The following is a 57,671-nucleotide window of genomic DNA, read 5'->3' as shown; positions in this document are numbered from 1 at the left end:
ATCCCGGCGCCTCATTTGCGAACGAGTCTTTCTTGACTCCATTTGCTCCTCCCAATGAACGCGGCTTATTAGTTTAGGCTGGACGTCGAAAGGCTAGGGCGTGCCAGCACAAGGCCACAAACGAAATGGGCGGTGGATAGGTGATCCCATTTCATCTCAACCAAACGCAGCGCCCCGACTTTTTTGAACGAGAAGCTCTTGTCCAACCCTATTTTTGAGCCGGCCGCCAACTATGCTTCGGCGAATAGCCGAGCACTCGACGTGCCTTGTCTATGGAGAGCAGCGTCTCATGTCCGCTGATCTTCCTCTTGAACGGTACGCCAGGAAAATATTTCTGTGCGAGCTCCGCACTCGACGTCGGCGATACCGTGTCGGAATTGGCAATTACGAAGACTTCTGCCCCCTTGATATCCGCCTCCAGCGATAATCGAATGGCCTGAGCCCCATCACGTGCATCGATGTAACCGAACAGATTGAACTTTCGATCTTCCGGATCGAAGGACGGAAATTGCGCGTATTCGGCCGGATCCATCACGTTCGAAAACCGCAGGCACGCAATCTTCAGCAGGGGATCCCACCGGCAAAACTGACGTGCAATTTCTTCGCCGACCGCTTTGGAGAGCGAGTAAGCCGTCTCGGGCCTCGCCGGATAGTCTTCGTCGACTGGAAGATATGGCGGCGGATCCTTGTATGGCAGACCGAGCAAGGTCTCGCTTGAGGCCCAGACCACATTGCGTATGCCAAGGCGCCGCGACGCCTCAAAGACATTGTAGGTGCTGGCCGTGTTGATACCGAATACCTCGCTGATAGCCACAACTCCGGGCATTGGAACGGCAGCGAGGTGAACGACTGCGTCCACTCCGCGATTGTGATACCATTCCATGCCGGACAGCAGCTCTATCGTGCGGTCGAGACCCGTGAGATTGACCTGCACGAAAGGACAAAGGTCCACCGCAGGAGGTGCGACATCCGCGTTGACCACGTTGTAGCCGTGATCCAAGAGATCCTTTACGCAAGCTCGGCCGAGCTTGCCGCTTCCACCAGTGACGATGACCAAGGTCATGCGATAGTCCTTCTTTTTTGGAGTTTCTGCTCAGTCACGCGCGCTGGCTGCGGCCCAAGGCCACCGCCAGAACTATGAGAACGCCCCGCGCCATGAGCTGCTGACTAAAGTCGAGCCCAAGCAGAATAAGACCATTGTTGATAACGCCGATCAGCAGCGCCCCCACGATTGATCCAATGACCGTTCCGGCTCCGCCGAACAGGCTGGTGCCGCCAAGAACGACGGCGGCGATAACCGACAGTTCGTCGCCCTCGCCCAACTGGAAGCGCCCCGAGTGCAGGCGTCCCGCGTAAAGCATACCGGCGACGGAAGCCGCCGTGGCGGTCAGCAGAAGCGCCTGAAACTTGACGGTTCTTGTCTTGATGCCGCTGTAGCGCGCTGCGGTCTCACCACCGCCAGTGGCCAGGATCTTTCGTCCGAAGGGAGTCTTTCGCAGGGCCGTATGAGCCAGCGCGCCGAGGATCACGACCCACAATACAAGGATTGGGACGGGGCCGATATTCCCCGATCCGAAAACGGCGATGAAGGTGTCATCGATCACCGGCACGGGAGAGGTTCCGCTCATCCACATGCCAAGCCCACGGGCAAAGCCCATCATACCTAACGTGACCAGAAACGAAGGAATGCCGATCCAGGCGGTCAAGCTTCCATTCACGGCTCCCACAAGGAGACCGGTACAGAGTCCGGCCGCAATGGCAGGTGCAAGCCCGTAACGGCTAAGAGCGAGGCCAGAGGTCACGGAAGCCAGGCCTGCAATGGCTCCAACCGACAAATCGATCTCCCCGGCGCACAACACGAAGGTCATGGCCATCGCCATGATGGCGATGATCGCGGTTTGTCGTGCGATGTTGAGCAGATTATTGGCTGACAGGAAGCCGCGATCACTCAGCGTGATCGCGAAGATCACGAAAATCAGCGCGAACCCGATATAGACGACGTATTGTCGCCAGTCCGAGACAATGGAACCGCCTCTCGTTATGGCCAACGGACCTTGCTGCGTCGCCGCAGTTCCACTTCCATCAGTACGCCGGAGCATTGAGCCGCACCTCCTGAATAAGGACTTGAAGGTTGTGCTCCGCCTTCGCGATCTGCACTCCTTCGTCTGCACTTACGTTCGGCTCGCCGGCCGCCACGGAAATCTCTTCCCTGGACACCTCACGGGCAATGCTTCCGTCGCTCATGATGAGCACTCGATCGCTAACCGCCAGAAGTTCGGCGAGCTCGGAAGAAATGATGATGATGGCTCGTCCTTCATCCGCAAGTTCGCGGATGAGATCGACGATCTCCGTTTTGCTGCCGATGTCGATGCCCGCCGTGGGCTCGTCCAGGATGAGTATCTCGGGGTTCATGGCCAACCATTTCCCCAACACAACCTTCTGCTGGTTGCCGCCCGAGAGTGTTCGCACCGGGACCGAGCTGGAAGTTGCCTTGATGCGCAGTCGCTGGATCAAACCAGTCGCAGAAGCGGCTTCCTTCGTGCCGTCGAGGAACGGTCCACGAGTGAGGTCGCCTAGCCGGGGTAGACTGAGATTTGTGCGTATGCTGTGGGCTGCGATCAGGCCTTCGCGAGCCCTGCTTTCAGGTATGAGGGCGATTCCAGCTTCCATCGCTTCACGTGGACTGCGAATTCTGACAGCTTGGCCTTTCACTCGAATTTCGCCCGAGGTCATTGCATCAATACCAAACATGACCCGAGCCAGTTCGCTGCGGCCGGAACCCAACAGTCCTGCAATGCCGAGCACTTCACCGGAATGAACCTCGAAAGAGGCGTTTATCGGCTTATTCGGCCCGGATACCGATTGAACCTCGAGAGCCGGGCTACGCGTGCGGTCGACCGAGCGCGGCCGCCAGCTGAAACTTCCAACCCGCTTGCCGATCATATGCTCGACGACGTCCTGGATTTCCAAGTGCCGCAATGGTGCTGTCGCGACGTTCCGACCATCCCTGAGAATGGTCACTTCCTCGGCGATCTCGAATATCTCGTCCATCCGATGCGACACGTAGACGATCGCGACCCCATCCGCCGACAGCCGTTTAAGAAGAGAAAAGAGCCGCTCGACTTCGACGCCGGTCAATGCGGATGTCGGCTCATCCAAAATAAGGATGCGAGCGTCTTGCGAGATCGCCTTCGCGATCTCGACCATCTGCATCTGGCCAGTGCTGAGCTTCTGAACAGGCGTCGCCGGATCGACATCCATGCCCAGTTCGGACATGATCACCCTCGATCGGTCCCACGCCGTACGATCGTCGACGAGCAGCCCGAATTTTCTCGGCTCTCGAGCCAGAAAGATGTTCTGGGCGACGGTCAGACTCGGGATCAGGCTGAGCTCCTGAAATATCATCCCGATCCCCGACGCGCGGGATGTCGCGGCACTAAAGCTATTCATCTGCCGACCGAAGACGGTTATCGAGCCTTCGGTCGGCGTCAGAATTCCCTGAAGTATCTTGAGCAGCGTCGACTTTCCGGCGCCATTCTCACCCATCAGCGCGTGGACCGTTCCCTGCTTGACCGCGAAGTCGACCCCGCGGAGGACGTGCAGCCCTCCGAACGACTTCTTGATGCCGGTCATCTCGACCGCGTTGCTGGCTTCGATCATGACCCATAGCTCACGTACGGGGACAAACTCCCGGGCCCACCGGTCCTACTTCAAGGCGTCCGTCACCACCTGGGGCGGCGGCGTCCCATTGGACAATGGCCAGCCGGCAATCAAGTTCTGCTTGGTCACCGCCAGTGCGGGAAGCACGACATAGGGCGGCGCCGACTTGCCGAGCAGGGCATAGCCCGCCAAAATGCCTTCCGCATAGCCTGCGCCGTACGGCCGCTGCGATCCCGTCCCCTTCACGTAACCATTCTTCGCCATGTCGATAGCGATGTTCACGCCAAGATCGCAGGTCGTGATTACGAGATCCTTTGGCCCGCGTCCGCTGGTGCGCGCGGCAGCGAGCACGCCTTCTGTCGGCACATCCCAGACAGCCCAAATCCCGTTCAGTTCAGGATGGGCGGTCAGCATCCCGGAGGCGATACGCTCGGACTCACCGGAAAAGTCGGGGCCACCAACGCCCTGCTCGGCCACGATCTTGATGTCAGGATAGGCTTTGATCGCCTCCTTGAACCCCATGACGCGCTCGACGGTCGCAAACAGGTCGGAAGCGTGCGGAATCAATCCAATATTGCCCTTTCCGTTCAGGGCCTGCGCCATAAGCAGCGCCGCAGCCTTGCCCATGCCTCGATTGTCGGAAGACACGAGGCTCACATACTCCGTCCCAGGCGACATTCCGGCGCCGGTCTGATCGAGAAACACGATCTTGATGCCGGAAGCCGCCGCGCGCTTGTACGCGGCTGCCGTGCCGTTTTGCTCAGCAGGAACGCTAATCATCACGTTCGGTTTGCGGGCCATGACCGTCTCAATGTCGGAGACCTGTTGCTCGGCTTTGTATCCCGCGTCCGTGACAGCGATGATCTTGATTCCGAGCATATCGAGAGCAGCCTTTTGGCCCGCCATCTGCGCCTTCGCCCAATCGGAGGCCGTGTAGTGCATGACGATGGCCGCAGTCGCATTCATCGACTTGATCTTTGCGATCTCCTCCGTGGTTAGCCCCAGATCGCTGGCGAGAACGGGCTTTTCCCCGTGCGGACCGGACGCGGGATGCTCCTCGATCTCCTTCAATGCCGCAGCAACATCCGCCGCCGTCGACGGGCCTATGGCCAAGCCTATGATTGCGACAGAAGCAGCTATCGCAGCGCTAAGGGTTTTAATCAGGCTAGACATGGTGATCCCTCCCAAGAATGGGCCGCGCCCAAATGCATCGACAGGATCTTTGCGTCCCTTAATGAATACATTAATGCGCGCGAGCTGAGACCGTCAATCGCTCGCGGCTCTTGTACTAGCCTGCTTTAAGCAAATTTCATCGAGCGTCGATTGCCAGGTCATGTCACTTGGAGCTGGATATCGCACGAATTCCAGAGCGGCAGACAAATCTCGCCATTTGCGACCCAAATCTCGGTCAAAAACCTGGCAGTACGACCCGTTGTGCAGCGGTGCTCAACAGTCCAATGATCGAGAAAGCACAATCCCTAAACCACAATTCCCTTCCTCGGGTCGATGGACCGCCACGTTCGTTCCCGCGAGGTAATGGACACGGTATCGAAGTTGTACGGCACCGAGCTTCTGGCGTTTCATCGAAATCATAGAGAGCCTTAGGTTATCGGCGAGTCCTTCTCGTGATGGGGCGCCCTCGCGAATCAAAGCGCCACGTGGCCATGCGGTGTGAGCCAGATCGCACAGCGTGTTGAGCGCAATTTTCGCATCGGATGCCATTCTAACGGGTTGTGGACTCCGGAACGACATTCCGGCCCCGAGCACACTCGGAGATAGACAATGGCTAACGGCAAGCGTGTCGCCGTCACCGGCGCACTCGGCAAGATCGGCAAGGTCCTCGTCCCCTATCTGCGGGACAAGGACTATGAGGTTTTCCTTATCGACAACATCGCGCCATCCGATCCGGAGGAATCCGCGATTCTCGCCGACCTCACCGACTTCGGCCAAGCGCTCGACGCTCTATCGTCGATCGGCGCCGATACTTATGCTCGCGCGGAGCCCAAGGCATTTGACGCGATCGTGCATCTGGCCAGCATGCCCCACCCGCGCATGAAGCCGGATGCCGAAGAGCTGCGCATCAACATGATGGCGACCTATAACGTGTTCGAGTCCGCGCGCCGTCTCGGCATCAAGAACGTAATCTGGAGCGCGAGCGAGGTCGCCACCGGCATACCATACGACAAGACCGGCGCTCCCTATGTGCCCGTCGACGAAGCCTATCCGATGCGAGGCTACAACGTCTATTCGCTGACTAAAGTGCTCGGTGAGGAGATGGCACGCCAGTTCTGTCTCAACGATCCCGAGATGCGCATCACTTGCCTTCGTCTCTCCAATGTCATGAACCCCGAGGAGTATGAGGGGTTCGAGGAGTGGCAGGACGACTCCACCAAGCGTCTCTGGAATTTCTGGACCTACATCGACAATCGCGACGTAGCTCAGGCGGTTGCGCTGGCGATCGAACATGATGTCCGCGGCAAGGACGAGTTTTTCATCACCAACGATGAGACGGTAATGCGGACGCCGACCACCGAGCTGCTCGACAGGCACTTTCCGAATATCGAGCGCCGCAAGGCGTTCAGCGGCAACGAGGTGGTCATCTCCAACGAGAAGGCCAAGCGGGTGCTCGGCTATCAGCCGCAGCATCGCTGGACCGACAAGAAGTAGGCCACCAGCGATGGCGCGCAAACCGCTCATCATCGAGGCTCGGATCAACGAGTACACGCCGCGCAGCGAGAACAGGCACATCCCGTTCTCGCCAATGGAAATCGGCGAAGCTGCTGCGCGTGCCTGCGGGGCGGGCGCCAGCATCGTCCATTTCCACGCACGTCACGACGATGGCTCACCCGACCACCGTGCCGAAACCTATGCAGCGGCGATCCGCGCCATCCGCGAGCGGTGCGATATCCTGGTCTATCCAACGCTCGGTCAGATCACTGCGGGCTGGGAGGATGAGGATCGGATCAGGCATATCCAGGCGCTAGCGGGCGATCCCGCCACACGTCCCGATATCGCGCCGATCGATAGCGGCAGCACCAACATCGACCGCTTCGAGGACGGCGGGTTCCGCTCCGGCGACCGGACCTATGTGAACCGCACCGAGACGCTGCGCTTCTTCGCCGAACGGCTGCGCACGCTTGGCGTCAAACCGCAGTTCGTCAGTTGGGCTGTCCCCTTCACGCGTATGTTCGAGGCACTTCGTGAGATTGGCCTCGTCGACGCCCCTGCCTGGTTCGTCTTCGAGTTGACGGGTGGCGGTATTTTGGGCGGCCACCCGGGCACTATCGACGGCCTGGAGGCGCATCTACGCTTCCTTCCCGGCGGACCGCTCGAATGGTCCGTCTCGAACAAGATCGGCAACGTGACCAGTCAGGCCGCGCTCGCAATCGAGCGCGACGGCCACGTCTCGGCCGGCCTCGGCGACTATGGTTGGCCGGAACTCGGCTGCCCGGATAATGGCGCCGTTATCCAGTTCATCGCCAACCTGTCACGCGCCATGGGACGCGAGGTGGCTTCAGTCGCGCAAACCCGGGACATGCTTGGTCTGTGATCCGGGCAGCACGAGAAAGACAAGGATCATGATACAGGACAAGGTTGTCGCCGCCCCGCAGGGCGTGGCGCTCGCGCAGATCGCGCTCGGTCTGGGTGGCCTCTTTATCGGAACCGGCGAGTTCGCCGCCATGGGACTTCTGCCCGGCATGGCGCAGTCGGCCGGCGTCTCCATCCCACAGGCAGGCAATTTCATCAGCGCCTATGCGCTCGGCGTCGTTATCGGCGCGCCGGTCCTTGCCATTGCGACATCGCGCATGGAGAAGCGAAACCTGCTCCTGCTGCTCGCCGCGATCGTACTGGTGGGCAATCTCGCCTCCGCGGTCACTCCGGACTATCTCGGCATCGCGGCTGCGCGCTTCCTTGCGGGGCTCCCCCATGGCGCCTATTACGGGACGGCCTCAATCGTGGCGGCAGCCATGGCGCCGCCCTCCCAGCGCGCGCAGGCGATTGGCCGCGTCATGTTGGGGCTGGCCGCTGCGAACCTCGTCGGCGTGCCGCTGACGACGTGGCTCGGCCAGAGCTTTGGCTGGCGGTCGGCTTTCGGACTAGTCGCCGTTGGCGGTGCCTTGCTTTTGGTGATGCTGCGCGTTCTTATTCCCGTGATCGAAGCGGACGAGGACGCAAGTCCACGGCGCGAGCTGTCCGCCTTCCCCCGCCCGCAGATCTGGTTGACGCTCGCGGTTGCGACGATCGGGTTCGGCAGCATGTTCGCTGTCTACAGCTACATCACGCCAACCCTTGGTCAGGAAACCGGCGTGACCAAGGGCACGGTGCCCCTGTTCCTCGCGCTGTGGGGCCTGGGCATGATCGTCGGCAACATCACCGGCGGGTGGCTCGCGGACCGGGCGCTGATCCCGTCGATTTTCGGCATCATCGTCTGGAACATCGTGTTCCTCGCGCTCTTCTTTCTCACCGCACCCAACCCGATCCTGGCCGGCGCGTCGCTCTTCATGATCGGCATCGGCTTCGCGCTCGTGCCTGCGCTTCAGGCGCGGCTTATGGACGTTGCACGCCAAGCGCAGTCCTTGGCCGCCGCGATGAACCATTCGGCTTTCAACCTGTCCAACGCGATCGGCGCGTGGGCGGGCAGGCGCGCGATCGCAGCCGGTTACGGCTGGGCGTCGACCGGCCTCGTGGGTGCCGCGCTGGCGGCGGGCGAGTTGGGGATCATGACAATCTCGGTGCTGCTGATGCGCGGTGCTGCTGCCCCTTCTCCAGGAGAGGAAACATGAAGCCTCACGTCATCTGCCACATGATGAGCCCGCTCGACGGTCAGCTCGTCGTTGATCAGTGGAGCCCGTCGACAGGCCGCTCGTCGGACGATCTGGTTGCCGAATATGACCGGGTGCACGACGAGCTCAAATGTGATGCCTGGATCGCCGGGCGCGCGGTCGGTGAAGAGTTCGCGGATGGCGAGCCCCATCCACCGAGCGATCATGGCGAGGTCGGAAGGCCGGTCCACGTCGCCCGTACCGGTGCCGATGATTACGCCATCCTGATCGATCAGGATGGCAAGCTCCACTGGACGAGCCCTGAGACCTACGGCGCGCCGATCATCATGGTTCTCGGCCGCGATGTATCGGACACGCATCTGGCGGAGCTCGCCGCCGACGGCATCTCCTACATCGTCGCCGAAGACGAGACGATCGACCTTGCCGCGGTCCTCGAGATCCTCGCCGATCGCTTCGGGATCAGGCGCTTGCTCCTGGAAGGCGGTAGCCACACCAACGGGACGTTTTTCAAGGCCGGGCTCGTCGACGAGATCAGCCTGCTTCTCTTCCCTGCGATCGGCGGGCGCAGTGGCGGTCGGACCTTGTTCGAGGCCGGTCCCGACGGGCTTGCCGACCATGTTCGCCTCTCGATCAGCGCGTACGAAATGCGGCGCAATGGCATCGTCCACCTCCGCTACTCCGTCTCCTACGTCTGAGACGGCTTCCGCCCAGCGTTTTGAGGAGCATCTCATGAAGACATGGTTCATCACCGGCGCGTCGCGCTAAGCGGTGGTTTTCGCGCTGAACCAGCCGCCAAGCGTCGCAATCAACGAGGTCATTGTCACTCCTGTCGATCAGGCCTGGTGAACCCTTGCGACTGAAATGGCATTTTGAGCCTTATCCTACTTCTCTCGGGGTTTGATCGCGTTCTGGCTGAGGCTGATATCCGGCAGGCCTTCAAACCGCAGTCATACCGCCATCGACCACCAATTCGGAACCCGTCATGTAGCTCGATCCGTCGGACGCCAAAAACGTGAGCGCTGCCGATACTTCCGAGCACTCTCCGGGTCTTGCCATGAGCGTGCTTCCCAGGATGAGCCGCGTCTTCTCCGGGTCAGAGAAGTAATTCTCGTTGAGGGGTGTCCTGATCGTGCCCGGGTGTATGGAGTTCACTCTGATGCCGTGCTGCCACAGGTCGACGGCCGCGGCTTTGGTGAGCATACGAATAGCTCCTTTGGTTGCGGAGTAACCGGTCATGCCAGGCATGTTCGCGACGATTCCGGACACCGATGACACGTTGATGATCGAACCTCCGCCCGCCCGCTTCATGCTGGGGGCGACCAGCTTGCACCCGAGGAACGCACCGGTGACGTTCACCTCGTACAGCCTTCGGAAGTCCGCGACGGAAAGCTTCTCGATCGACTCGCGGATGAATATTCCTGCATTATTGACGAGCACGTTGACATATCCGAAGGATCGCTCCGCCTGATCCACGACGTTGCGCCACGCGGCTTCATCAACCACATCGTGATTGACGAAAATTGCCTTGCCGCCGGAAGCTGATATTTCGTCGGCAACACGACGACCATTCTCCGTGTCGACATCGGTGAGGACCACTGCTGCACGTTGCGCTGCGAATTCGCGGGCATGGATCTCGCCCATTCCCTTGCCAGCCCCCGTGACGATAGCAACCTTTCCCACAAGCACTTCAAATCTCCCCGTCTTGTCCCGTCGCGCTTTCGGCGCGCGTCAAATACCCGTCGTGTTGAGGCACACCGCGTAGATCGACGTACTCGCCGCCATGAAAAGCCGGTTTTTACGACGCCCCCCGAAACAAACATTTGCGCAGGTCTCCGGCAGATGAATCTTTCCGATCAAGGCGCCTTCGGGGGAGTAGCAGCGGACGCCATCATCGGTGGGATCAGCCCACCCCATACTGCACCAGACGTTTCCATGAAGGTCGACGCGCAGGCCGTCGGTGAACCCCGGAGCGAAATCATCAGCGAACACAGCGCCGTTCCTCAAGCGTCCGTCGACCACGTCGAAGACGCGGATATGCGACGGGCCGCCGTCCGTTATCCCGCTGTCGACGACATACAGCCGCGATTCGTCCGGAGACAAAGCCAGGCCATTGGGCCGCACGAAATCGTCAGCGACCACATTGAGCGATCCGGCGGGATCCAATCGGTAGACAGCCCGGGGAAGCTCGGCTTCCTGCTTGACGCCCTCATAGTCGCTGTCGATGCCGTACCCGGGGTCGGTGAACCACACCGCACCGTCCGAGGCCACAATCACGTCATTTGGCGAGCTGAGGCGTTTCCCCTCATACCGGTCCGCCAGGACGGTGATGGTCCCGTCCAGCTCGGTGCGAGTAACTCGTCTAAGGTGCTCACAGCTGACAAGGCGCCCATTGCGATCGCGGGTATGCCCATTCGCATAATTCGAAGGGTTTCGAAATACCCCCAGGTGTCCATCCGCCTCGAGCCAGCGATAAATGCGGTTGTTTGGAATATCGCTGAAGAGAAGACTACCATTGTCCCCGAAGTAGACAGGTCCCTCCACCCATCCAAAGCCCGTTGCGAGACGTTCGATCGGTGCGTTTCCGATCTTGTACGTGAACCGTCGGTCGAGCGGTTCGACGCCCTCGACGGGATATCGCAAGCTGTTCTCGATTGGGCCTAGGCCAAAACCCACAGCTGCCTCCCGCGCTCAGGTATCTCGCGAGCGGCCACCAAACTTGTCGGCGCACACGGCCAACAGAATGATCGCGCCGATCACGACTTGATGCCAAAACGTGTTGACGTTGAGAATGTTGAGACCATTGCGCACGACGGCCATGAGGACCGCGCCGGCAGCAGTTCCCAACAGGGACGCTTTGCCTCCGGCGAGGCTCGTGCCTCCCATGACTACCGCCGCGATGACATCCAGCTCATAGCCCTCGCCAGCCTCCGGCATTGCCGCTTCGAGCCGTGAGGTCAGGAGAACACCGGATAGGGCTGCCAAAAAGCCAGTGAGTGCATACACGGCAATCTTGACGCGATCGATTCTTATTCCGACCAGCCGCGCCGCTTCCGGATTGCTACCGATCGACAGCGTGTAGCGGCCGAAGCGCGTTTGATAAAGCAGGAAGTAGACGGCTGCAAAAGTCAGGATTGTGACCAACACCGGCATCGGCACGAACCCGACGAATCCCTGGCCGAAGGCCTGGAAAGAAGGATTCGACAAGCCGGTGAGCGGAATGCCCTCCGTGTAGACCATGATCAATCCACGCGTGATAACCATCATCGCCATGGTGACGATGAAGTCGGCTATCCTGACTTTTGCAACCAGAACGCCGTTCACAATGCCGATCAGCGTACCGACAGCCAGGCTCGCGGCGACGCCGACAAACGGATTGAACCCGCAGTTCATCAGGTCCGCAGCGATCAGGCCGGTGAATGCCAGCGTCGACCCAACCGAGAGATCAATGCCTCGCATGGCAATGACGAGGGTCGCGCCGAAGGCGATGATGGCGACAAAGACCGCCTGCCGAGTGATATCCGTGAGGTTACCGACGCTTAGAAAGCGTGGCGATGCGACTCCAAGTGCCACTATGAGAACGATCAGCGCGATCACGATGCCGCTCGCTCCCCCGGACAGCCTGAATTTCGATACCGAGGTCTTTGCATCCAAGGCCTGAGTCGACATTCTGTTCTCCATTGTTTTTCTCAGGTCCGCTGAATCGAAAGCGACGCGATGGTTTCTTCGCTTGCGGAAGCCGAGTCCAGTATTCCGACCGCCTCGCCTTCAAACATGACCAGTATCCGATGACACAACCCCAGCAGCTCGGTGTTGTCAGATGAGACCACGATGATCCCCTTTCCGCTCTGCGCGCTGCTGGCGATGAGTTGGTAGACATCGCCCTTCGCCTTGATGTCGATCCCCCGCGTCGGCTCCTCGAGAAGCAATACGTCAGGCTCGGTCAGCAGCCATCGCGCTAACAGAACCTTCTGCTGGTTGCCGCCGCTCAGCTTGCCGATCGGCTGCTGAGGCCCTTCCGATTTGATTCCCATCTTCCGGATATGGTTGACGCATTGAAAGCGTTCCGCTCGACGATCCAGGCGAACGCCGCCGAATTTGCTCAAGCTGGAGGCGGTCAAATTCCAGCCGACGCTATGTTCGGCGAAGATGCCTTCCGTCTTGCGCTCAGCCGGAAGGAACGCGATCCCGTTGTTCATCGCGCCCGATATCGATCCGATCGAGATCGATCGTCCCCTCAGCAGGATTCTGCCGGAGTCCGCCGCACCATCACCGAACAATGCCCTCAGAAGGCGGCTCTTCCCCGATCCTTCGAGTCCCGCAACACCCAGAATCTCCCCCTCGTGCAATTCGAAATTGACGTTGTCGAATGCTCCGCGTCGGGATAGCCCTTCCACCTTGAGGATAGGATCGGCGCCTGGACTTGTCTTCGTCGGAAATTGCTTTGCCAGCGAGCCGCCGATCATCAAGCCGATCATCTTGTTCACGTCGAGCGTCGACGTCGGCAGGTCGGCGACGCACGCTCCATCGCGCATCACGACGACGCGGTCACAGATTCTCAAGACCTCATCCAGTTTGTGGGACACGTATATGACGGACTTCCCGGCCTGCTTGAGATCGTTGATGATTCTGACGAGCCGTTCTCGTTCGGCTTTCTCGAGAGCCTCGGTCGGCTCGTCCATGATCAGGATCTTTGCGTTCGAGTTCAACGTCCTGGCGATTTCGACGATCTGCCGTTGAGCAAGGGTGAGCGCGCCAACCGGGCAATCGAGATCAATCTCGACGCTAAGCACTTCATTTAGGATTTGACGGGCGCACTCCCGCATGGCCTTCTTTCGAAGCGGCGCCGTGATGTTCGGAGATTTTCCAAACGACATCTCCCGGCCGATGAAGATGTTTTCAACCGCATCGAGGTCCGGAAACAGACTGAGCTCCTGATAGATGATTCCTATACCTACCCGTTGCGCTTCCGCCGGCTCCCGGATCTCCACGCGCACCCCATCGACCTCAATTTCGCCCTCGTCACGCACATGGGCCCCAGACAGGATCTTCATCAGGGTCGATTTTCCGGCCCCGTTTTCGCCCACCAATCCCAGCACCTCACCCTTGGCCAGATTCATCGAAATGCTCGACAGCGCGTTGGTCGCTCCGAAGCGCTTGCCAACGCCTGTGATTTTGAGCGCCAGTTCCGACCGGTCCATTGATGTCGCCCCCTTCGCAACAGCAGATGGAGCCACGCTCGAGCGGCGAGCGTGGCTCCTCCTGACCGTCTACTTCGTATTCTTCGCGACGTAGATGTAGTCGGCCGGGTCAAACGTGCCGATGTTCTTGGCATCGTACGTCTTCGGCGCGACGAAGATCTTCTTGGGGACGCCTTCGCCCTTCATGACGAATTGCTCGACCGCGCGGATGATGTTGCGGCCTTCCTCCTTGGCCCCGGTATCGACAGTGGCTGCGAAATCGCCGACCTTGATCGCGTCGTTGGCTTCCTTCATGTTCTCGTAGCCTACGATCGCAATCTTCCCGTTCAGCTTCCTCGCCTTCAAGGCCTGCAGGCCTCCCAGGGCCATTTCATCGTAGAGCGCAACGAGAATATCAACATCGGGATGCGCGGTGAGCATGTTCTCGGTCACGGTGAGACCTTGCGCGCGCACCCAACCGGCCGGCTGCTTGGCCACAATCTTCAGGTTCGGGTACTTCGAGAGGACTTCATTGAAGCCCTTCATGCGCTGCGCAGTGTGCGGACCGGGCAAGCCTTCCAGGACGGCAATCTTGACCTCCCCCTTGTCCTTGTAGTTATCGACAATCCACTGCGCCTGGGCGCGACCGCCGTCGCTCTGGTCGTATCCGATATCGCTGACGTAGTAGGGGTCGTCGGCGACAGGTGAGTTGAACAGGAACACCGGGATTCCCGCTTCGGTCGCACGCCGGATCAACGGCTCCAAGGCGCCTTCGTTGTAGAGCGCGACCGCTATCGCGTCGACGCGTTCGTTGATCCAGGCCTCCATCGTGCGGACCTGATCGTCCGTCGCGGATTGGCTCTTCGGCGCTTGCACGAGCAGTTGGATCGCGGAAGGTCCCCCGGCTCGGTCGATCTCCTCCTTCACTCCAGCCAGCACACGCTGATAGTACGTATCCATTGCCGTCGGCAGGAAACCGACCTTCAGGGGACGGTTGGTCTTCACCTGGGGTTTCGCCTCTTTGCCGGTCGGCGGAATGACCTTGTCCATGAGGAATCCTGGAAAAACCGCCCCAGGGTCGGCGGCGAAAGCCACACCGGGCAAGACGGCGGCCGCGAGCAACCCAGCCGCCAATAAATTACAAAAAGATCGCTTCATGTTTCCCCTCCAATTACTTGTTTCTGGTGCAACATTTGCTGCCCGCATGCGCGAGCAGCCTCGTCCAGGGCTCCAGTCGCTATGGAGCTCTGCCAACGATCAGGCCGCTGAGACGCGCGACGCCGCGCTAATCTCTGAGATTGCGGAGTATTTCCTTGAGAAGCCGCCAGATAGGCTCGACGGTGGTGTGATTGAGACGTTCTCGGGTCGTGTGCACGTCGAACGCTTCCGGTCCGATCGAGATCATGTCGATTCCCGGAATCTTCTTGTTAAAAAGACCCAACTCGAGGCTCGAGTGAGATACTTCAACGTGAGGCCGGGCCTTGAACGTATCCTCGAACGCGCGGGTGGCGACGGCCAAAAGCCTGGAGTCCTTGTTGTAGGGCCACTCTGGGCAATCCGCAAAGGTGGTAACCTTTGTACCGCGCCCCATTAGCTCGGCCAGCCGCTCGATTCGCTTGAGGATGGCGTAGCGCCGCGAGCTGACGGCGCTCGGAATGGTCGAGAGAATCTCGACTTCCTCCTCGCCGGTCGACAACAACGCAATGGTGTTCGAGCTTTCCACCAGATTCGCGATGGTAAGGCTCATGCTCTGGACTCCGTTCGGCGTAAGCGTGACCGCCTGGACGACCGAATTGGCGGTCACGTCCGAAAGCACACGATCGACACGGCCCGCGCTCGGCTCCAAACCGACCTCCAGCTTCGAGTCGCTGACTGCGAACTCCTTCTTGATTTCTGCGGCGACATTTTGGACGATCTCGCTTGCACGCTTTTGATCCGCTTGATGAAGCAACATGACTGCTTCGGCGTCTCCGGGAATGACGTACCGGTTGACGCCTCCCTTGACCGATGCGAGCCGGACCGGCAGGTCGTCAAGAAGCGCACCGAGGACCCGGGCCAGAAGGACGATCGCGTTTGCACGCTCCAGATGAATGTCGAACTCCGAGTGGCCGCTGCTCAGTCCCTTCACGAACAATCGCATCGCAGTCAAACCAGCCGGCGCCTTCTGCCATTCGGCCGGGATCCGAAAGCGCGCCGAGATATCGCCCGCGCAGCCGGCGAACAGACTCTTGGGATCGTGCCAATTGAAATCGATTAGCCGCCTTCCCGCGAGACGGGATGCGTCGAAGTGTTGAGCGCCTCCCTTTCCCACCTCTTCCTGAACGGTAAGCACGACCTCGAGCGGCGGATGTGGAATGTCCGTGGAGTCGAGTACGGACAGCGCAAGCGCAACACCTACCGTGTTGTCTGCGCCGAGGGTCGTGCCCGCGCCGTGAATGAAATCGCCATCGATCCGCAGCGTGATGCCCTGATTCGCGAAATCGTGCTCCACGCCCTCATCGCTCTCGCACACGATGTCGGTGTGACCGTGGAAGATGACCGGCGACGCGTTCTCGTAGCCGATTGTCCCCGGCTTCTTGACCAGAATATTGTAAATGTCGTCCTGATAGCACTCGAGGCCGCGATCCCGCGCGAAATTGGCGATATAGTCGCTGACCTGCTTCTCATTATATGACCCACGGGGAATGCGGCTGATCTCTTCGAAGTAACGAAAGAAGACCTCGGGTTTGAGGTTCGCAAGGACTCCACTCCCATCAGCTCCCACGGAGTGAGCGGCCGCGTCTGGACGTCGATCGTGTGCGGTTGCGGTCTGGTGCGCAGACATGAATTCCTCCCGGTGCCGGCGCCGTCGTGCATTGCGGTCGCCCTCATGCTTCCGACGATAAGAAATACGATCGGCAGATCAAACGAATTGCGTGCTTCATCGAGTGAATTGTCCTCATCCAGATGGCGGTTTGGAGCGGTGAACAAACTTCAATCGAGGCGGCCACTTGGGAGTTACGTTCTACAATCTCCCACGCGAGAGGTTCGCGATGGCGTCGGCAGCAAACAGGCGAACCGGAGGATGTCGGATTGGCTTCCTCGGGTCTGTTTCGACGCCAAGCAGAATGCCAAATGCCTGAGCGGCCGCCGACAGGCGCGTCCGCTATGCGCGCGATCTTCTTCAATCGCGGGAACGCTAAAGCTCCCTGGCTTACGAGGACAAACCTATGGCCCCGAGCCCCTGGATCCCATGGGAGGCTACCTGCCGCGCAGGTTTTGACCTACGCTTTCCGTAGCGGACGAACCTGCTAGGGCGACTCCTTCAAGGCCGACAAGCCAGGCTCGCGTCCGCGCGTCGTGCTACCTAGCCGTCACAGCCAGGACTTGACGCTGCTAGCGATCGCATCCGTCGAAATTCCGTATCGATCGTGAAGCGTAGGCAAGGCGCCAGCGGCCAGGAATTCGTCCGGCAGGCCGATCATGTGGAACGCAGGATGCACGCGCTCCCTCATCAGAACAGCGGCGACTGCTTCGCCTAGCCCACCAATCACGGTGTGGTTCTCCGCGACGACGACGGCTCGCCCCGGCTTTCTACAAGCGGCCACAATGGTTTCGACATCAAGCGGCTTGATGGTCGGCACGTGAAGGACCGACGCGCCAACACGCTCTGCCTCAAGTTTTTTTTCGGCTTCCAACGCCCGCATCGTGAGTAAGCCGGAAGAAATGATGAGGACGTCATCTCCGCTTCGCAAGTGCTTCGCTCTTCCGAGTTCGAACTTGTAGCCGTACTCGTCGAGAACGAGCGGAACCTGCCCTCGCAGCAGACGCATATAGACGGGACCACGATGCGCCGCCATGGCAGGCACCACCTGCTCAATTTCCAAGGCATCGCATGGATCGATAACCGTCATGTTCGGCATCGCGCGGAACAGCGCCAGGTCTTCCGCCGCCTGATGACTTGGGCCGTAGCCGGACGTGAGCCCTGGCAACGCGCATGCGATCTTCACGTTGCGATCTTCCTCGGCAATGGTCTGGTGAATGAAGTCATAGGCGCGCCGAGAAGCGAACACAGCGTAAGTTGTCACAAACGGCATGAAGCCTTCCGCGGCAAGGCCCGACGCGCCGCCAAACAACAACTGCTCCGCCATGCCCATCTGGTAGTAGCGGTCCGGAAACTCCTTCGCGAATACATGGAGATCGGTGTACTTGCCGAGGTCAGCCGTCATCCCGACGACTTCGGGGCGCCGGCGCGCGAGTTCGATCAAGGCATGGCCGAACGGCGCCGGCCTTGTTGGCTGTCCCTCTGCGGCAATTGAAGCGATCATTGCCGACGTTGTGAGGCGCGGCTTCGGCGTGGTGGTGCTCGAGGTTGGCTTCATTGCCGGCTCCCATCCTGCAGCGCTGCGAGCGCCAACTTCCACTCGTTAGCATCGACGCGCATGAAATGATTCCGCTCACGCGTCTCAAGAAACGGCACGCCTTTTCCCATGACCGTGTCGGCGATAATCATTCGCGGGACGGCTCCCTCGTGCGTCTTTGCCGCATCGAATGCCGCAACGACGGCATTGAGATCGTTGCCGTCCACACGCTGAACGAACCAGCCGAATGCTCGCACCTTGTCGACCAGAGGCTCGAAGCCCATCATTTGACCGGAAGGGCCATCCGCCTGCTGATTGTTGACGTCGACCACGGCAATGAGATTGTCCAACTTGTGGTGGGCAGCGGACATCATCGCCTCCCACTTCGATCCTTCGTCCAGCTCACCGTCGGAGAACAACGTGTAGACGACGCTGTCGGATCGTTTCCGTTTCAATCCAAGGCATCGACCGACCGCGATGCCAAGACCGAGCCCCAGCGAGCCGCCCGACATTTCCATCCCCGGTGTGTAGCTTGCCATGCCGGACATCGGCAGGCGGCTATCATCGAAGCCGTAGGTCTCCAGCTCCGCCTCGGGAACGATGCCCGCCTCAATCAACGCGGCGTACAATGCAATTGCATAGTGGCCGTTGGAGAGGAGGAAGCGGTCCCGCCCTTCCCACTCGGGATCTTCCGGCCGATACCGCATGGCGTGGAAGTATGCTACCGCCAACACGTCGGCGATATCCAGGGCTTGGGCGATGTAACCCTGCCCCTGCACTTCACCCATTCGGAGCGCATGGCATCTGATGCGACGAGCTCGCTCGTGCAGTGAAACGTTGTGGCCCTGAACCGTCATGTCGCCGGATCCTTGTTGTTACGGAAGGCGCGAGACGCGCGCTCCTGTCGAACAGCGAACGAGACCAGGCAAACGGGAGTCCTCCGTTACGCACTCGATCCAGGCGCTTCTCCGATTCACGCGGCTCTTCGGTCCGCGATTGCCAACAGCAATATAAGTCCGGGCGAATACGGCAAAAGAATTAGTTCGGCATTTAGATGATCCCGATTCATCTATCGCGGTGACCTGAGCTTCGAGGCAAGCCAGGCCGCTGCGCGACGATCATGATCGGAGCGCTCGTGACACTATCTCTATGACGTTCTCCCGGTCGACTCGCAAGTAGATAGGGCGTCGTATCGCGGTAACCCCGAAGGCTATCGCGCGCTCGTGAGTACGGGCGCATTCCACAGGCCTTCGGCGCGAGACGCAAGCGTCCAGGGCAGCTTATGTCACGCCAATTACGCGGATGTTGTTAGTGGTTCCGGGCTGCGCGAACGGAATTCCCGCAACTATAACCACGGTATCCAAGCTTTCAGCGAACTGCTCGCCGACCGCGGTAGAGACGGCCCGAGACACCATCTCCTCGTAGTCGTTCACGTCGGTTGACGACACACTGTGCGTGCCCCAGAGCAAACAAAGCCGACGGGCAGTTTCAATACTCGGGGTTACGGCAAGAAGGGGCACATCCGGACGGCGACGGGCAATGCGGGCCGCGGTCGTGCCTCCAGATGTGTAGACGACGATCGCAGAGGCATGGATCGCGGATGCTAATCCCGCAGCCGCCGCGGCCACCGCGTGAGGAGCCGTCTGCTCCTCCTCCGGACGCAACGCATCGACGATAGAACGATACATCTTGTGACGTTCGGTGCTGCGGATAATACTATCCATCATCTCCACTGCTTCACGCGGGTAATGGCCTACGGCAGACTCCGCGGACAGCATGACCGCGTCCGCTCCATCGTAAATGGCCGTCGCCACGTCCGATGCCTCGGCGCGGGTCGGCGTCGGCGAAACGACCATGGAATCGAGCATCTGCGTGGCCACGATGACCGGCTTTACCGCCAATCGACAGGCTCGCACCAATTCCTTCTGCCGGCCAGGAACGTCCTGATGAGGAATCTCGACCCCAAGGTCGCCCCGCGCCACCATGACCGCGTCGGACAGGCTCATGATGTCATCAATTCGATCGAGGGCCGCCGGCTTCTCGATCTTCGCGACGAGCCCCGCCCGATCTCCGATCAGTCCCCTCGCCTCAATGAGATCTCCCGGCCGCTGCACGAACGACAGCGCCACCCAATCGACGCCCAGTCGAAGACCGAAGTCGAGGTCCGAACGGTCTTTCGGAGTAAGTGGCGACAGATCGAGGATCGTCCCCGGCAGGTTGACTCCTTTGTGGTTGGAGAGCTTTCCACCAATGATCACCTCGGCTTCGAGGCTATTGCAATCCAGCGACTTGACGCGAACCCGCAGCCGCCCGTCGTCGATCAATAGATCGTGCCCCGGTGCTGCCGCTGCAAACACCTCGGGGTGCGGCAGCGGGATCGCATCCCGATCACCCTCGGTGCCTTCCTGAACGAAGCGGACGGTCTCGCCCGCCGCCAGCGTCAGACTCCCTTCGCGCAACGTACCGATACGAATCTTGGGTCCCTGGAGGTCGAGCAGGATACCGATCGGCCTGCCCATCTCGATCTCCAGAGCTCGGATCGCGGCGTGGACCTTGGCATGGTCCTGCTTCGCACCGTGGCTGAAGTTGAGACGAAACGTATCGACCCCAGCCTCGAACAGCTTTCGCAGCATCTCTGGCTCGCAGCACGCCGGCCCAACGGTTGCTACGATTTTTGCTCGTCGGTTTCGGCGCACGTTGGTCATTCCTCCGTCTACAAATCGGGGCCCTACTTGATGAAGGGGGTCCTCAGGACAGGTTTGTTCCCTGCTACCGCGGAGGCGTCTTGTCCGGCCCGAACATCAGGCCGGCCTCGCGGAACCCTCCGTCGACGTTCAATGTGTGGCCGTGAACGTATCGGCTCTCGTCCGACGACAGGAACACCGCGGCATCGGCAATTTCCTCCGGAAGGCCATAGCGGCCCATTGGGATGAGATATTCATAGGCTTTCCGCGTCGCCGGATCGTGTGCCGTCTTGGCCATCTCGGTTTCGATCGCTCCTGGAGCGATGTTGTTGACATTGATCCGGTGCTGCGCGAGCTCGACCGCCATGACCTTCGTGAGCAGCTCCAGCCCGGCCTTCGCCGAGCCATATGCGCCTCGACCGTTCCCGCCGCGCTGTCCCGAAAGGGACGCAATATTGATGATCTTGCCGCCGCGCCCCTGATTGACCATCTGGCGCGCAACGGCCTGCGCGACAATGAATGCACCAGTCAGATTGATCGAGATCATTCGTTGCCAATCCTCGAGCTTGATGTCGAGGAAGGGCGTATTGCCCCCGATGCCGGCGTTGTTGATCAGAATGTCCAATCCGCCGCACTGCTGGACGATTTCATCCAACAGCTCCGTCACGGACTCTTGGTTCGCGACATCCACCTTCAAGCCGAGATGCTCGCGACTCGCGTTTTCAAGCATCGACGCCGATGTCTTCGCGCCATCCACGTTGAGGTCCGCGATGACGATGCGAGCCCCTTCTCGCGCCAGCGCCTTGGAGATCGCGAAGCCGATACCGCGCGCGCCACCGGTGACGAGCGCCACCTTCTTGTTCAATCTCATATCGATCTAGCTCCCGCTTCGTCGTCTCAGGTTAACTTTCCAGTGGTGCGCTCAAGGGTCGTCCACAATTCCTCGCCGTACTTTGCACGCCATTCCTTGTAGAATCCCGCAGTGCGAAGCGCTTCCCGGAAGGCCGCGACGTCCGGCTCATTGAATATGAGACCCTTCTTGGACAGATCTCCACGCAGGGAAGTCGCGAGCGTGGCCATATCCTTTCTCTCAGCCATCGCGGCATCGTTGATCGCGGCAGCGATGATCTTGCGCAGATCCTCGGGAATAGCCTCCCAGTTCCGCTTATTTGCGACGCAGAAGAAGGCGTCCCACATGTGACCGGTCAAAGCGCAGTATTTCTGCACTTCGAACAGATTTGCGGTGAAGATATTCGCCAACGAATTTTCCTGACCGTCGACGATCTTCGTTTGCAGCGCAGAATACAATTCACTGTAGTTGATCGCCGTCGGCGCGGCGCCGAACGCCTGGAACATCGACGTCCACAACGCACCTACAGGCACGCGGATCTTGACGCCCTTCAGATCGGCCGGTGTGTTGATCTGCTTTGCACTCGTCGTGATGTTGCGAAACCCGTTGTCCCACATCTTGCCCATGGGAACGAGGTTCGCTTTTCCGATAGCGAGCCGCAACGCATCGCCGAGCTCTCCGTCCATCGCCTTCCAGACTGCGTCGTAGTCCGGGAAGATGAACCCCAATCCGTAAATCGATGCCGATGGAACGATCGTCGACAGAACATTGATCCCGGAATTCAGAAACAAATCGAGCCCGCCGGCGCGCAGTTGCGACAGCATGTCGGTGTCACCTCCGAGCTGATTATTGGGAAATACGTTGATTTCCACTCGCCCCTTCGTTTCCGTCAGTACGCGTTCAGCCGCCTCTCTGGCGCGCGTCGTAATCGGGTGAGACTCGGCGAGATTGAAACCCCAGCGAAGGCGGAACTCCGCGGCCGCCCGAGCGCTTTTGATAGGATATCCAATGCCAGTGGCCAGAGCTGCTGCCGTGGTCCCCTGCAGAAACTTTCTGCGATTGAAAGTCCGTTTCATCGCTTCCCTCCATTCTCTACGTGGTTTGTACTCTTATGGTCCGGGCGCCAGCGCTTACAGGAATCCCGTCGATATCCACGGGACGAGCGCCACGATCGCGAGCCCGATCAACAGGGCCGTCATGTAACCCACGATAGGTCTCATTCCAGCGTCCGGGCTTACCCTGCTGATCGCGCAAGCCGCGTAGTAGCCAACGCCGAACGGCGGTGCGAACAGACCGACGCCCATCGCCAATATGACGACCATCGAATAGTGCACGAGATCGATTCCGAGCGCTTGAGCGATCGGAAAAAGCAGCGGCCCGAAGAGAACGATCGCCGGAATGCCCTCGAGCACACTACCCAGTACGACGAAGGCCACGATGGACACCGCCATGAAACTCATCGACCCGCCCGGCAGCTGCTTCATCGCCACGGCGAGCGAGCGCGAGAATCCCGATTGCGTCAAACTCCATGCCATCGACGTCGCAGTGCCGATGATGAACAGAATTGCGCCGGACAAGCTGGCAGTCTCGACCAGCATGGGCTTGATCCGCCGCCAGTCGAATTGCCTGTAGAACACAGCTCCAACGACGATCGCATAGAATATGCCGATCGTGGACACCTCGGTCGCTGTCGCCACGCCCTCGATGACCGCAGAGCGAATGACAAACGGCAATGCGATTGCCGGCACGGCGACCAAGAACGTCTTGCCGATCTCCTTGGCGGAGGCACGACGGGCGAGGCTGCGGTCCTCGTTGCGGTACCTCCACGCGATGACGCAACAGAGCGTGATCGCCAGGATGACGCCGGGGAGCAGGCCTCCGGTGAACAAGGCTGCGATCGAGACACCGGTAACCGACCCGATGGTGATGAGGACGATACTCGGGGGAATTGTCTCGGTCTGGGCGCCCGTTGCCGCGAGCAGCGCCACGAGGTCTCCCTCCTTGGCGCCGCGGCGCTTCATCTCAGGGAATAGAACGGGCGCAACCGCCGCCATGTCCGCAGCTTTCGATCCCGAGATGCCGGAGACGAGGTACATCGCTCCGACCAGGACGTACAACAGTCCGCCACGCACATGGCCCAACAGGCTGGCAAGGAACGCAACCATGGCCCGCGCCATACCGGTCATTTCGATGAGCTGGCCGAGGAATACAAACAGAGGAACCGACAGCAGGATCAGATGGCTGACGCCCTCGTCAATGCGGCCCACGATGATGAGCGGCGGCGTCCTCGTGGTGAGCATGAGATAGCCGAACGTCGCCAGACCGAACGAAAAGGCGATCGGCACGCCGGTGAATACGGCGCTCGCCACCACAACGACGAAGAAGATGACGAGGTTGATGTTGCCAAGCGGCCCAAAGAGGGGCTGGAGCAACCAAAACAGGCCTACAATGAACGCGACAGTGCCGAGCGAAGAAAAGATCAGTCTGGTGTCAGCGAGGCGAACGAGCCGAAGCAGTGCAAATACGCCCATCAGCCCGAAGCCAACCGGTGCAGCGGTGGCGCGCCACGCATTGGAGAGGTCCATCGCCGGAGTTCTGACGATCGTTTCCTCGATCGCGTACTCGAGCGCGGCCGGGAATAGCAGGACGACCAGTCCGAGCGATGCCGCCAATGCGATTGCGTCGAGTTGCGCTCGCATCCGCGGCGATACGAAAGCGAACAGGGCCGTCATCCGCATGTGCTCGCCCCTTCGCAACGCGATGGCAGAGCCCAGCATTACGAGCCAGAGAAACAGCATGGACGCGAGTTCGTCCGACCAAATGATGGGCTTGAGAAAGACGTAGCGTGCCAGAACTCCCGCAAACAGCAGCAGGATCTCGGCGGCAAGCAGTATGGAGACGCAAACCTCGAGCAGTCGACCGATCAGTCGGTCGACGCTGTCCGCAGCGGCAAGCGCGACGTTCTTGCTTGAGTTCTCCATGGCTCTCGGCAGAGCCGCGCACGACATGGCGTCGCCCGCACCATCGTGCGTAACCACGCCGCCCGAGGGCATCGATGGCACACTCACGGCATCCTCCCTGTTTCGCTTTTATCAGACTTTACCGAGCCACCCGTGTTCGAAGAACTTTTCTTCGCCGAGTTGACCGCCTTTGAACGCTATCTGAAGTCCGTCCAACCGCCCGCGTGTCGCTCTGGCCCTGCAGAGCGGAACGCCTGGACTTACGCGGGCCGCAATCTCGAGGGCGTCGATGTCCAGCAACTGCGCGACTTGGCTCGACGTATCACCGCCCGACAGCAGCAATCTTTTCAACGGTACCACTTCGAGGATGTCACTGACGAGCTGTCCAAGCTTCCGGCCAAGATTTCGGCCGCCTTCATGCTTGGCGAGCTCGCGAGACATTCCGCCGCCGACAAACTTCTCGATCATCCTTCCGATCCGCAGATCATCCGGACCGCGGGCCGTATGCAATATGACGCTGCGCCCTTCCTTGAGAAGAGAAGTGGCGCTTTGGACGACCTGGGTCGCGACCGCGCCATGCTTGTCGGGATCAAGCAAGTCGGCTGCATCAAGAGGGACCTCGGCAAAACCGGCCCGGACGGCTGCGTCGATCTGCAAGGCCGTCAGCGAGGAAGCGCTGCCGGATACGGCGAGCACCTGGTCAACCGGGGACGGGTTACCATAGCTTTCAGAGGGCGGAGGAATTATCCCGGCCTCACGCCACCATTGCATCAAAGCATATTCCACACCTGACGGGCCGACCACAAACGTGCTTCGATTACCGGCCGCGCGATCGGCGATCAGTCGGCCGACCTGCGTAAGTTGCGACGCATTCACGGAATCCAGCAATATCGCGTCGGGCGCAGATTTCGCCAGTTCTGCGAACCGGTCGGCGGCCCTCGCATAATCCTGATCGAGGAAGGGCAACGTGAGTTTTTCGATCTTGAGTGCTGCCTGCCGACCGATATGGACAGCCAGATCGCTTTCGTTCATCGGCGTCACGGGATGAACGCTCATGATCGGGTGACGGTCGATCCTGTAGATGTTCCCGTCCGTCCCGGATCTGGCAAATAGATTGCCGAAGAGGCAGTATCGTTGCAGCGAAGGCGTTCCGCCGACGATCGGGATCGGATCGTTGCCGAACACGGACTTGGCGATCTCGATCACCCGGCCGATGCTGCCGATCTCGGGCGAGCTGTCGAAAGTGGAGCACACCTTGTAGTGCACAATTGGCGCTCCGAGCGATGCAAGGTATCGGAAATCGCCCGGCAGGTGCTCGGTCATCTCCGCGGACGACATGCCGCGGCTTACTCCCGCGAGGCCAACAACCTCTAGGTCGCCGAAATGCTTCAAGACGTCGGGCGTCGGGGGACGTAGAAAAAGTGCCGCACGCAGCCCAGCGAAGGCCACGGCCTCAAGGGCGTCAGTCGACCCCGTGAAATCGTCGCCGTAGAAGGCGAGCCGGTATCGACCTTGCGTCACGCCGCGCCTCCGAACTTTGAGATAGCGAGCTGCAATGGCCGATGGGATTTGGCGTATTCGGTAACTGGTACGCCTTGAACTGCGGCTTCCCAAGCCTCGCGCAGGCTCATGACGCCGTCAGCAATGCCACCCGGATGGCCCATGATGCCACCTCCGGCCAAATGCATCAGATCGATGCTTCCGAGCCGCTCAAACGTGTCACCTGCCTGTCCCGCCCATTGCCCCGACGAGAAGACCGGCATCATCGCCTTGACCCCTGAAAAGGCCGCCAGACAAGACCTGGCCGAAGCAACGACGGAATCATCCGGCTCCCAGAATTTGCTCCTCAGGCCGTTGACATGCAGATGATCGACACCGGTCAGGCGCCATAGCTTTTGAAACGCGGCAAAGTCGAAGCCGAGCCACGGGTGGCGCGTGAACAGGCCCCAGCCGTTGCGATGACCGTGGATCGGCAGATCGGTGTATGTTCGCAGATGTTCAATGGCCGAGAATCCGCACCAATTGACACTCACCATCACGCACGTGCCGCCGGCTTCCAGCACCAGGTCGTGGCGACGCCGCATGTCGTCGATCGAGCCACTGATGTTGATTGCGTACATCGGCTTTCGACCCAGCCGATCGGCATGCTTTTCGATGACGGGGAACACAGCCTTCAGACGCTCTTCAAAGGGCGCATACGGCGGATCGGCAATCAGTTCGTCGTCCTTGAGAAAGTCTATGCCGGCCTCGCAAAGCTTATCGACGAGCACGGCGGTCTCGGTCGCAGACATACCAATACTGGGTTTCAGGATCGTACCGATCAATGGCCGATCAATAACCCCGGCCAAACGTCGGGTCCCGTCAACACCGAACTTCGGACCTGGAAAGCCCGCGGCGTAGCTAACGGGCATCTCGATGTCGAGGAGCCGGAGACCCGTCGTCTCGCCGAGTTCGAACAGATTGCCCGCAACGGTCGCCAATAGCGTCGGAATATTGCAGCCTACATTATCAACCGGAAAGGCGATTTCGATTTCGCCGCGATGAAACGCTTTTGGACGATCCTTTTTCTCGAAGAAGGAACTGCGCAGAGTCGGGCTATCGACAGGCGGAAGCTCGGTGACGCTAATCACCCGGGCTCGCGATCGCTTTTTGAGCTCATCGGTCTCCCCGGGTAACGCAAGGAACGTCCCGCTCGACTGCTCCCCGGCAATGACTTCCGCTGCCCTCGCCACGCTATCGCCGGTCTCGACGAGATATCGGGCGGTAAACTCGGATCGCGGACTATCGCTGCGCATGGTACGCCCTGTCGAGGTTTGCTGCGTTTCTTCCGAAATTTCGTCTCTTTCATCCGGACGGCCCACAGCACCGTTCGTATGATGGATGGGCACATCTGACCTTGAGTACCCCGCGGCAGCAAACGATATTGATGAAGCGAGATGTGAGAAAAACTCACACCATGAGATCCGCGGATCCAACACGGCTCGGGGCTTCGAAGGACTGGACTAGGCGTGCACGCTGCCCAGGGCCGCGCACATCTCCGCGGTGGCGGACATCTCGCGCGTGAGCCAGTTGGAAACCGCCCTACTTTCAGGACGGGTCGCCACGTGAGGAGCGGTCCAAAGCATCAACATTCGCTTGCCGGGAATGCTGCCGAATGGCGCGACCAGTCTTCCACTATTGATCTCCTCGAGGACAAACATCGTGGGGACGAGGGCCAAGCCAAGCCCGCACAGCGCGGCCTGGATGAGCAAATAGAAGTGTTCGTAGGATTCTTGAATGCGGACATCTTGCCGCAGCCCCAACTCGTCGAGCCAGTCCGACCAGGCCTCGGGCCGCGTCCGCGTCCCCAACAATCGGCAATCCGCGATGTCGCTTGGCCTTCTGAGCCTGTTAGCCTTCGCATAAGACGTCGCACAAACGGGCGAAATCCACTCCCGCGCAAGCTCTTTTATGACAACATCCTTGGGTGGTGTGATGGTGCTGGAGCGGATCGCGATACTCACTTTGTCACGGATGAAATCCACTTGATCGTAGTTCATGTTGAATTGGAGATCGATATTCCTGTGAGCTTCGTGAAATCCCGCGAGGCGGGGTATCAGCCAATACATCATGATGGTCGCCGAACAGGAGACCGTCAGCGGTCCAGGCAATATCTGCTCGACACTACCATCTATAAGATTGAATGCAGCGGTGAGGCCTTCGGCCAGGCGACTCCCCTCAGGGGTCGGATCTGTCGAGGAGGACGTTCGCACCAAGAGCGGAACGCCAAGCAATTCCTCGAGCGACCGGATATGGCGGCTGATCGCTCCATGAGTCACCGATAATTCGAGCGAAGCCGCAGTCATGCTGCGCAACCGCGCCGTTGCTTCGAAAGCACGTAACGCATTGAGCGAAGGCTTTGGACGCGCCATCCGACCCTCCAAACGACAACTCTAGCGGCTGTGAGCTTTTATCACAAGGGTGGCGTTAAAAGTCGTTTGGGGGTTCTGCGCCGGAGTCTTAAGCTGGCGCGACGCTCGATCATGGCTTGCCCAACCCCTGCGGACGGCCTTGAAGTCTGCCCGATCGTTGGCATGAGGCATCAAGAATGGCGCACAAGAAGATGATCGTCGAGGCTCGCGTGAACGAATACGCGATGCGGGATGGAAACCCTCACGTTCCCTGGACGGCAGACGAAATCGCCGAGACGGCAGTTCGCTGCCGCGAAGCTGGGGCTTCAATTCTTCACTTCCACGCTCGTGCGGACGACGGAGCGCCGCTCCATACCGCCGAAAGGAACGCTGAGATCATCCGAAAGGTTCGGCAGAAGTGCGACATGCTGATACTGCCAACGCTCGGCTTCTTCGCCAACGACACCGACCCGAATGCGAGGATTAACTGCATTCTCGAGCTTGCCAAGGACCCGGCGACCAAACCGGACATCGTTCCGATTGACACCGGCAGCACCAATCTCGACGTATTCGACCGTGAGAAGCTCGGTTTTTCGCACGCCGATCGCGTTTACGAAAACCGAACCAACGCAGTGGAGCATTACTTTCGCTGCCTGAAGAATGCCGGCATCAAACCGAAGATGACCTGCTGGTCGATCGGCTTTGTGCGACGCGCGCTGGCATTCATGGAGATGGGCCTCGTGGCCGAGCCCGGCTACTTCCTGCTCAACATGACCGATGGGCCGTATCTCACCGGCCATCCCGGTACGCTCGAAGGATTGGACGCATTCTTGCCGTTCCTGCCCAAGACCGTCAGGCACAGCTGGACTGCCAATATTGTCGGCGGAAACTTGTTGGATCTGTGCGAGGGCGTCGCGAGGCGTGGCGGCAATATCGCTCCGGGGATTGGAGACTACCCGTACATTGAGCTCGGTCGCCCGACCAACGAGGAACTCGTCCGCCGCACTTGCACAATCGCGAGAGGATGCGGACGGGAGATCGCTTCGCCAGATGACGTCCGCGAGATCCTCGAAATCTCCTGATGCGGCGCATCTCGATGCGATCGGCGCCGGATAACGCCCTTCGGTAAAAATCAGCTAACGATGCCAGGAATTCTGCACATCTCCTAGGTTCTCCCTGACTGTGCCGGGATCCAATAGATCCCGGCACTTTTTTTGCGGCTGGTGCGCTTGCGGGCGTACCTCTCCCTTAATGCCGAATAAAGAAGTCCGATTGAGCTACGCCCTATTTCAATCCAACCACGGTATGAGGCACGTAGCGTTCTTCCAATCTGGCTATTTCATCGGATGTCAGCTTCAGGCCGAGTGCTGCAATCGCATCGTCAAGGTGCTGCGTTTTGGTCGCACCAACAATTGGTGCCGTCACTCCGGCCTTCGCAGCGACCCATGCCAGCGCCACGTGCGCTGGCGCCACGCGTCGTTCCATCGCAATATCCGTAACTGCGTCGACGATGCTCCGGTCGGCAGCTTCGGCATGGCCGTAGAACTGTGCCGTTACGTTGTCAGTATCGGAGCGAGAGCTTCTCTCGGTCCAGGGGCGGGTGAGCCGGCCCCGGGCAAGCGGACTGAACGCAATCACACCGACGCCTTCGTCCCGACAGAGCGGAAGCATTTCTCGCTCTTCTTCTCTGTAAAGAAGATTCAAATGACACTGCATGGAGACAAAACGAGCCCATGAATTCGCGTCAGATCGGTACAAAGCCTTGGCGAATTGCCACGCATAGACATTGCTGGCACCGATGTAGCGCACCTTTCCGCTTCGTACGAGGTCGTTCAAGGCTTCGAGAGTCTCATCGATTGGCGTGTCGTTGTCCCAGAAATGGATCTGGTACAGATCGATATAGTCGGTGCCGAGCCTCCGGAGACTTGCTTCCGCTTCGGCAAGAATTGCCTTTCGTGAAAGGCCGATCCCGTTTGGTCCCGGACGCATGCGGCCGTAGACCTTCGTAGCGACCACGATTTCGTCTCGCGATACCATTTCCTTGAGAATCTTGCCGACGATCTCCTCGCTCGTACCGTCCGAGTACATGTTGGCCGTATCGAAGCAATTGATCCCGAAATCGAGAGCCTTGCGTATGAATGGCCGACTATCGCTCTCGCCTAGGGTCCAAGGATGATTCCCTCGCTCCCCGACCCCGTAACTCATGCAGCCAAGTACAATCCGCGAAATCTTGAGGCCCGAACGGCCCAAACGTATGTAATCCATGAGCGATACCCTCGCTGTCTCGCCAGCCCCTGGGCTGTTTCAAAGTGTCGCGATGTCAATGATCCTCAGTCCCCGATCGCTCACCCGCGATGGGAAGTGATCCTTGAGCTTTTCCTCGTGGACGGGGACGAGCCTCAACATGTCGCCGCCGACGCTGTCGAGCATCTCTTCCGCCGCGAGAATGAGATTGGTCTGACTTCCCGTAGCCAGCCCTGGTGGCACGAAGCATGGATCATCCCGATCTCCTCCATGCAGGTTTTCGTAGGTGTAGACAACGTCGCCGGTAAGGACCCATCGGTCCTCCAAGCTTCCGCCGTTGCGGACCACCACGTACTGCGAACCTGCCGTGTGGGTGTCAAAGGCGGGAAGAAGATCGACATTCGGCAGAACGTCAGGCGACGCACCGTCGAGCACGACCAGCCGATTGTTCATTCCGAGATCCACGAGCTTCAGGACATCGGCAGGGTTGATGCCGCCGAGGAGGGATCGAAAACGACGTCCCTTGGACAGGGCCCAAATCCAGCTCTCGATCTCACGCTTCTGGATGTAGAACTTGGCGTTCGGGAAGTAGGCCAGCCCACCCATGTGGTCGAAATGAGCGTGAGTCAGGAACACGTGCTGCACATCCTCGGGACGAATGCCGACGGCTCCCAACACTTCAGAGGGCGGGGACCAGCCGGCGACGCCGATACTATTGGCGATCTCGCCTCCGAAATCCGACTGATCATAGCCCGTATCAACCAAAGCGATCGTGTCGCTGCTGCGCAGAAGCACATAGGCAAACGGCAGATTCATGCTCCCCCTATTGTGCCGGCCGTACAGCACCCCGCTTGTCGGGTGTTTGGGACTGGCTGCGTATTCAAGTACGCTGATGGCATATCTTGTCATTCGGACGCTCCGATCAGAAAGTCAGCACCAAGGTTGATTTGACCGCAGCACTGCCGCAGGTCGATCAAGCTACCGCAACCGGTCGGGCTCACCCGGCGCAGATGGCGCCAAGCCCCTGATAGCAAGCTCACCTCGGACGAGCGCTGATGCGGGGCCACGGGGGCCGCCCGCGGCGGCAGCAGCAGATGCGCCGCCTGCTTCACATGATGATGCTCGTGCCGCCGCTGCACCGGCACCCGAACGGCTGCAAGAATCTCGTACACATGATCCGAATCGCCGGCGTCAGGCTTGCTTTCATCCTCCAGACGCGACGTCCCAATAAAGTTTGCGAGAAGACGAACAGAGCGGTCAGTCACAACATCGCGCAGATAGTGGACGACCGGCCCGATGACGACATCGTATTCGGCGACTGCTGAACCCGGTGCAATCCCCTCGAAGGGATCGTCGGCACGGAACTGTGCGCTTAGAAATCCGTTCACGAGGATTGCCCGTCTTCCGGAACCGGAGCATTCGATGGGATTAGGTCGAAATTTTTCAAGTCCTGCCAGAGAGCAGCGGGTATCCGCGCCGAGACAGCGTGGACGTTCTGGGTAACCTCGCTTGTGGATTTCGCGCCCTGAACAACGGTGGCGACGGCGGGATGCGCTTGCACGAACTGGGTCGCGACGGTGGGCAAATCGACACCGTGTCGTTCGCACACTTTCTCGATTGATCGGACGCGCTCCAGGATGGCGCTCGGGACCTGCTGGTAGTCATAGGTCGAGGCCGCCGCCTTCGATCCAGCGGCTAAGATGCCTGAATTGTAAATGCCGCCCGCAATCACCGAGACATTCCGGGACCGCAGCTCGTCGAAGTGCCCGTCGAGGGAGGCGTGGTTGAGCAGCGTGTATCGACCTGCGATCAACGCGCAGTCAATTGGAAATTCGCGCGCTACTCCAACAACCGAGTCGGTCTCGTTCACTCCCAAACCGACCGCACCAATAGCACCCGAACTCTTCAGCTCGTCGAGCGCACGGTACCCACTCTCGCGGAGTTGGTTCCAGTAGAATTCTGCCTGATCGCCGTGCCATGCGCGGCCGACGTCGTGGACCAAAAGTACATCGATGTAATCGAGACCCAAACGATGCTGACTGTCCTCAAACGAGCGCATCACACCGTCGTACGTATAATCGTAGGTGTCTCTGAACGGGAACGGATCGACCCATTCTATGCCGTAGACCGTGTCGAGCTTCGGTGTCCGGCTGGCTGGCTTGAGCACCCGGCCGCACTTCGTGCTCACGACGATCTGATCGCGGATGCCGAGGTCGCGGAGAGCGCGGCCGAGGAAATGCTCGGACTTTCCGAGACCGTACATCGGTGCGCAATCGAAGTAGCGCACACCTAGATCGAAGGCGGCCTTGATGACAGCCTCAAATTCGGAATAAGACACCCCGACATTGAATCCGGAAAGAGGCACCGTCCCGAGCCCTGCGGCTGTGACGGAAACTTTGGTGGCGCCTAGAGTTCGCCTTTCGAGCGGGAACATAGCTCTTCTCCTGTTTGTCTTGGAATGTCAGTCGGACAGCACCGAGGAAGCCCGATTCGGCAGTGGAGCTTCGCCGGGAATCAGGCCCTCGCTCCTGAGATCCGTCCAGAACGCTTGCGGAATTGGCGCCGATATCGAAGCCACGTTCTGCTCGACATGCGCTGTGGTGAGCGCGCCCTGAACCACCGAAGTGACGGCCGGATGCGCATAGACGAACTGGGAAGCCGCATTGGCGAGCCTCACATCGTGGCGCTCGCAAATAACCTCCAGCGCCTTTACTCGGCGCACGATGGATTCAGGCGCGGCCTGGTAGTCGTATGTGCGCGTCAGCGCATTTCCCCGGCTTCCTTCTGCCAGGATACCCGAATTATAGACGCCCCCGGCGATGATGCCGATGCCGCGACGCTGGGCTTCCGGGAAGAAGTCGGTCAACGGTGCATGGTTCAGGAGCGTGTAACGTCCCGCTACGAGCGAGCAATCAAGATCGAACTCCGCAGCCACTTCAAGCACCGAAGCCGTTTCGTTCACGCCGAGGCCGATGGCCTTGACCGCTCCCGAGCGACGGAGTTCGTCGCACGCGCGGTATCCGGTTTCGCGGAGCTGCCTCAGGTATGTCGGATAGCTTTCGCGATGCCAGACTCCGCTGACGTCGTGCAGGAAGAGGATGTCGATGTGGTCGAGCCCCATGCGTTGCTGGCTGTCCTCGAAGGACCGCATGATGCCGTCGTAGCTGTAGTCATATTCATCGACGAAAGGCAGCGGATCGACCCAATTGATTCCATACAGGCTCTCCGCACGCGCGGAGCGGCTGGCCGGCTTCAGGAGCCGTCCGGCTTTGGTACTCACAACCACCTCGGAGCGCAGGCCATGAACGCGGAGCACATGGCCGAGGAAATGCTCGGACTTCCCGAGGCCGTAGAGCGGTGCAACGTCAAAGTACCGTACACCCAGCGCGTAAGCCTTCAAGATCACAGCCTCGAACGTCTCGAAGCTCACCGGCACGCCGCAGCCGCCGAGCGGCGAGGTTCCGAGCCCAAGCGCGGTCAAGTTCACGCGTCCGTTCGGAAGCGCTCTCTTCTCCAGAGCCACCATATCGAAAAATCCCTATGTGAGGATTGGCGCGCACGACGGCGTCCCGCATGCGCGCCAATCGAAGCTACATGTACTTGGCGACGTTCGACGAATCCAAGAGCAGCCACGGAACGACGTAGTCCTTCTCGGTGCCGCCCTTCCATTCCATCAACGAGTTCCAGATTTCCGACTGAGGCTTGTAGCTGTCACCCTTGATGGCGCGCAGAGCGAGATCGACCGCGCCCTGGCCTTCAGCGCGCGCGTACTTGTACAGTGTCACGGTCATCTCGCCCTTCTGCACGGCGCGCTTGCCATCGGGAATGCCGTCGATCGCAAGCACCGGAACCGATTTGAAGTCAACCTTGGCACTCTTCATGGCTTCGATCGCACCGAGCGCCATCTCGTCGTTCTCGGCGAGCACGGCATTGATCTTGCCGGGGTGCGCGAGCAACCAGTTCTCCATGAGAGCCTGGCCCTCGGCTCTGCTCCAGTTTCCGGACTTGCTGGCGAGCAGTTTCAGCTTCGGAAACTTGGCCAAGCCCGCGTCGACACCGGCCTTACGTTCGATCTGTGCCGATTGGCCGATCGGTCCCTCCATAAGAACGACATTGCCGCCGTTGGGCAGCAGCTTGCCAAGTTCTTCCCCAATGATACGCCCTCCCTCGGTGTCGTTGACAATGATGGAGGCGGTATAGCCCTTCGACGCGGTCTTCAGGGCCGACACGATCACCGGAATGCCTGCGGCGATCGCCTTGTCGATAGCCGGCGCCGACGCTTGGAGATCGAATGGCGCCATGATGATGGCATTGAATTTTTGCGTGATGGCCGTATCGATCTGATTCGCTTGGACGAGTGGATCGTACTTGCCGTCGAAAATCGTGACTGCAACAGAGCCATCCTTGATCGCAGGATGGTTCTGTATCTCGCTGGACCAGGCCTTCATGTACTCGCCGGATTCTCCGAACGACAAGGCGGCGATCCGAATCTTGCTTTGAGCAAAGGCCGTACCGGTCGACAGAATCATTGCAGCAGCGGCAAAACCCGCCAACGTCGATCTACGCGTAACCTTCATCGTCTCCTCCGATTGAGATGTAGTCAGCTAACAATTGCCCGTGTGGGCGTTACAGCCGCTTTCCACGGTCTGTAATCGTCTTCGCAGTATCACTTGCGAAATTGGTCAAGCATGACGGCAACGATGATGATCGCGCCCTTGAGAAGCTGCTGGTAGTAGGAAGACACTCCCATCAGGTCCATGCCGTTGTTGATCGTTCCGATGATGAGAGCGCCGAACAGCGTCCCGACCAGCGAGCCTCGGCCGCCCGCAAGGCTGGTCCCGCCGATCACCACCGCCGCTATGGCGTCGAGTTCGTAACCGATGCCAGCCTGAGGAAGTGCGGCGGTGGTACGGGACGTGAGCACCAGGCCGGCTAATCCGGCGAGGAGGCCCGAGATGACGTAGGTGGATGCGACCACGGTCCGCGTGGAGATGCCGCTCGTCCTGGCCGCCTTCTCGTTTCCTCCAACCGCGTACACGTAGCGTCCGAAGGTCGTGTAAGAGAGGACGATCCACCCGATGGCGAACACAAGGAAGAGGATTAAGACCGGCACGGGGACGCCCGCCACGCTGCCGCCACCGATCCAGCGGAACGACTCGGAAAGGTTGGGAACGGGGCGCCCGTCGGAAAAAATGAGGGTCATGCCGCGGGCCATGCTCAGCATGCCAAGGGTTGCGACGAATGGGGGCACGTTGAAGCTTGTCACGATCACCCCGTTCACCAAACCAAGTGCCGCGCCGGTCCCCGCTCCTGCCAGGATCGCCCACAGCACAAAATGTTGGTTGGTCGAGGTCACAAGGCTGGCAGCGATCATGCCGGCTAGAGCCATTACCGAGCCGACTGAAAGGTCTATGCCCTTTGTGAGAATGACGAACGTCACACCGATCGCCAGAATGCCGTTGATCGACGATTGCCGTAACAGATTCACCCAGTTCAGCCAGGTCATGAAGTATTCGTTGGCTACGGCGAAGAACGCCGAGATCACCACGAACACGATGACGATGCTGAACGATTTCAAATAGGGCCCCACAGCCGCTATCTTTCTGGATCTGACATCTGTTGTGACGTTGCTCATTGTGTTGGCCACCATGTCCACTCCTCGCTTCGACGGCACACGTGCCAGTTTTCGAGAACTGATCGATCTGCCTTAGCTCGCGAGGTCGGTCAGCATCTGCTGGGAGGTCTCGCGCCCGTCCACGACATGCTCGAGCCGCCCCTGCCGAAAGACGGCAATACGATCGCTGATCTGGAGTATCTCCGGCGCTTCCGATGAGACGACGAGCACCCCATTGCCCTTCGCAGCGAACTCGCGGAGAAAGGCATAGATCTCCTGCTTGGACCCCTCATCGATGCCACGCGTCGGCTCGTCGCAGATCAGCAAGCGCGGGTTGGTGAGGAGGCAGCGGGCGAACACCACTTTCTGCTGGTTTCCGCCGCTGAGCGTTTCCACAGCGACATGTGGGGAAGCCGCCTTGATCCGGTTCAACCGCATCATCCGATCGGTCGCCGCGGCCTCCGCCTTGCGGCGAACGAAGCCGCTCACGGCGCGGAGTGCCAGCGACGATAAGGCGATGTTGTGCGCGATGGATCCGCAAAGGACGAGACCAACGTCCTTCCGATCCTCGGGGACCATGGCCATGCCCTGCCGGATGCATTTCTTGGGATTGCCTGGATCCACTCTCTTCCCATCGAGGAACACTTCCCCCTCGGACGGGGCGTGGATGCCATAGACGGTTTCCAGAAACTCCGTCCGGCCTGAACCAAGCAAACCGTAGATGCCCAAAATCTCTCCGGCGGCAACATTGACGGAGATATTCTTGAAGTGAGACCCGCGCGACAACGAACGCACTTCGAGCAGGATCGGTGCGCCCTCGTTCGGCTGCCCCTTTTCGACCGTCTTGATTTCGTGACCGACGATCTGCGTAACGAGATGATTTCGGTCGATCGAGGAAATAGGACCGCTCTCGATGAAGCGCCCATCGCGAAAGACTGTGTATTCGTCCGCGATCTCGAAGATCTCGGTCAACTTGTGCGACACGTAGACGATTCCAGATCCACGCGCCTTTATCCGCTTGAGCGCATTGAACAGGATGTGTACCTCGTGCTCGCCGATCGCCGAGGTCGGCTCGTCCATGATGACGATGTCCGCTCGATAGCTAAGCGCCTTGGCGATTTCGACGAGTTGAACCTGGGCCAGGCTTAGGTCTCGCATGCAGGCATCGACTGGAACGTCGAACTCGAGGTCGTCGAGAAGCTGCTTTGCGGTGCGCCGCATCTTCGGAAAATCGACGAGGAGACCACCGATCTTCGGCTCCCGCCCGAGATAGATGTTCTCGGCAACGGTCATCTCGGGGACTGGAGACAGTTCCTGTGTGATTATCGCAACGCCATGCCGGAGAGCATCGGCGGCACTTCTGAAGTCGACGGGGACTCCCTCGATGCGGATGCTGCCTTCGTCGCGGTGCAGCAAACCCATCACAATGTTCAGAAACGTCGACTTACCGGCGCCATTGCCACCGCAGAGGGCGTGCACAGTCCCACGCTTGACGGTCAGCCGACCGTCACGCAGCGCCGGAACTCCGTTGAAAGACTTGGCGATTCCTTCCGCAACCAGCAGCGGCTGATCGTGCAGCCCGATGGCCGCGTCATCGCGCGCTTCCGCTCCTGCCCCGGACAACGAACGCATTGATTTCCTCCAGCGGACGTCTCTGCGTCTGCGCTGGAGATATGAGGTCATACCTTATACTTGTTGTCAACAGAGATCATACCTCCTACCTTGTGGATGTTCATTGGTTTGATCTGGTCGCGCGACGGCTTATGTGGTCGCAATGCGACGGCGGAAAATGAGAGCTGCGAGCGACCGATGGAGCAGATGGAGAACAAGAAGCTACCCACGCGTGTCGAAGTCGCGCTGAATTACATCACCGGTGAAATTGCCAAGGGAAATTTGAACCCAGGGGACAAGCTGCCCAACGAGAAGGAGCTTGCAGAAAAGCTCGGCATCAGCCGCACCCCTATCCGCGAGGCCATGAAGACGCTTGCGGTCTCAGGACTTATCGAAACGAGGCATGGGCACGGCAACTACATTCGCAAGGATGAAGGCACCGCCGTGATGCCGCTGATGATGTTCCAGCTCTATCTTCAGGATTCTTCACCTGAGATGCTGATGGAGCTCCGCTACATTTTCGATCGAAACTGCGCAGAACTGGCTTCGATCAGGCGCACAGATCGTGATCTGGCAATTATGCGCGAAAGCATCGACCGCCTGAAGGCTCTCTCCGAGGATCCCAACTCGCCAATCGAGAAGCTGCTGGAGGCCGACCTTGATTTTCATCGCGCTGTCTATGCGGCAGCGGGCAACAAACTCATCGTGGTGATCGCCGACTTCGTCCTGAACATGGTCGCTCCTTGGGTTCGCAAATCGCTGGAGGTCAGCGGGCGCTATCGCGCCGTTGGGCTGCACGAGAAGATGTATGCAATGATCCGCGATCAGAAGACAGGTTTGCTCAGCCGAGAAAGCGTCGAGGCGAACATGGAGCACTTCATGTCGTCCCTGAAGATTCCGACAGCGTAACTTCAGGCGAAGTCAGGTTGCGCTTCGGCCACCCGCGCCTGGCTCGGTAAGAGCGCGCTCTAACGATTTATCGCTCCGCAAAGACGACCACGCAGGCTCCGTCATCTGTTACGCAACGGACATCTCTCATGATCGCAAGCCTGAGCTTAATTCTGCTCTGCCAGCTGGCCGGCGAAGCGATTGTGCGAGGCCTCAACCTGCCGATGCCGGGACCGGTGCTCGGCCTCTCATTCCTGCTGCTTCTTCTCTTGACGCGCGATCGCTACGCGGCGCTCCGCCGAGGCCCTTTGCACAACGATGCCGTCGAGAGCACGGGCCGCGGCCTGCTCGCGCATCTATCTCTTTTATTTATTCCTGCCGGCGTCGGCGTTGTGCAGAGGCTCGACCTGGTTGTCGAACATGGTGTCGGAATCCTGCTGACGCTGGCTGCGTCGGTGGTCGTTACTTTGCTCGTGACAGTCGCCACATTCCTCGCGGTCAGCCGCCTGCTCGCGAGAAGACAGGCAAAGCAATGAACGAACATCCATTCTCTCTTTGGGTGTATCTCTCGCAGTCGCCTCTCCTCTGGCTGACCTTTACGCTCTCCGTCTATGCCATAGCAGATGCAGTCTCGCTTGCGACGCATCGCCACCCGCTGGCAAATCCGGTCCTTCAATCAATCTGGATCATCGGCGGATTCCTGATCATGACGGGCACTTCTTACACCACGTACTTTTCCGGCGCGCAGTTTGTGCATTTCCTGCTCGGCCCGGCTACAGTGGCACTCGCGATACCGCTCTATGACCACCGCAAACGTGTCATAGCTGCGATCGTTCTGATGCTGATTTCACTGGTCGCCGGCTCTATCACAGCCATCGTCTCCGTCGTTCTGTTGGCCCGGGCCTTTGGTCTGCCACAGGCGGTCATCCTCTCGCTGGCGCCGAAATCGGTCACTGCCGGCGTCGCGATGGGTATCAGCGAATCCCTGCGCGGCGATGCATCTCTGACGGCGGTGTCCGTCGTCCTCACCGGCATAATGGGAGCCATCATTGTCACTCCGCTTATGAATCGGATAGCCGTCACTGATTTCCGCGCTCGCGGTTTCGCGGTCGGCATCGCGGCGCACGGCATCGGCACAGCACGCGCGTTTCAAGTCGACGAAGTGGCCGGCGTTTTTTCTGGCATCGCCATGGGTCTGAATGCGCTTGTAACGTCGTTGCTGGTGCCGCTGGCGGTAACATTGCTGCTGCACTGATTGTCGATGCCAGTGGGTGTCGACGTGCAGCTTGAAGCGTCAAAGGCAGCAGGAGAAATGATTAGTCTCGAAGGATAGACGTTGGCGACCTCGCCGCTCGCAATGCCGCTGGCGCGGAGGCATGCTTGTCGCCATCCAAGATTCCCCCCTATGCAGAGAACATTCGGCTGGCAAGCTATCGCAAACTACGGTTGTTCAGGTGACGGGTGGCCGTCAACTCAACTGAAGTGACCGCGCGAAATTGGTAAAGAACTCATCTGCCAGTTTCTTGGCCGAACCGTTGACAAGTCGCTGCCCCAGTTGCGCAAGCTTTCCGCCGATTTGCGCCTCGACCTGATACGTCAAAAGGGTGCCATTGTCTCGCTCGAGAAGCCTGACCTTTGCGCCGCCCTTTGCGAAGCCCGCGACGCCGCCCTCGCCTTCTCCAGCGATATTGTAGCTGTTCGGCGGGTCGAGGTCGGTCAGAGTGACCTTGCCTCTAAACCGCGCCGAAACAGGCCCCACCTTCATCTTTGCGACGGCGCGAAATCCTTGGCGGTCGATCTCCTCCAGTTCCTCGCATCCGGGAATACAGGCTTTCAGAACGGCGGGATCGTTCAGTTTGGCCCAAACGACCTCCCTTGGGGCAGCGAGCTGGATTTCACCTGTCATTGTCATAGCCATTGTCGTCTCCCAAAAGGTCGCGCCGAACCCGCTCTCGCCCCTCAATCGCGAACTGGCGCAAATACTCTGGCCATGTAGGTGGAAAGATCGTTTTCGATCTCCGCCCGCGATGTCGACGAAATGCCCGCAAGCGCCTTGGCCAGCTCCTTCTTGAACTCGATCTGCATCGAGCGCGCGATCTGGATCCGTTGCGCCTGCGGCGAACCCGCGCCATGCATGGATTCCGTCAGGTATCCCACCGCGTTCCTGCCCAGCGTCATGTTCTCGACCAGGCGCAGAACACGAATCCTGTCCTCCGTCGCAATCTCCGGCCGGCCTTTCAGATACTTTTCAATCAGAGGACCGATCGTCTCATGGCGCAGCTCGCGTTCCGACGGCAAGGTCACCATCAGTCCGCCGGCGAGATCCTGCGCCAGCCGGCCGATCTCGTAAGGCAAGCGCGTGACGTGATGCTTGCAGACGTTCGCGAGCATCTCGTCCGGCAGGAACGCCCCGGAATCCATCGCGATCCCCTGATGGCTCGCGGCAATGCCCGCGCCATAGATGGTTTCGTTGAGATGGGTCATCTCGACCAGCTTGTCGCGGATATGGGAGGCGCGCTCGACGCCATTGTAGTCTGCGATCGTCGCCGCCGCGCCGATCAGGACGTCGCCGACGCCGGTCTTGCAGACGTAGCTGCGGCGATGATAGCAGGTGAAGCGTTCGACCAGCGTAGATGCGAATTCCACTTCACCGTCCATGAAGACATGTTCGGCCGGGATGAACACATCCTGGAAGACGATCATGGCTTCCTGGCCGGCAAACCGCGCATTGCCCGCGTCGATGTCGCCCTCTTCAGCGCTGCGCACATCGCAGGATTGCCGGCCGTAGATGTAGGTGATGCCCTCGGCATCGACCGGGAGCGCAGCGACGATGGCGTAGTCCTTGTCGTCCGGCTCCAATCTCATTGTCGGCATGACGATCAGCCAATGCGAGTTCAGGCAGCCTGTCTGATGCGCCTTGGCCCCGCTGATATAGATCCCTTGCGCGGTACGCCGCGTAACATGCACGAAGAGATCGGGATCTGCTTGCTGTGAAGGCGATTTACCGCGATCGCCTTTCACGTCGGTCATCGCGCCGCCGATCACAAGATTTGACCGTTGAACGCGTGCGAGAAAGTCCTTGAAGCGGTCGTGGTAGAATGTGCCGTACTTCCGGTCCAGATCATGAGTCACGGAGTGCAGCGCGTTCAGCGCGTCCATGCCGACGCAGCGCTGAAAGCAGGTGCCGGTCAACTGTCCGAGCCGGCGCTGCATCTTGTTCTGCATGACGAGGTCCGCTGGGCTGGTCGCGATATGCAGGAAGCGGTTGATGCGCTCGCCGGTCAGTGGCGACGTCGCCGACGCCAGCTCGGGATTGTCGTTGGCGAGATCGTATGTCTCCGCCACGGCGTTGATTGAGGGCCGGATGATCGGATGGTCGACCGGTTCGGCGACCTCTTCGCCCATCAGATAGACCTTGAGCTTCCGGCCCCTCAGGCTTGCGACATAATCGGCGCCGCTGCGGATCGGCTCCCGAGCGAGTGTGGCAAGACCATCGACAGCGACATCCTGATCCATCAAGGTCACCCCTTCTTGACCAGCGGGCAGAGGCTGTCCTTGAGCGGTCGGAACGCCTGCTCGCCCGGGATCACCTCGCGCAGCTTGTAGAAATCCCATTCGCTCTTGGACTCGGACGGCTGCTTCACCTCGTACACATACATGTCATGCACCATGCGCCCGTCCTCGCGGATGCGACCATTCTTGGCGAAGAAGTCGTTGATCGGCATCTCGCGCATCTTGCTCATCACGGCCTTGGCCTCGTCGGTCCCGGCGGCCTCGATCGCCTTGAGATAGTGCATGGTCGACGAATAGTCGCCGGCGTCGCCCATGTGCGGCATCCGCTTCATGCGTTCATAGAAGCGCTTCGACCATGCGCGCGTCTCGTCGTCGCGATCCCAATAGAAGGCATTCGTCAGCACGAGCCCCTGCGCCGTCCGCAGGCCGAGGCTCTTGATATCGGTGATCCATACCAGCAATCCGGCAAGCGTCTGGCCGCCCTTCGTGATCCCGAACTCCTGTGCCGACTTGATCGAATTGACAAGGACATTGCCTGAACCCGCGAGGCCGATGACCTGCGCTTTTGACGACTGTGCCTGGAGCAGGAATGAGGATTGATCGAACGCCTCGACCGGGTATCGGGTCGATCCGATCACCTCGCCGCCCAGGCTCTTCACGACCGCAGTGGTGTCGCCCTCCAGTGCGTGTCCAAAGGCATAGTCCGCCGTCAGGAAGTACCAGCTCTTCTGACCGGCCTTCATCAGCGCGCTGCCCGTACCGCGGGCGAGCGCGTAGGTGTCGTACGCATAGTGAACGCTGTTGGGCGTGCAGGCGTCATTGGTGAGGCGCGACGAACCGGAGCCGTTGATGATGGCGATCCTGTTCTTCTGCTGTGCAAGCTGGGAGACGGTGAGCGCGATCGAGGAATTGATCAAATTGGCGACCATGTCGACATGATCGACGTCGAACCATTTGCGCGCGAGCCCCGAGGCCGTATCCGGCTTGTTCTGGTGGTCGGCCACCAGCACCTCGATCGGCTTGCCCAGCACCTTGCCGCCGAAATCCTCGACCGCCATTTTCACTGCGGTCACGGACCCCTCACCGGATTCGTGAGAGAACTGGCCGGACATATCGGTCAGCACGCCGATCTTCACGGCATCGTCGGAAACCGCAGCCGGCTGCGCGGCGACATGGCTTGCCAAGGCGACCGCCGCTGCGGCTGCGATCAAGATTGTCTGCACTCCAGCCTTCATGACGCTCCTCCCAAGAAAAAATGCGGCGCGGCGCGATCCGCTTCATTACATGCATAACTAGACTTTTGTTACATGCGTAACTAGACTAATTTTTCGTGGGAGTCAATCGCAGCGATGTGTTAAACGAGCCAAGCTTGCGAAGCGGCCCTTGAATGGTGACTGCGAATACGGATTTCCGAGACATGCCTGCCGCCGCCAAGGCCCAGCCCACGAAACCATCCCCCCGAGCGACGCCGAAGCCGGCCAAAAGCCAGGCCGGCGCTATCAGGCGCGAACGAAATTGTTCTGTGGCGCGCACGTTGGATATCGTGTCCGACGCCTGGGCTTTCCTGATCATACGCGAGGCGTTCTTCGGCACGCAAACCTTCGAGGCATTCCGTGCGGCGCTTGGCATTCCCAGGGCAACGCTGACCGATCGTCTGAGGAAACTCACGCAGCTCGCAATCTTCCGGCAGGTCGCGCCCGGATCGTCGCTGCGCAAGGAATATCGCCTGACCAAAATGGGCTTCGATCTTTATCCGAGCTTCATCGCCCTGATGCAGTTCGGCGATCGCTGGCTCGCAGGCGGCAAGCCCGCTCCACTGACGCTGGTCCACGTCAGCTGCGGTTGCGACAGTCACCCGATCGTCGCCTGCTCGCATTGTGGCGAAAGCGTCGCCGCGCGCGATGCCAGGTACCGCGACGGACCGGGCGCCGGGCGCCACCCCGCCAAGGCCGGCCGCAACACAAGAAGAGCCTCGGACGGCAACCGCTTTCAGCTCGGCCGCCCAAGCTCTGTCTCGCGAGCGCTCGAGATCATTGGCGACAAATGGAGCTTCATGGTCGTGCGCGAGGGCTTCTTCGGCAATCGGCGCTACGACAAGATCCTCACCGAACTCGAGATCGCGCCGAATATCCTGACGGATCGACTGAACCGTCTCGTCGCCAGCGGCGTGTTGCGCCGCCGGCAATACCAGAGCTCGCCGGATCGCTATGAATATCTTCTCACCGACATGGGGCGCGACCTGTACGGACCCTTCATCACGATGCTGCAGTGGGGCGATCGTTGGCTCTCCAAGGGCAAGCCGCCCCTGCTACTCACCCACCTCACCTGCGGGCACGATTTCCATGCGTCGGTGAATTGCGACCGCTGCAAGCAGCCGATTGTGGCCGCCGACATGCGCTACAGGCTGACATATGATCCCAAGGCGTTTGGCGCCCTGGGACCGCGTTCTGTCGATTCATAGCCTGCCCTCTGTCCTAAGTGCGCAACGCCTCGACCAGCTTGAAGCGCATGATCTTCCCCGAGCCTGTGCGTGGAATCTCCGAGACGAGATGGGTCGCTTCGGGAATCTTGTAGGATGAAAGATGGGCCCTGCAATGGTCCATCAATGACGCGACATCGAGTTCGTCGGCCTTGGCCACCACGAACAGGCACGGCACTTCACCGAGCGTCGCGTGCCTGATGCCGACAACGGCACAATCGGTCACCTGCGGATGCCGCACCACAACCTCCTCGATCTCGGCCGGCGCGATATTCTGGCCGCCGCGGATGATCAGCTCCTTGATCCGGCCGGTGATCGTCAGATAGCCGCTGGCGTCCGACTTCGCGAGATCGCCCGTATGGTACCAGCCCTTTCGCAGGGCGGAGGCCGTCTCCGCTGGCTTGTTATGATAGCCGTGCATCAGGTTCGGCCCGCGCACGATCAACTCGCCCTCTTCACCGATCGGGACATCCTCCAGCGAGGTTGGATCGACGATCCGCACGGCAAGACCCGGTACCGGCAATCCGCACGATCCCATCGGCCGTGCGCCGTGCAGCCAGTTCATCGTGACCATCGTGGACGTCTCGGTGATGCCGTATCCGTCCAGCAGCCGTGTTCCGAACTGCTTCTCAAAGGCGTCGTTCAGAGCGGCCGGCATGATGGCGCCGGCGGAGATGCACAGCCGGACCGAGCCGAGGCGTTCGATGCCAGCTTCCTGCGCGCGATGCAGGAGATAATGGAACATCGTCGGCACGCCGGGCAGGATCGAGTATTTTCCCGTCTGCAAAAGATCGAGCGCCTGCTGCGGCGAAAACTTCTCCATGATGTGCTCGCTCGCGCCGACCGCGAGCACACTGAGCACCGACAGATTGAGACCGTAGGAGTGGAACAGCGGGAGAGGCGACAGAACGACATCCTTCTCGGTCAGCTCGCAGATCGGCGCCCAGCACGCCGCGGCGATCCACAGCATGCCACGCAACGACAGCAGCACGCCCTTGGCGCGGCCCGTGGTACCGGATGTGTAGATGATAAAAGAGGAACGATCGATATCGTCGGGGTCGAGCGGCTTCGCGGCGCTCTCTGTTGCAAGGTCCGCCAGCGCGATGCCGGCCCGAGCCGCTTCGGCGCCGGCAAAGATCACTGTCGGCGCAATTCCGGCGTCACCGCAGATTTTCGCGATCAGTTCCTTCCTCGACGCGGCTGTGATGATCAGGCTGCAGCCAGCATCGGTCACGCGATAACTGATCTCTCCTTCCGCAGCGTCGAAGCTGATGGGCACGACGACCGCCCCGGCACGCAATGCCGCGAAGCAGGCTTCGATCCAGTCGACGCCATTGGGTAGATAGATCGCAACCTTGTCGCCCTCTCGCAGACCGGCCTTCGCCAGGTTTGCCGCGATCGAGGCGGTACGCGTCGCAAGTTCCGCATAGGTGACGGACCGCGATGAATCCCAGTACGCGACCTGTCCGGTCCGCTGTTTGGCATGACGATCGAGGAGCGTCGCGATCGGCGCAATCAGATCAACGTGCAGCATCGTCGTATCCCCTAGACCATACTGTATCCGCCGTTCACGCTGATGACTTGCCCCGTGATCCAGCTTCCCGCATCGGAGGCCAGCAGGGCGACCAAGGGTGCAACGTCGGACGGCAAGCCCAGCCTCCGGATCGCATAGGCCTTGACCAGCTTGTCACGGTTGGCATTGACCCAGGTCCTGTCGTGGGCGGTTTCGATCAGGCCGAGCGAGATCGAATTGGCCGTCACGCCCGAGCGTCCCCATTCGCGGGCCAGCGACTTCATCAGCGCGATAGTGCCGGCGCGCGCAGCCGCGCCGAGCGCAAGACCGGATTCGCCGACCCTCGATGAGTCCCCCATGATGGATATGATGCGGCCGCGGCCGGACGCTTCGAGCAGCGGCCCGGCACTGTGCGAGCAATTCAGCGCACCGTACAGGCAGGTGTCGATCTGCTTCTTCCAGTCCTCGGGCGTGCTTTCGCTGAAGCGCTTGCGAAACACCAGCCCGGCGTTGTTGACGAGGATGTCGAGCCCGCCGAAATCGTTCTTGATGCCGGCGACCATTTTCCGAACGACGTCGGCGTCCGAGATATCGGCCTGATAGGCCTTCGCCTTGCCGCCGGCATTCTCGATCTCGGCGACCACCGCCTCGGCCTCTGTGTTCGAGCTGTGATAGTTGACCGCAACGCTGGCGCCGTGTTCCGCCAGCAGCTTGGCGATCGCCGCCCCCACATCCCGTCCGCCGCCGGTCACGAGCGCGACACGTCCTTTGAGATCACTCATCTGCTTTTCCTCTCGCGTTGAGTCTGGTCTGCTCCATGAGCTTGAATATGCGCTCCGGAGTCATCGGAAGAATGGATACGTCGATGCCGAGCGGCGACAGCGCGTCGGCGATCGCATTGGCTATGGCGGCCGGCGCGCCGATCGTGCCGCCCTCGCCCATGCCGCGGAATCCACCGGCCACCGCCGATTCGCTTTCGATGTGGACGACGTCCATGGCCGGCACTTCGGGTGCGGAGGGGATCACATAGTCGACGAGGCTCGCGCTTAAGAGCTGGCCGTCGTCGTCATAGACGAGCTCTTCGAACAGCGCCGCACCAATACCTTGCGCGACGCCGCCGTGGACCTGGCCATCGACGATCATCGGATTGATGATCCTGCCGCAATCCTCCGCGACGACGTATTTCAGGATCTGGACGAAGCAGGTCAGGGGATCGACTTCCACCACAGCGATGTGAGTGGCTGCCGCAGTCGTCCCGTTGATAGGGTCGTAGGTGTATGTCCCCGTCAGTTCCTCGCGTGCCTCGACGGGCAGCGTCTTCATGTCGGAATAAACAGCCTTGGCGACCTGCTTGAATGTCACCGCACGGTCAGTGCCGATGACCACGGCCTTGCCGTCCAAAACCTCGATGTCGTCCTGATTGGCCTCCAGGAGATGAGACGCGACTCGCTTGATCTTGTCCTGGAGGATGCGCGAGGCATGCTTGGCAGCACCGCCGCCGAGCACCGCGCTACGGCTCGCATACGTCCCGGTCGACATTGGGACCTCATCGCTGTCGCCTTGAATGACGCGGACGTCCTCGAAGCGGGCACCGAGATCATCGGCGACGATCTGCGCCAGCGTCGTCTCCAGTCCCTGCCCGTGTGAAGCTACACCGAACGCAGCGGTAATGGCGCCGGTGGAGTCGATGGTGATCTTCGCCGTCTCCGAGCCTGTGTTGATCGGCATTCCTGGCGCGACGGCGATCCGCGAGCCGATGCCGGTCAATTCCGCATAGGAGGCGATCCCGATGCCGAACAGACGCCCGTGCTTGCGCGCGTCCGCTTGCTGAGCGCGAAGCTGTTCGTAACCTACAGCTTCCGCAGCGGCTTCCAGGCACTCAACAAATCCTGTCTTGTCCCAGATGATTCCGGATGCAATCCGGTACGGGAATTCCTCGGCCGGGATCAGGTTGCGCCTCCTAATCTCGAGGGGATCAAGACCAAGTGCTTTGGCGCCAAGGTCCATCAGGCGCTCTGCAACGAAGGTCGAGATCGGCCGGCCGACGCCACGATACGGACCAGTCGGCGGCTTACAGGTGGCGACGCCGCGGACCGCACCCCGATACGACGCGATCTTGTACGGTCCAGGAAGGAAGCTGACGACCTGGACTGGCTCCAGCCCGCACGTCCAGGGATAGATCGAATAGGCCCCGACGTCACCGATCACGTCTGCTTGCAACGAAGTCGCTATCCCGTTGGCGTCGAAGCCCATCTCGGCATCGACGATTTCGGCGAAGGCTTGGCTCGAGCTGCTGACGTCCTCCAGTCGATCGGCAGTCCACTTCAGCGAGCGGCCGAGCTTGCGTGCCGCGATGCAGATCAGGAGCTCTTCAGGATAGAGCGACCCTTTCGATCCGAAGCTGCCTCCGACATCGGGCGCCACCACCCGCAAGCGGTGGCCTGGAAGGTCGAGCGATTCACAAATGGCGTCCCGCACAATGCCCGGAATGTTCGACGACGTATAAAGCGTAACGGCATCTCGTCGCTTGTCGTACTCGGCCGTGTAGCTCCGGGGCTCCATCGCAAGCGGCGCCTTGCGGGTCATCTCAAACCGGCCGCTCACCCTGACCGCAGCGGCCTTAAGATCGGCAGCCACGTCGCCCTTCTTGAACTCGCGCGCGATGAGGACATTGGTGCCCGCCTCTTCGTGCAGCAGTGCCGCGTCGCCTGCGATGGCGGTCTCTGCACGCGAGAGAGCGCCAAGCGGCTCGTAGTCGACATCGATCAACTCGAGCGCATCCTCGGCCAGATATCGCGAGGTGGCTATCACGGCGGCGACGGCTTCGCCGACATATCGGACCTTGCCGGTAGCCAGGGGCACGATTGGCGTCGCGTAATAGTTCGGCATCCGCGAGAATGGGATCACCGGCTTGAAGTCACCGGCGAGATTCTCCGCGGTGAAGACCGCAACCACCCCCGGCGACACCTGCGCAGCAACGGTATCGATCCGGGCGATCCGCGCATGCGGCTGCCCGCTGCGAAGGAACGCAACGTGAAGCGGCCGGTCCGGCTTCCGGTCGGCCGAATACTCGCCGCGCCCGGTCAAGAGCCGCGGGTCTTCAGTACGCTTGATCGCCGCGCCAACGTTGCGCGGTCGCAAGACGTCCGACGAATGGGGGCGCGTTTCGCTATTCATAGCCTTCGCTTCCCTTACGCAGGCTCTGCCATTGCTGGTCATCGTGGCCGCAAATCACCGTCGCGCCCGCCCTTTCGATCCGCCGCACCTCTGCGAACGTCTTCAATTGCTCATCGACGTTCCAGGTGTTGCGAGGCGCGGTATCGGCATCCAGATTCTGACGCAAACTGACCGAGTCAGATGCCAGCAAGAATTGTCCGTCGCGATCGAGGCCGACCAGCGCACCGAGCGTTCCCGGCGTATGGCCCGGTAACGGCACCAGCACGACGCTGCCGTCACCGAAAAGATCCCGCTCTCCGTTCAGCGCCTCGATGGGCTGGCCGTAGTCCCAATCCGCGCGGAGATAGCCGGCCGCTTCAGCACCCGGCGCCTGCGCGGCTTCGATCTCCTTGGCATGGGCCAGGATCGTGGCCTTCCGGAAGAACTGATTGCAGCCGCAGTGATCGGGGTGGAAATGAGAATTCACGACGATATCGATATCACCGGGCTCCATTCCGACGCAGGCCAGGCTTGGCAGCAGCGTTTCATTCGCGCCCATCAACGGCTTCATGACCTTCGCAAGCGTGCCCCAACGCGCCTCGGCGTGATCGACCACGGAAGGGTGACAGCCGGTATCGAACAGCACGTTGCCCTGCTTGTGCCGAATCAAGGCGCTACTGACAGGAAGATCGATCGTTTCACTACGGTCGGCGTCCGACACGTAGATGCTCTTCTTCATCCGAAGGCGACCGGCGGGGAGAAAATTGAGTTTCATGGCACGGTCTCCGCGCGCTTGCCCGCCGCAGCTCTGATCGCGGCGACAATGTTCTGGTATCCGGTGCAGCGGCAAAGATTGCCGGACAGCCCTTCCCTGATCTCGTCGTCGGTCGCGAGCGGATATTTCCGGAGCAGGTCTTCGCCCGTCATCAACATGCCGGGCGTGCAGAACCCGCATTGAAGCCCGTGATGCTCGCGAAACTGGGCCTGCAAAACGTTGAGTGTCTCCGGCGTCCCGAGGCCTTCCACGGTCGTGATTTCCGCGCCGTTGGCCTGAATGGCGAGCATCAGGCAGGAGCGGACGCTATCGCCGTTGACAAGCACCGTGCACGCGCCGCAAACGCCATGCTCACATCCGACATGAGTGCCTGTCAGTCCGAGCATATCACGCAGGAAGTCGGACAACAGGAGCCGCGGCTCGACGTCCTGTACGTCGTACTTCGTTCCGTTGACGGTCACCGATACTGTCGCGCTCATCGCCGATCACTCTCCGCGGCCAGGGCCGTCTGCATGGCACGCCTAGCCAGCTGCCCGAGCAAGTGCTGGCGGTACTCGGCGGAAGCGTGAAGATCGCCGTTTGCAGACACGCTGGACGTGACAAGCTCGGAAAATCGATCCGGCATCTGGTCGTCTATGGCGATACCGCGGAGTTGTCCCTCAACCTCTTTCAGCCGGAGCGGCGTGTCGGCCACGCCCATCACGGCCACGCGCGCGTCCTTGATGGTGGAAGCACCGCGCCGGACAGAGACGGCGATACTGGCGAGCGCGAAATCACCGAAGCGACGAGCGACTTCCTCGAAGGCCCATCCGTTTTGCTGAAGGATTGGAAATTCGATCTCCACCACGATGTCCTCCGGCTCCAGGCAATTCGTCAGCGCGTCGACGAAGAAGTCCTCGGCGGCGATCGTCCGTCGGCCGGACGGTCCCTGAACCGATAGGCTCGCGCTGTAAAGCAGTGATAGCATTGGCAGTTCTGCGGCGGGATCCGCGTGGGACAGGCTACCGCCGATCGTGCCGCGATTGCGGATCGCGAGGTGGGCCACGTGACGCATGGCCGCCGCCATCACGGGCAGCTTCGATGCGATCAGCGGCGACTGCTCGATCTCGCGATGGCGCGTCAATGCGCCGATCGCGACGCGATCGCCTCTCAGCTCGATGAATGACAGCTCCCTGATGCCATTGAGGTCGACCAGCACCGCAGGCCGTGTCATCCGGAAGTTAAGAAGCGGCAGCAGGCTCTGGCCACCGGCGAGAACCTTGCCCTCACCATTGGCCGCGCGCAAAGCTTCGACTGCGGCATCCACCGTTGTCGGCGCCACATAGTCAAACTTGGCAGGCTTCATCGTATTTGCCCTCCAAGACCGCGTCCGCGCTTGCCATCGCTATTCGCCACGAAACCGCGGAGCTCTCTTCTCCGCAAACGCGCGACGGCCTTCCCTGAAATCCTCGCTGTCGGACGCGATGTCGACCAGCTGCTGCGCGCCGGCCAAATCGAGGCCGCCGGCCCCCATCGAAAGCCCGTTCAGCATGTATTTCGCACCGGCGATCGAAAGTGGCGCATTGTCCGCCAGCCGTTTCAGGAAGCGCTCGGCGGCGAGCGGCGCATCGTCGTGGATCTCGTCGATCAACCCCATCGACATCGCCTGCTCGGCCGGATAGCGGTCCGCGGAGTAAAGGATGCGCTTGGCGTTTGCGATGCCCGTCAGGGCCAGCAACCGCTGCACGCTTCGAACGCCGTAGACGATTGAGAGCTTTGCCGCGGGAATCCCGATCGTTGCGGTACGATCGCCGAAGCGAAAGTCGCATGCCAACGCGAGATGGCAACCGCCCCCAAGGCAATAGCCGGAAATGGCTGCGACAACGGGCTTTCCCAGCGTCGCGATCGCGCCTGAACAGGAATCGACGGCGACTTCGTATTCGGCACTCTGTCGCTTGTCGTCCCGAATACTGTCGAACTCGGAGATATCGGCGCCGACGGAAAAGTTTTTGTCCTCACCCGTCAGCACGACCGCTCGAACATCCCGGTCGCTCGCGAAGTGCGAGAAGATGTCGGCGAGTTCACACCACATCGCCAGCGTGACGGCGTTCCTCGCCGAGGGCCGGTTCAATGCGACCCGCGCTATGCCGTCCCTTTTCGCCACGATTATATCTTTCACGAAGGCCTCTCCTCCCGAACAGACGACCTTTGGGCCGAATGCCTATCGTCACTTGCATAAGTAGACTGATTTTCGAGGCGAAGTCAAGGTGGCCACGCGCAGGGCCCGTCTCCTCGGAACCAAAAGCAGGGGCCGCTCCGTGATCTACCCTCGACAGAGAGGGCAAGCACATTGCGATGCAGGCTCATCCAATCACAATGTGGTCGTGGTCACGACAAATACGGGTGATATCGGCCAGTGCAGATCGAGGCGCGGGAGCGCCGTAGCGTTCGCAATAAAACTAGTCGTCTGACCGCTCAAAGCTGCGCTGCGCATGACATCGAGCACATTGGAGACCATTTCATCGAACAGCATGACCTTGGGTCGCATTCGCGCCGCTGCTGTTCGTCGAAAATTCGAGACCGGAGCTTCTCGGCTTGAGGTGCGGCCCCAGCGCTCAAAGAACGGACATGACGCCCTTCTTCGCCTTGCTTCTGGCTCCGCCGACGCACCTTCGTTTGATGTGCGAACAGGTTGAAGGATCACAGACCATGTATCAGCGCGGAGGCGGGCGAACGGCCGCCCTTCGGCGGGAAGGACAAATTCCCGCATAAACTCGAAATACTTTTCGAATTCCTGCGCCAAGCACTCGATCGCCTCACAATATCCACGCCGCCCTTCGGATAGAAGGTTACGGCTACAGACGGAGATTGCGAAGGTCGGCGTCCAAAGAAATTAAACTTCAAAAGTGCCGTGTCTGGCTGACGCCGAGCGGAAACCAAGGCCGGTGCGGGAGCGACAACCGATCACTACCGAAAGGCCGGCGCCACGATCGCCGATCACGCCCATGACGTATTCGCCTCTCTCGGCCGTGGCATGCCATCCGCGAGCGCGCAGGGGTGCCGGAAGCCATTCCTTAAGCGTTACGACATTCTAGCATCGTCCGAGGCTTGCGAAACGGCCTCCCTATTCAGCACGTTGCTAAACTGAACAACACTTCTCTGAAGATGATCGAGCGGCACTACGCGAAGTATATCTCGACAGCCTTGGAAGATCTATTATCGTGTGCCTTGCAGACGGGCGCGCGATTTGCGCAGGCAAAGCGGATGCGCGTCAGTGATGCACAATGGAAAGAAGCGACGCTTGATGGTACCACGTTCCTACCGCAATAGCGGGCGGGGATGCGCGGGCTACCGCGGTGGTCCGAACCGGTCGCAAAAGGCACCATGTTTGTTGCCACGGCCACTGCGGCTCCGCCCGAAGACCCCACACGTTCGTGTTACATCGATCGGGTTTTCGGTCGCGCCGCAGAGACGATTCACCGTGTTGGCACCGATGCTCAATTCCGGAAGGTTCGTCTTTCGACAACAATGCCTCCGGCGCTGCGGATAATCGCCGTGATGTCGTCGTAGGCCACGGGAATGTTGTTTTCGAACTTCTTCGAGCCATAGGTCTTAAAATACCCTGCATCGCCTGGATACCCTTGATCGCCGCGGGGAGTCCGTGAAGCGCGCCGAGGACGTCGCCGCGCATGACCGCGGCCTCAACTGCTTTTGCTTCGGTCCGCGCCCGCTCATAATCCCGAACAACCATCGCGTTCACGGCGGGATCAATCGCCTCATCTGCTCGATGCAGGATTCCGGCAACTCAACGGGCAAAAGTTGTCTGCTTCCGATCAGTCGACGAGCTTCGACGGAAGTAAGGTCGCTTGGACGGATCATGCGAAGTCTCCGCCGGTTATGAACGTTCCAGATCGAACTCCGAAAGCGGCCACCGCAGTTGACCGGCTGTCAAGCAGGCGGTTTGCCCAAGACGGTCACGAATGCCCGCGCAACCTCATCCAAACGTTGTTCCGGCAAGCCTGCAACGTTAATACGTCCGTCCTCGACCAAGTAGATCGCGTGCTCTTTGCGCAGTCGATACACCTGGTCCGCGGTTGCCCCAATTCGTGAGAACATGCCCCTCTGTCGAGCGACAAATGCGAAATGAGTGCTATTCGACTGTCGCTGCAGAGCCTCGGCGAAACCGAGCCTCAGACTGACCATCCGCCGACGCATGCCCTCGAGTTCAGCCTCCCAATCTCCTCTGAGCCCAGCATCGCTAAGAACAATTCGGACAGCGGCTGCCCCGTGGTCGGGTGGCATCGAATAAAGGCTCCGCGCGGCCCCAAGGAGTTGAGCCGCGGCGATTTCGCTCTGTCCTGATGTGCGTCCGACGATGACCGCCGCTCCAACGCGATCGCGGTAAACACCGAAGTTCTTGGAGCAGCTCGCGGCAACAACCATTTCGGGGACTTGCGCAAAAACAGACCTAAGCCCCGCCGCGTCCTGCTCGAGCCCCTCCCCGAGCCCCTGATACGCGATATCGATAAAGGGCAGCAAAGCCCGATCTGTCAGAACGTCCGCCAACTCGCCCCACTGCGCCAAATCAAGATCGGCGCCGGTCGGGTTGTGACAGCATCCATGCAAAAGAACGATGTCCCCAGGGGCGGCAGTCTTCAACGATGCGATCATTGCGTCGAAACGAACGTCGTGGGTCTCGGCGTCGAAGTACGCGTAACTCCGTGTCGCAAGCCCCGTCGCCGCGATTAGTCCGGCATGCCCGGGCCAGCTCGGCTGGGGGGTCCAGATGGTGGCTTCCGGCTTGGCACGATGCAACAATTGCAAGAGCGTTCGCAACGCGCCCATACCTCCAGGCGTCTGGCAGGCGCGAATACGTGAAGTGTCAGCAGACGGTCCGAACAGAAGCTTCACGATCGCGCGCGTAAAGCCGACGTCGCCGACGGGACCAAGATAGCTCTTGCTCTCTTGGTCAGCGAGAAGGCGCCGCTCCGCCTCGCGAATTGCGCCGAAGACCGGCGTTCGACCCGCCGCATCTTTGTAGACCCCTATCCCAAGGTCGACCTTTCTGGTTCGAGGGTCCTCCCTGAACAGATCGATCAGCGCTAGGATTTTGTCGGGCTGAGCTGGGGTCAGCGTTTCAAACATGACGGATGTCTCACTTTTCCCTAGTCGATCGACGCATCCCCACGGATAAATGGCCAGGGACTGGGCTCAGACCCCTTTTCAACCGGAACTTCGATCAACGCTGGTGCATCGAGCGACAATGCCTTCTCAAGCGCGATCCGCAAGTCGCCCGGCGATCCCGCCCGGAGCGCGGTCACGCCAAAGGACTCCGCAAGTCTGCAAAAATCGGGGTTCGTCAGATCGGAACCGATAAATCGGCCGTCATACGACTGCTTCTGGTCGCGAAGGACATTTCCGTAGGCGGAGTTGTTGAAGACGACCGACACCACGCCGATGCGATGCTGAACGGCGGTTGCAAGCTCCTGCGCTCCGAACAAGAAGCCGCCGTCGCCAGAGATCGAAACAACAGCCTTGTCCCGGTGGGCGACCTTGACCCCTAAGGCGGTGTTGTAGCCAAAGCCGAGGTTCTCTTGATATCCGCAGGTCACGTACCTTCGGGGCTCGTAGACCGGAAAACCCAGACGAGCCGCGAAACCCATCTGGCTGACCTCCTCAACAAGAAAGCCGTCCTTTGGCAACACCTCACGCAGAACTTTGAGATATTCCATCTGCGGTTGGAGGCCGCCCATTGCAGCTTCGGCCTTCCGGTTCAGCTCACGAAACTCGTCGCCGCGATTTCTCGCGCGCGGCGTGCGATCGAGGTCCTTCAGAAGGGCCCGGATCCCTTCTGAGGCGTCGGCGACTATGCCAACTTCGGGCTTCAGCCGGACCATCTCGACCGGATCAATATCGATCCGGATTGTCTTCAGCCGCGGCGGATGAGAGCGCCAGGTCATATGAAGCCGGCTCCCAATCCCGATCAGCAAATCGACGTTGCGAAAGAAAGAGGATGCTGCGACAAAGTTGAGCCAATTGGGATCGTCTGCCGAGAGCACACCTTTTCCTGAGCGATAAGACGTTACGGGGGCCTGCAGATGATGCGAGAGCGCGCGCACCTCGTCGGCTGCATCAACGGCGCCGCCGCCCACGATGATCAGGGGATTCCGAGCGCCGGCAATCAGCGCAGCCGCCGCCTTGATCGCATCCGGATCAGGTGCCGGTGCCGGCGATGCCGTTCCGATCATAGGCTCTTCGATCAGCGCCCTCTGCCCGAAAACGTCCCAAGGTGCCTCCACAGCGACCGGCCCGCGCCTCCCCGAGGTCATGCGTGCAAACAAGCTCGCCATAGTGGCATAGGTGGCGCTTGGATGATCAATATGCTCGGCGCCTCTCGTCAGTCCGCGAAGCGTCGCGAGTTGATCGGGCAGCTCATGAAGCTGACCACGCCCGCGGCCGATCAGATGGGACATGATGTTTCCCGTGATACACATCACGGGCGCATTTGCGCCGTACGCCGTGCAGAGCGCGGCGCCGGAGTTGAGAACGCCAGGCCCCGGCACTACGGTGTAGATGCCGGGACGTCCGGAGCATTTGGCATACCCGTACGCCATATATCCGGCCCCCTGCTCGTGGCGCGTCGAGATGAAGCGCAGCGCATTTCGCTCCGCATACAGCCCGTCCATAAGATCGTAGGTATGGGCCCCCGGGACTCCGAAGACCGTATCCACCCCGTGCGCTACCAATGCGCGTGCGATCTTTCGCCCTGTCGTTTCACTTTTGCCTTCTGTCACTTACCTGTATTCCTGAGAGAGCCGCTTCTGCCCCTATGTGCCGAGCCGTTGGGATGCGTCTTGGAGGCCTGGCAAGCAAGAAACTCCGCGACCGGCGGCTACTGCCTAACCAGCAACGACGAACGCTGACCTTTGCGTCCTAAAATCGTCACGCGAGCAGCAGCGCATCCTCGTCGATCACCTTGCCGCGGATTTTGGTGAACATGCTCAGGAGGTCCTCTACCGTGGCCGACCTTCTTTCGGCGCCAGAGAGGTCCATAATGATCTTGCCTGCATCGAGCATGATCGTTCGCGTTCCATGTTGGAGAGCCAGGCCCATAGAGTGGGTTACCATCAACGTCGTCAGCTTCTTCTCAGAGACGATCCTGTCGGTCAGCTCAAGCACGAATTTGGCACTTCCGGGGTCGAGCGCTGATGTGTGCTCATCCAAGAGCAGGATGTCCGACTTTGCGAGTGACGCCATGATCAGACTCACAGCTTGTCGCTGCCCACCGGAGAGCATGCCCATGAGCTCGCCAAGCCTGTTCTCGATCCCAAGTCCCAGCTTCGACAGCTCCTCGCGGAAGAGCGATCGCAACGTCCTGTTCGATGCCAGAGCAGCCCCGCGCAATTGACCGCGCTTCGCCGCCATCGCCATATTCTCCTCGATGGTGAGGCCGGCGCACGTCCCCATCAGCGGATCCTGGAACACCCTGGCTATCGAGCTGGCACGGCGGTGCGCGGGCAGCTTCGTTACGTCGACATCGAAAATCTCGACCTT

Annotated in this window: 51 protein-coding genes and 1 pseudogene (2 of these 52 cut by a window edge); 9 read left to right on the top strand and 43 right to left on the bottom strand. The window is 60.2% G+C overall.

The features are described 5' to 3' along the window. The 5 genes and pseudogenes from XH88_RS18390 to XH88_RS18370 all read right to left on the bottom strand — a co-directional run. Nucleotides 1-42: pseudogene (locus XH88_RS18390) on the bottom strand (MBL fold metallo-hydrolase) (it extends 957 nt beyond the left edge of the window). A gap of 166 nt (nt 43-208) precedes the next feature. Further along, nucleotides 209-1,063 (bottom strand): NAD-dependent epimerase/dehydratase family protein, encoded by an 855-nt coding sequence (locus XH88_RS18385; RefSeq protein ID WP_271669666.1) that lies wholly within the window; start codon nt 1,061-1,063, stop codon nt 209-211. Between the two features lie 34 nt (nt 1,064-1,097). Next, the gene (locus XH88_RS18380) at nt 1,098-2,099 is read right to left on the bottom strand and encodes an ABC transporter permease (RefSeq protein WP_271669665.1); all 1,002 of its coding nucleotides are present in this window, start codon (nt 2,097-2,099) and stop codon (nt 1,098-1,100) included. Continuing rightward, nucleotides 2,083-3,660: a sugar ABC transporter ATP-binding protein gene (locus XH88_RS18375; RefSeq protein ID WP_271669664.1), complete on the bottom strand. Its 1,578-nt coding sequence runs from the start codon at nt 3,658-3,660 to the stop codon at nt 2,083-2,085. Before XH88_RS18375 ends, XH88_RS18380 begins: the two co-directional genes overlap by 17 nt. Nucleotides 3,661-3,705: 45 nt before the next feature. Further along, nucleotides 3,706-4,833: a substrate-binding domain-containing protein gene (locus tag XH88_RS18370; protein WP_271669663.1), complete on the bottom strand. Its 1,128-nt coding sequence runs from the start codon at nt 4,831-4,833 to the stop codon at nt 3,706-3,708. Between the two features lie 609 nt (nt 4,834-5,442). Here XH88_RS18370 and XH88_RS18365 point away from each other — a divergent pair. Genes XH88_RS18365 through XH88_RS18350 form a run of 4 tightly spaced genes read left to right on the top strand, consistent with a single transcriptional unit; the run spans nt 5,443 to nt 9,139 of the window. Continuing rightward, nucleotides 5,443-6,327: an NAD-dependent epimerase/dehydratase family protein gene (locus tag XH88_RS18365; RefSeq protein ID WP_271669662.1), complete on the top strand. Its 885-nt coding sequence runs from the start codon at nt 5,443-5,445 to the stop codon at nt 6,325-6,327. Between the two features lie 10 nt (nt 6,328-6,337). Next, complete coding sequence (locus XH88_RS18360; RefSeq protein ID WP_271669661.1) at nt 6,338-7,210, top strand: 3-keto-5-aminohexanoate cleavage protein; 873 nt, start codon at nt 6,338-6,340, stop codon at nt 7,208-7,210. 28 nt (nt 7,211-7,238) lie between these two features. Then, nucleotides 7,239-8,444: an MFS transporter gene (locus tag XH88_RS18355; RefSeq protein WP_442868449.1), complete on the top strand. Its 1,206-nt coding sequence runs from the start codon at nt 7,239-7,241 to the stop codon at nt 8,442-8,444. After that, nucleotides 8,441-9,139 carry a dihydrofolate reductase family protein gene (locus XH88_RS18350; RefSeq protein WP_271669659.1) on the top strand — a complete coding sequence of 233 codons (699 nt, stop codon included), beginning with the start codon at nt 8,441-8,443 and terminating at the stop codon, nt 9,137-9,139. The genes XH88_RS18355 and XH88_RS18350 overlap by 4 nt, the downstream gene beginning before the upstream one ends. 241 nt (nt 9,140-9,380) lie before the next feature. Here XH88_RS18350 and XH88_RS18345 read toward each other — a convergent pair whose 3' ends face one another. The 15 genes from XH88_RS18345 to XH88_RS18275 form a co-directional block, all read right to left on the bottom strand. Continuing rightward, complete coding sequence (locus XH88_RS18345) at nt 9,381-10,130, bottom strand: SDR family NAD(P)-dependent oxidoreductase (protein ID WP_271669658.1); 750 nt, start codon at nt 10,128-10,130, stop codon at nt 9,381-9,383. 42 nt (nt 10,131-10,172) lie between these two features. Next, a complete protein-coding gene (locus XH88_RS18340) occupies nt 10,173-11,084 on the bottom strand; it encodes an SMP-30/gluconolactonase/LRE family protein (protein ID WP_271669657.1) in 912 nt (303 codons plus the stop codon). A gap of 48 nt (nt 11,085-11,132) precedes the next feature. Beyond that, nucleotides 11,133-12,110: an ABC transporter permease gene (locus XH88_RS18335; RefSeq protein WP_271669656.1), complete on the bottom strand. Its 978-nt coding sequence runs from the start codon at nt 12,108-12,110 to the stop codon at nt 11,133-11,135. 20 nt (nt 12,111-12,130) lie between these two features. Further along, a complete protein-coding gene (locus tag XH88_RS18330; protein WP_271669655.1) occupies nt 12,131-13,642 on the bottom strand; it encodes a sugar ABC transporter ATP-binding protein in 1,512 nt (503 codons plus the stop codon). Between the two features lie 69 nt (nt 13,643-13,711). Next, a complete protein-coding gene (locus XH88_RS18325) occupies nt 13,712-14,671 on the bottom strand; it encodes a sugar ABC transporter substrate-binding protein (protein ID WP_271669654.1) in 960 nt (319 codons plus the stop codon). Nucleotides 14,672-14,906: 235 nt separating this feature from the next. Then, nucleotides 14,907-16,445 (bottom strand): aminoacyl-histidine dipeptidase, encoded by a 1,539-nt coding sequence (locus tag XH88_RS18320; protein ID WP_271669653.1) that lies wholly within the window; start codon nt 16,443-16,445, stop codon nt 14,907-14,909. Between the two features lie 529 nt (nt 16,446-16,974). After that, nucleotides 16,975-17,982, bottom strand: a complete 1,008-nt coding sequence (locus XH88_RS18315; protein WP_271669652.1) for a transketolase family protein — start codon at nt 17,980-17,982, stop codon at nt 16,975-16,977. Continuing rightward, entirely contained in the window at nt 17,979-18,818 is an 840-nt protein-coding gene (locus tag XH88_RS18310) for a transketolase (protein WP_271669651.1), read from the bottom strand. Before XH88_RS18310 ends, XH88_RS18315 begins: the two co-directional genes overlap by 4 nt. A gap of 423 nt (nt 18,819-19,241) precedes the next feature. Then, nucleotides 19,242-20,657, bottom strand: a complete 1,416-nt coding sequence (pyk, locus tag XH88_RS18305) for a pyruvate kinase (RefSeq protein ID WP_271670381.1) — start codon at nt 20,655-20,657, stop codon at nt 19,242-19,244. Nucleotides 20,658-20,730: 73 nt separating this feature from the next. Next, nucleotides 20,731-21,516 carry an SDR family NAD(P)-dependent oxidoreductase gene (locus XH88_RS18300; protein ID WP_271669650.1) on the bottom strand — a complete coding sequence of 262 codons (786 nt, stop codon included), beginning with the start codon at nt 21,514-21,516 and terminating at the stop codon, nt 20,731-20,733. Between the two features lie 26 nt (nt 21,517-21,542). Then, nucleotides 21,543-22,571: a TRAP transporter substrate-binding protein gene (locus XH88_RS18295; RefSeq protein ID WP_271669649.1), complete on the bottom strand. Its 1,029-nt coding sequence runs from the start codon at nt 22,569-22,571 to the stop codon at nt 21,543-21,545. 54 nt (nt 22,572-22,625) lie between these two features. Then, the gene (locus tag XH88_RS18290) at nt 22,626-24,476 is read right to left on the bottom strand and encodes a TRAP transporter large permease (RefSeq protein WP_271670380.1); all 1,851 of its coding nucleotides are present in this window, start codon (nt 24,474-24,476) and stop codon (nt 22,626-22,628) included. Nucleotides 24,477-24,587: 111 nt separating this feature from the next. Next, on the bottom strand, nt 24,588-25,976 hold the full coding sequence (locus tag XH88_RS18285; protein ID WP_271669648.1) for a four-carbon acid sugar kinase family protein: 1,389 nt from the start codon (nt 25,974-25,976) through the stop codon (nt 24,588-24,590). Continuing rightward, on the bottom strand, nt 25,973-27,316 hold the full coding sequence (locus XH88_RS18280) for a ribulose-bisphosphate carboxylase large subunit family protein (RefSeq protein ID WP_271669647.1): 1,344 nt from the start codon (nt 27,314-27,316) through the stop codon (nt 25,973-25,975). Before XH88_RS18280 ends, XH88_RS18285 begins: the two co-directional genes overlap by 4 nt. Nucleotides 27,317-27,457: 141 nt before the next feature. Further along, a complete protein-coding gene (locus XH88_RS18275) occupies nt 27,458-28,366 on the bottom strand; it encodes a LysR substrate-binding domain-containing protein (RefSeq protein WP_271669646.1) in 909 nt (302 codons plus the stop codon). Between the two features lie 176 nt (nt 28,367-28,542). On the opposite strand from XH88_RS18275, the gene XH88_RS18270 reads away from it, so the two are divergent. Further along, nucleotides 28,543-29,427 carry a 3-keto-5-aminohexanoate cleavage protein gene (locus XH88_RS18270; protein ID WP_333909253.1) on the top strand — a complete coding sequence of 295 codons (885 nt, stop codon included), beginning with the start codon at nt 28,543-28,545 and terminating at the stop codon, nt 29,425-29,427. A 202-nt stretch (nt 29,428-29,629) separates the two neighbouring features. On the opposite strand, the gene XH88_RS18265 is transcribed toward XH88_RS18270, so the two are convergent. The 8 genes from XH88_RS18265 to XH88_RS18230 all read right to left on the bottom strand — a co-directional run bounded on the left by XH88_RS18265 (nt 29,630) and on the right by XH88_RS18230 (nt 37,835). Continuing rightward, entirely contained in the window at nt 29,630-30,610 is a 981-nt protein-coding gene (locus tag XH88_RS18265) for an aldo/keto reductase (RefSeq protein ID WP_271669645.1), read from the bottom strand. A gap of 39 nt (nt 30,611-30,649) precedes the next feature. Continuing rightward, entirely contained in the window at nt 30,650-31,498 is an 849-nt protein-coding gene (locus XH88_RS18260; protein WP_271669644.1) for an N-acyl homoserine lactonase family protein, read from the bottom strand. After that, nucleotides 31,495-31,977 carry a hypothetical protein gene (locus XH88_RS18255; protein WP_271669643.1) on the bottom strand — a complete coding sequence of 161 codons (483 nt, stop codon included), beginning with the start codon at nt 31,975-31,977 and terminating at the stop codon, nt 31,495-31,497. The genes XH88_RS18260 and XH88_RS18255 overlap by 4 nt, the downstream gene beginning before the upstream one ends. Continuing rightward, nucleotides 31,974-33,023, bottom strand: a complete 1,050-nt coding sequence (locus tag XH88_RS18250; protein WP_271669642.1) for an aldo/keto reductase — start codon at nt 33,021-33,023, stop codon at nt 31,974-31,976. Before XH88_RS18250 ends, XH88_RS18255 begins: the two co-directional genes overlap by 4 nt. Nucleotides 33,024-33,050: 27 nt before the next feature. After that, the gene (locus XH88_RS18245) at nt 33,051-34,115 is read right to left on the bottom strand and encodes an aldo/keto reductase (RefSeq protein WP_271669641.1); all 1,065 of its coding nucleotides are present in this window, start codon (nt 34,113-34,115) and stop codon (nt 33,051-33,053) included. A 64-nt stretch (nt 34,116-34,179) separates the two neighbouring features. Next, a complete protein-coding gene (locus tag XH88_RS18240) occupies nt 34,180-35,166 on the bottom strand; it encodes a substrate-binding domain-containing protein (RefSeq protein WP_271669640.1) in 987 nt (328 codons plus the stop codon). Between the two features lie 89 nt (nt 35,167-35,255). Beyond that, a complete protein-coding gene (locus XH88_RS18235) occupies nt 35,256-36,239 on the bottom strand; it encodes an ABC transporter permease (RefSeq protein WP_442868448.1) in 984 nt (327 codons plus the stop codon). Between the two features lie 57 nt (nt 36,240-36,296). After that, complete coding sequence (locus XH88_RS18230) at nt 36,297-37,835, bottom strand: sugar ABC transporter ATP-binding protein (protein ID WP_271669639.1); 1,539 nt, start codon at nt 37,833-37,835, stop codon at nt 36,297-36,299. A gap of 96 nt (nt 37,836-37,931) precedes the next feature. Here XH88_RS18230 and XH88_RS18225 point away from each other — a divergent pair, with 96 nt between their 5' ends. From XH88_RS18225 to XH88_RS18215, 3 genes are all read left to right on the top strand, one after another. Beyond that, complete coding sequence (locus XH88_RS18225; protein ID WP_271670377.1) at nt 37,932-38,723, top strand: FadR/GntR family transcriptional regulator; 792 nt, start codon at nt 37,932-37,934, stop codon at nt 38,721-38,723. Nucleotides 38,724-38,851: 128 nt separating this feature from the next. Then, the gene (locus XH88_RS18220) at nt 38,852-39,238 is read left to right on the top strand and encodes a CidA/LrgA family protein (protein WP_271669638.1); all 387 of its coding nucleotides are present in this window, start codon (nt 38,852-38,854) and stop codon (nt 39,236-39,238) included. Next, nucleotides 39,235-39,957: an LrgB family protein gene (locus XH88_RS18215; protein ID WP_271669637.1), complete on the top strand. Its 723-nt coding sequence runs from the start codon at nt 39,235-39,237 to the stop codon at nt 39,955-39,957. The genes XH88_RS18220 and XH88_RS18215 overlap by 4 nt, the downstream gene beginning before the upstream one ends. A gap of 213 nt (nt 39,958-40,170) precedes the next feature. On the opposite strand, the gene XH88_RS18210 is transcribed toward XH88_RS18215, so the two are convergent. From XH88_RS18210 to XH88_RS18200, 3 genes are read right to left on the bottom strand one after another with little or no spacing between them, the layout of a single operon-like run. After that, the gene (locus XH88_RS18210) at nt 40,171-40,620 is read right to left on the bottom strand and encodes an SRPBCC family protein (RefSeq protein ID WP_271669636.1); all 450 of its coding nucleotides are present in this window, start codon (nt 40,618-40,620) and stop codon (nt 40,171-40,173) included. A 41-nt stretch (nt 40,621-40,661) separates the two neighbouring features. Beyond that, on the bottom strand, nt 40,662-42,218 hold the full coding sequence (locus XH88_RS18205) for a 4-hydroxyphenylacetate 3-hydroxylase family protein (RefSeq protein WP_271669635.1): 1,557 nt from the start codon (nt 42,216-42,218) through the stop codon (nt 40,662-40,664). A gap of 5 nt (nt 42,219-42,223) precedes the next feature. Next, nucleotides 42,224-43,450 carry an ABC transporter substrate-binding protein gene (locus tag XH88_RS18200; protein WP_271669634.1) on the bottom strand — a complete coding sequence of 409 codons (1,227 nt, stop codon included), beginning with the start codon at nt 43,448-43,450 and terminating at the stop codon, nt 42,224-42,226. Between the two features lie 287 nt (nt 43,451-43,737). On the opposite strand from XH88_RS18200, the gene XH88_RS18195 reads away from it, so the two are divergent. Beyond that, nucleotides 43,738-44,676, top strand: coding sequence for a winged helix-turn-helix transcriptional regulator (locus XH88_RS18195; protein ID WP_271669633.1), 939 nt, complete (start codon nt 43,738-43,740; stop codon nt 44,674-44,676). A 13-nt stretch (nt 44,677-44,689) separates the two neighbouring features. On the opposite strand, the gene XH88_RS18190 is transcribed toward XH88_RS18195, so the two are convergent. From XH88_RS18190 to XH88_RS18135, 12 genes are all read right to left on the bottom strand, one after another. Beyond that, on the bottom strand, nt 44,690-46,228 hold the full coding sequence (locus tag XH88_RS18190) for a class I adenylate-forming enzyme family protein (RefSeq protein WP_271669632.1): 1,539 nt from the start codon (nt 46,226-46,228) through the stop codon (nt 44,690-44,692). Between the two features lie 11 nt (nt 46,229-46,239). Continuing rightward, nucleotides 46,240-46,989, bottom strand: coding sequence for an SDR family NAD(P)-dependent oxidoreductase (locus tag XH88_RS18185; protein ID WP_271669631.1), 750 nt, complete (start codon nt 46,987-46,989; stop codon nt 46,240-46,242). Further along, nucleotides 46,982-49,384: a xanthine dehydrogenase family protein molybdopterin-binding subunit gene (locus tag XH88_RS18180; protein ID WP_271669630.1), complete on the bottom strand. Its 2,403-nt coding sequence runs from the start codon at nt 49,382-49,384 to the stop codon at nt 46,982-46,984. Before XH88_RS18180 ends, XH88_RS18185 begins: the two co-directional genes overlap by 8 nt. Further along, nucleotides 49,377-50,138: an N-acyl homoserine lactonase family protein gene (locus tag XH88_RS18175; RefSeq protein ID WP_271669629.1), complete on the bottom strand. Its 762-nt coding sequence runs from the start codon at nt 50,136-50,138 to the stop codon at nt 49,377-49,379. The genes XH88_RS18180 and XH88_RS18175 overlap by 8 nt, the downstream gene beginning before the upstream one ends. After that, nucleotides 50,135-50,617 (bottom strand): (2Fe-2S)-binding protein, encoded by a 483-nt coding sequence (locus XH88_RS18170; protein WP_271669628.1) that lies wholly within the window; start codon nt 50,615-50,617, stop codon nt 50,135-50,137. The genes XH88_RS18175 and XH88_RS18170 overlap by 4 nt, the downstream gene beginning before the upstream one ends. Next, a complete protein-coding gene (locus XH88_RS18165) occupies nt 50,614-51,483 on the bottom strand; it encodes an FAD binding domain-containing protein (protein ID WP_271669627.1) in 870 nt (289 codons plus the stop codon). Before XH88_RS18165 ends, XH88_RS18170 begins: the two co-directional genes overlap by 4 nt. 39 nt (nt 51,484-51,522) lie before the next feature. Beyond that, nucleotides 51,523-52,296, bottom strand: coding sequence for an enoyl-CoA hydratase-related protein (locus XH88_RS18160; protein ID WP_271669626.1), 774 nt, complete (start codon nt 52,294-52,296; stop codon nt 51,523-51,525). Nucleotides 52,297-52,488: 192 nt separating this feature from the next. Then, nucleotides 52,489-52,920, bottom strand: a complete 432-nt coding sequence (locus XH88_RS18155; protein WP_271669625.1) for a hypothetical protein — start codon at nt 52,918-52,920, stop codon at nt 52,489-52,491. Nucleotides 52,921-53,296: 376 nt separating this feature from the next. Then, nucleotides 53,297-53,545: an amidase family protein gene (locus XH88_RS39245; RefSeq protein ID WP_442868447.1), complete on the bottom strand. Its 249-nt coding sequence runs from the start codon at nt 53,543-53,545 to the stop codon at nt 53,297-53,299. A gap of 520 nt (nt 53,546-54,065) precedes the next feature. Next, the gene (locus XH88_RS18145; protein WP_271669624.1) at nt 54,066-55,262 is read right to left on the bottom strand and encodes an amino acid aminotransferase; all 1,197 of its coding nucleotides are present in this window, start codon (nt 55,260-55,262) and stop codon (nt 54,066-54,068) included. A 20-nt stretch (nt 55,263-55,282) separates the two neighbouring features. Further along, nucleotides 55,283-56,911, bottom strand: a complete 1,629-nt coding sequence (locus tag XH88_RS18140) for a thiamine pyrophosphate-dependent enzyme (protein ID WP_271669623.1) — start codon at nt 56,909-56,911, stop codon at nt 55,283-55,285. Nucleotides 56,912-57,059: 148 nt separating this feature from the next. Beyond that, nucleotides 57,060-57,671 carry the 3' portion of an ABC transporter ATP-binding protein gene (locus XH88_RS18135; protein ID WP_271669622.1) on the bottom strand. It continues 183 nt past the right edge of the window, so only the last 612 of its 795 coding nucleotides appear in the window; the start codon falls outside the window, past its right edge; it ends in the stop codon at nt 57,060-57,062.

It is taken from the genome of Bradyrhizobium sp. CCBAU 51627 (assembly GCF_028128765.1).
In the GTDB taxonomy this organism is placed as follows: Bacteria; Pseudomonadota; Alphaproteobacteria; order Rhizobiales; family Xanthobacteraceae; genus Bradyrhizobium.
This window is presented reverse-complemented; position numbering and strand designations above follow the sequence as displayed.

Excerpts from the sequence above, each read along its gene's own strand:
- XH88_RS18260 (WP_271669644.1), bottom strand. The coding sequence starts at position 31,498 with ATGACAAGATATGCCATCAGCGTACTTGAATACGCAGCCAGTCCCAAA.
- XH88_RS18315 (WP_271669652.1), bottom strand. The coding sequence starts at position 17,982 with ATGAAGCCAACCTCGAGCACCACCACGCCGAAGCCGCGCCTCACAACG.
- XH88_RS18330 (WP_271669655.1), bottom strand. The coding sequence starts at position 13,642 with ATGGACCGGTCGGAACTGGCGCTCAAAATCACAGGCGTTGGCAAGCGC.
- XH88_RS18165 (WP_271669627.1), bottom strand. The coding sequence starts at position 51,483 with ATGAAGCCTGCCAAGTTTGACTATGTGGCGCCGACAACGGTGGATGCC.
- XH88_RS18310 (WP_271669651.1), bottom strand. The coding sequence starts at position 18,818 with ATGACGGTTCAGGGCCACAACGTTTCACTGCACGAGCGAGCTCGTCGC.
- XH88_RS18370 (WP_271669663.1), bottom strand. The coding sequence starts at position 4,833 with ATGTCTAGCCTGATTAAAACCCTTAGCGCTGCGATAGCTGCTTCTGTC.
- XH88_RS18385 (WP_271669666.1), bottom strand. The coding sequence starts at position 1,063 with ATGACCTTGGTCATCGTCACTGGTGGAAGCGGCAAGCTCGGCCGAGCT.
- XH88_RS18180 (WP_271669630.1), bottom strand. The coding sequence starts at position 49,384 with ATGAATAGCGAAACGCGCCCCCATTCGTCGGACGTCTTGCGACCGCGC.
- XH88_RS18350 (WP_271669659.1), top strand. The coding sequence starts at position 8,441 with ATGAAGCCTCACGTCATCTGCCACATGATGAGCCCGCTCGACGGTCAG.
- XH88_RS18225 (WP_271670377.1), top strand. The coding sequence starts at position 37,932 with ATGTTCATTGGTTTGATCTGGTCGCGCGACGGCTTATGTGGTCGCAAT.
- XH88_RS18380 (WP_271669665.1), bottom strand. The coding sequence starts at position 2,099 with ATGCTCCGGCGTACTGATGGAAGTGGAACTGCGGCGACGCAGCAAGGT.
- XH88_RS18175 (WP_271669629.1), bottom strand. The coding sequence starts at position 50,138 with ATGAAACTCAATTTTCTCCCCGCCGGTCGCCTTCGGATGAAGAAGAGC.
- XH88_RS18230 (WP_271669639.1), bottom strand. The coding sequence starts at position 37,835 with ATGCGTTCGTTGTCCGGGGCAGGAGCGGAAGCGCGCGATGACGCGGCC.
- XH88_RS18365 (WP_271669662.1), top strand. The coding sequence starts at position 5,443 with ATGGCTAACGGCAAGCGTGTCGCCGTCACCGGCGCACTCGGCAAGATC.
- XH88_RS18265 (WP_271669645.1), bottom strand. The coding sequence starts at position 30,610 with ATGGATTACATACGTTTGGGCCGTTCGGGCCTCAAGATTTCGCGGATT.
- XH88_RS18210 (WP_271669636.1), bottom strand. The coding sequence starts at position 40,620 with ATGGCTATGACAATGACAGGTGAAATCCAGCTCGCTGCCCCAAGGGAG.
- XH88_RS18170 (WP_271669628.1), bottom strand. The coding sequence starts at position 50,617 with ATGAGCGCGACAGTATCGGTGACCGTCAACGGAACGAAGTACGACGTA.
- XH88_RS18215 (WP_271669637.1), top strand. The coding sequence starts at position 39,235 with ATGAACGAACATCCATTCTCTCTTTGGGTGTATCTCTCGCAGTCGCCT.
- XH88_RS18200 (WP_271669634.1), bottom strand. The coding sequence starts at position 43,450 with ATGAAGGCTGGAGTGCAGACAATCTTGATCGCAGCCGCAGCGGCGGTC.
- XH88_RS18190 (WP_271669632.1), bottom strand. The coding sequence starts at position 46,228 with ATGCTGCACGTTGATCTGATTGCGCCGATCGCGACGCTCCTCGATCGT.
- XH88_RS18355 (WP_442868449.1), top strand. The coding sequence starts at position 7,239 with ATGATACAGGACAAGGTTGTCGCCGCCCCGCAGGGCGTGGCGCTCGCG.
- XH88_RS18290 (WP_271670380.1), bottom strand. The coding sequence starts at position 24,476 with ATGGAGAACTCAAGCAAGAACGTCGCGCTTGCCGCTGCGGACAGCGTC.
- XH88_RS18335 (WP_271669656.1), bottom strand. The coding sequence starts at position 12,110 with ATGTCGACTCAGGCCTTGGATGCAAAGACCTCGGTATCGAAATTCAGG.
- XH88_RS18145 (WP_271669624.1), bottom strand. The coding sequence starts at position 55,262 with ATGTTTGAAACGCTGACCCCAGCTCAGCCCGACAAAATCCTAGCGCTG.
- XH88_RS18270 (WP_333909253.1), top strand. The coding sequence starts at position 28,543 with ATGGCGCACAAGAAGATGATCGTCGAGGCTCGCGTGAACGAATACGCG.
- XH88_RS18205 (WP_271669635.1), bottom strand. The coding sequence starts at position 42,218 with ATGGATCAGGATGTCGCTGTCGATGGTCTTGCCACACTCGCTCGGGAG.
- XH88_RS18220 (WP_271669638.1), top strand. The coding sequence starts at position 38,852 with ATGATCGCAAGCCTGAGCTTAATTCTGCTCTGCCAGCTGGCCGGCGAA.
- XH88_RS18275 (WP_271669646.1), bottom strand. The coding sequence starts at position 28,366 with ATGGCGCGTCCAAAGCCTTCGCTCAATGCGTTACGTGCTTTCGAAGCA.
- XH88_RS18245 (WP_271669641.1), bottom strand. The coding sequence starts at position 34,115 with ATGGTGGCTCTGGAGAAGAGAGCGCTTCCGAACGGACGCGTGAACTTG.
- XH88_RS18295 (WP_271669649.1), bottom strand. The coding sequence starts at position 22,571 with ATGAAACGGACTTTCAATCGCAGAAAGTTTCTGCAGGGGACCACGGCA.
- XH88_RS18375 (WP_271669664.1), bottom strand. The coding sequence starts at position 3,660 with ATGATCGAAGCCAGCAACGCGGTCGAGATGACCGGCATCAAGAAGTCG.
- XH88_RS18250 (WP_271669642.1), bottom strand. The coding sequence starts at position 33,023 with ATGTTCCCGCTCGAAAGGCGAACTCTAGGCGCCACCAAAGTTTCCGTC.
- XH88_RS18240 (WP_271669640.1), bottom strand. The coding sequence starts at position 35,166 with ATGAAGGTTACGCGTAGATCGACGTTGGCGGGTTTTGCCGCTGCTGCA.
- XH88_RS18185 (WP_271669631.1), bottom strand. The coding sequence starts at position 46,989 with ATGAGTGATCTCAAAGGACGTGTCGCGCTCGTGACCGGCGGCGGACGG.
- XH88_RS18325 (WP_271669654.1), bottom strand. The coding sequence starts at position 14,671 with ATGGACAAGGTCATTCCGCCGACCGGCAAAGAGGCGAAACCCCAGGTG.
- XH88_RS18360 (WP_271669661.1), top strand. The coding sequence starts at position 6,338 with ATGGCGCGCAAACCGCTCATCATCGAGGCTCGGATCAACGAGTACACG.
- XH88_RS18320 (WP_271669653.1), bottom strand. The coding sequence starts at position 16,445 with ATGTCTGCGCACCAGACCGCAACCGCACACGATCGACGTCCAGACGCG.
- XH88_RS18235 (WP_442868448.1), bottom strand. The coding sequence starts at position 36,239 with ATGGTGGCCAACACAATGAGCAACGTCACAACAGATGTCAGATCCAGA.
- XH88_RS18300 (WP_271669650.1), bottom strand. The coding sequence starts at position 21,516 with ATGAGATTGAACAAGAAGGTGGCGCTCGTCACCGGTGGCGCGCGCGGT.